The sequence below is a fragment of the Psychrobacillus sp. FSL K6-4615 genome (genome assembly GCF_038008225.1).
Lineage (GTDB): Bacteria > Bacillota > Bacilli > Bacillales_A > Planococcaceae > Psychrobacillus > Psychrobacillus psychrotolerans.
This window is the reverse complement of sequence record NZ_JBBOYQ010000001.1, coordinates 346,029-403,699: the sequence shown is the minus strand read 5'-3', so window position 1 is coordinate 403,699 and position 57,671 is coordinate 346,029. Positions and strand designations below refer to the sequence as shown.

Below are 57,671 nucleotides of genomic sequence, written 5' to 3'. Positions count from 1 at the left end.
AGGTTATTTCAGCTCAAAATGAAAGATATTATTCTATTAAATTTATTGGTATGGTTAAGGAAGATGATATTAAATGGAGGAGTTTTGAATTTGCAAAGTTTACAATTTGAGGCATCATGGGAGAAGGCCATTGCTATCAATGACAGAAAACTGATAACCGATATTTTTCAAGTTAGCAGTAAAAAAGGTGAAGAGAGTATACAATTGGTACCCATTTGGGAAGCCATGAATTATAAAGGTGAGGTGTTGATCACTGTTCTTATTCACAACTTTACAGATACACCACATACTTTTCGACATCAAAAATTTACCTACCAGGAAAACGAAACAGTTGTTGCAGAACATATTTTCACTATTCCTCAGGTAGTTATTAAACCAAGAAACAGCATGCCTTGGACATTTATCTTTCCTATTGAAAGTTTACTACTGAAAAAAATCCATGGAAATGGAAAGTTAGAATGTAAACTAAACGATTGAGTATATTAAAAAATAGCGAAACGCCTAACGAATTGTACGTTAGGCGTTTTCTAGTTAATGCTTTTTGTAACAAAAACTTATACTATCTTCATCAATTCTCTATCTTTTCTTCCGTGTAATAAATAGTAAACGGGAATACAAATAACAATCACCGCAACCATTGCTACAAAGATTGTACGGTATCCAGTGTTAGGTACGATAAAACCTAAAATATATGGTCCTACCCCTAAACCAATATCAAATAAAATAAAATAAGTTGCAGTAGCCAAACCAAAACGATGGGGCTCTGTTACTTTAACTGCTATTGTTTGCGCCACAGAATTAAAGTTACCATAACCAATACCTATAAATGCGGCTGCAAGGAGTAACATCCACCCTGCTGAAGCCTGGCTAAACAACAGCATGCCAATAGCAAATAGAACAATACATGGGTATACGATTATGTTCGCACCTTTAGTATCCATTAGTTTACCTGTAAAGGGACGAGAAATAATAATAACAATTGCATACACTAAAAAGAAATAACTAGCGGCACTAACTAGATTAATGGACTCTGCATAGAATGACAAAAATGTCATAACGCCCGAATAACTAAACCCAATAATTAATGCCACAAATGAAATAGGCACTGCTTTCGGTTCGATAAATTGAGATAAAATGGAGCTTTTAACTTCTGTTTTCTCTGGTTGTTTAATTGGAGCTAATTTTAGTTTCACAGCTGCCAAAAATAATATACAGAGGATAGACAAAGCAAGGTTCATCGTGAACATGATTGTGAATCCATTTTCCATCTTCAATAGTAGAATCCCTATAAAAGGACCAATCGCAGTAGCTAGTACAGCGCTTAGACTAAAATAGCCAATTCCTTCTCCTTTACGGGCTCTCGGCAATATATGAGCCACAATGGTACCGGTAGCTGTACCTATAATTCCAACGGCAACCCCTTGTGCTAAACGGTTAACTAATAGTAGCGGGATACTGTTTGCTAAAAAGTAAAATAAGGAAGTAATAGTAAAGAAAGATAGACCTACCCACAATATAGTAGTCGGTCCTTTTATTCCGATGAAACGTCCAGCACCAAGTCTCCCTATTAATGAACCTATAATAAAAATACTAGATACTAAGCCTGCCGTACTGGTGGATGCCTCAAATTCCGATTTTGCATAAGATGCGATTGTTACAAGTAGTAAAAAATATACTAATGTCGCTAAAAAATTTATAGTTGAAACGATTATAAAATCCTTTGTCCAAAGTTTTTCCTTGTTCATAAACTACCACTACTTCCTAAAATTTTGCTGCAATTTTTCTAATACCTTTTCCACTACCTCACACTCTTCCTCCGTGATATCTACTAAAAGAGAAGCTTGAAAAGTATGTACTACTTTCTTTAATTGCTGATATTTAACTATGCCTTCCTCTGTTAAATGCATTACTTTTTTTCGTTTATCCGTACCGTAAACAACATATATTAGATGTTGGTCAATAAGTTTCTGAGCAAGCGCTGTTACAGATGGCTTCTCGACACTCCAGTAGAGGGCGATTTCTGAATTTGTCGCAGGTCCAACCTCAGAAATATATCTTATTAATCCCCATTGGGCTTCCGACATTTGATATGGGCCTAACACTTGCTGTAAACCATTCGCATAGGGTCTTTGCAGTATTTTAAATTTAGCAAACATCGAGTTCAGATGAGTATCCTCCTTCATATTATAAAACTAGTTAGTTAGCCTAATTAATTAAATATCATTTTAATGCATTTGTAAAGTATCTAATAATTCATTCAACAGCTGGTCGATTCATATAAAAAACACTCTCACCATTATTGGCAAGAGTGTTATTACAGTACATAATGAAATTCACTATTTAGGTCTTTCAAGAGAAAATATTTTACCAATTGTCGCATAGTTAGTTCCTGCTAAACGACTGACAGCATTTAAGCTTTTGGCATCTACCTTTCCATCTTCATATATTCCTTCATCAATATGAAACTGAACTACTTCCCCTATGAATAAATCACTACTAGGTTCTTCTCCACCTAGAGGAATTGCTTGTATTAGCCTGCACTCCATTCGAACCTTTGCTTCCATTATGCCCGGTACCGTAACATTATCGCTTGCTACCAAAGTTAGATTCGCTAATTCAATTTCACTTTCTGAAGCAGGCAATGAAGCTGCTGTTTCATTGATTTTCGCTACATTCTCATCATCGACAATATGGACAACAAATTGTTGGTTATCATAAATATTGCGAGCAGTATCTTTTACTCGACCACTTGGTCTTTGGATAGCTAGTGACACCATCGGCGGGTTGGACGAAACAATATTGAAATAACTAAATGGTGCTCCATTAACAATTCCACCACCCGATTGTGTAGTAACGAAAGCAATTGGCCTAGGAATAATAGAACCTATTAAAAGTTTATAATTCTCTCGCTCACTATTTTGTTTGGGATCAATCGAAATCAATAGTTTCAACTCCTCTATTAGCTGGTTGCAAGCACTTGAATGGGAATAAGTTCTGAGCAAAACTTTCAATCTATTTGATAACGTTTTGCACAAAATTTATTTAATAAATTATAAAATGTACATGCAAACATGTACATTTTATAATTTAGCGTTTTACAATATTAATAATTATTTACGAATTGTATTTAATGCTGTTGTCCAAGGGATAACTTGATCTAGCATTTGGTTTACTGAATCTGCTTGTACAGCAGCTGGTTTGAAGTCTGTACCATTTTCAAAATCTGTAAATAATGATAATGCTGGATGTACACGTACATGCGCTACTAATAATTCACTTAAAATGCCACGTAAATGTTCAGTTGCACGAGCTCCCCCAACTGAGCCATAAGATACGATCCCTGCTGCTTTGTTATTCCACTCTTCACGTAAATAATCTAAAGCATTTTTAAGTGCTCCTGTGATTGAGTGATTGTATTCTTGAACGATAAATACGAATCCGTCTTGTTTTGCAATAATTTCTGACCATGCTGCTGCACCTGATGCATCGCCGCCTGCTTCACCTAAAAGTGGTAGTTTATATTCTGCAATATCAATAATTGTATAGTTTGCATCTCCACGTTTATCAGCTAATTCTTTTACCCATGCCCCTACTTGTGGACTAACGCGTCCCTCACGTGTTGATCCTAAAATGATACCTATATTTAATTTTGTCATTGTTTTTTCCTCCTCTTGTTGTGGTTCCTGCGTTCCAAATAGTTTACTAAAAAAACTCAATTATTATTTCACCACCTTAGTAGCAAGTATTACTAAACTACTACCGTTTTTATTCAACAGATATTTAGTGAATATTTTACTAAGTAATAGCTTTACTTTTCCCTATAGTTTCTTAAAATAATCAAAAGAAGAGATAATTAAGAAAAATATACTCTATTTAATTTTGACTTTTATATCTCTAATTAATAAATCTTTAATTCGAGATAATAATATCATAAATCGAAAATTATTGTCAAATGAAGTGTTTTGAACTGCTCATTAAGGTTTGTTAAAATTTTCCCAACCTACCTAAACGTACCGCTCTGTGCAAGGTTTCTTTTGGCTATGATAGGAGCTTTCAAGCACACTTGCGTGGGTTTAGATGCTTATAGTTGCTATCCTTCTATAAAAAACACTCCTCCGTGATTGTCGAATGAGTGTTTTAGCGTTATTTTAGTAAGTCCATATATCGACTGTACACATATCTACCAAACCTGCGCAAAACCGCTTTTCTTCTTCCCTTAACTTGATGGTTTATTTGAATTTTCAACCCCAGAAACAACCCCATTTTAAAATCTACAAAAAAACACCCTTACCATTCCTGGCAAGGGTGCTCTATTAGTGTTGCTATATTAGACTTTTTAAGTAAGCCGCCTTTGCCGTACATTCATTAGAAAGTTTTAAACCACCACTCCTCAAAGTGGGTGTTCGCAGATACTATCCTGCATGTCCTTATTGTCTAAAAGAGAACAAGGCGTGTCATTCCAGCTCTATATAAAACTCCCTATTACAGCTTAAAGGTTAAAACTTAATATCCATACGTACAATGCAGCTTATGTTTATATAATATACTCTTCTCGATCAAATTTCAATGGAAATGATTTGGTATAATGTAAAAAGAGCTACAGAGGATGTGATGATGTGGACAAGGAATCAATAGAGAAAGAATTCGAAGACATTAGTGATGAAGAATTACAGATACTAGTTCTAGAAGCACAAAGAGAAGCATTAGAAAAAGAAGCGTTACAAAAAACAAGACCAAAACCGAAGCGACCTTTTCCAAAATGGATATTATGGACAATGGCTGTTGTCTTATTCATCAATACATTTGCAATCATTTTTCAGATCTATTCCATTCCAGCCATTGAATTTATCAAAACTTCCGCTAAGTTATCAGCACAGGAAGATATTGCACGATATAAGGAAGCCGTTGTTGTTGTTTTAACGGATGATAGCAAGGGAACTGGATTCTCTATTTCAAAGGAAGGACAAATTCTCACCAATTATCATGTAGTCGATGACAATAAAACCGTAATAGTCGGGTTTCCAGAAGCGGGACGTTTTAAAGCAGATGTTATACAAACCTATCCGTCTATAGATCTCGCAATTCTACAAGTAGATGAAAAAGACCTCCCTTATTTAGAGCTTGCAGAAAAACCATCTTACTCATTTGGTGATCCTATTACCTTTATCGGCAATCCACTTAAATTTACAGGTATTGCGAATGAAGGAACAGTAATCGATTTTTATCAGTTAAGTGATTGGGAAGTCCCTGTAATGATGATGGAAGCTCCAGTGTATAGAGGAAATAGTGGCAGCCCTGTATTGGATGACAAAGGGAAAGTAATTGGCGTTGTATTTGCTACACTAGATCATGATGAGTATGGTAAAGTCGGACTTTTTATACCGATTAAAGAGTATTATAATACCCAGAAATGATTACAGAAAGCCCGATTAGCATTGGTTCGCTAATCAGGCTTTTCCTGTTGCTCTCGTATAGGATTAAATTTCTCTCGTATAGAATGTGTCCCTCTCGTATAGGAATAAATGCCTCTTGTTCGTGCTAATTTCTCTCTTGTATAGCATTGAATCTCTCTCACATAAAAATAATCACGTACCCACATTTAAAAATTTCTCTCGCCAAATAACTCGTTCTTTTTCGTTCAACTCATTTTCGAGTGTTTCATCCCATTGGTCAAGAAATGTATTCCAGACTCGCGCGTATAGAAGATCCTCTGATGTATTGTATAAAATAAATTCAAAACAAGGAACATCATCTACATATAGTTCCGTATTGGATACAATTTCAGATACAACTGTTTGAAGATCTCCATCCACTTTTTCCATTCCATTTGCTTGAAGTGCATCAACTAGTACGTCTTCTTCCCATTTAAATCTTACTTTTTCCTCCGAGGCATATCGAAAAAGATTCAACGTTTCTTCGCCGTCCAATGCCGGTTTTATTTCTCCCTGTAAAAAAGTAGAGTGACTTGGGCTATAAAGTAAATTCTGGCTTTGGGCGTCTAGTTCTTCTTCAAATATTCCATCGTTGAGTTGTTTAAACCCTTTTTCAGTTAACGTATAAACTTGATTTTTTATTTCTATTAATTGAGTTCTCTTCATAATGTTGATCAAATCTTCCATAAATAACTGCTCCACAAGTAGTAACTCACTAATTTGCATAGCACTTGTTACTTTTGCTTTTTGACATGTTATCAACATCATTTTCATTAGAACATCCATTTTTATACGTTTTACAGGTTTATATTCCACTTCAATTGTATGAAGTGGAATCGTCCACGCTGTGGATGAAACTACTTTAGCTTGAACATTTTGTAGTAACTCTTTTTTGAGGCGTTTTTCTAGTTCAATCATTTTAATATACTCCTATAACCTAAACATTATTTCTTTCTGGCACCTTGAAAGTTAGTCCATCCGTTCTTATCTTTTACAATTTGAAGCAAGCGACCATACATTTCTCTAGAAGTTTTTTGTTTTGCTCGTTTAGTGAACATATCGGAGCTTCCTACTAAAACAAGCAGCTCTCTTGCTCTTGATAATGCCACATTTAAGCGACGGTAGTCATTAGCAAATCCAATGTCTCCACTCTTTTCTTGATTGTTCCTTACCATACTTAGTAAGATGACATCCATCTCCATCCCTTGAAACTTATCTACAGTTCCAGTTCGGAAGGTCAAATGAGTTAAGTTAACCTGCTGTTGTATAAGTCGATCAATTCGCTTGACCTGCTCTCCGTAAAAACTAATGACCCCAATACTTTTACGTTCATCAGGATTCATTCTTCCTTCTTTTTTAGCAATTGCCGTAGCCTCATTTAAATCTATTAGTACGTCACGAATAGTATCTAACTCCGCTTGGTTAAAACGACTTTTCCCATCCTTCATACGCTCTTCAAAATACGGTTTTTGGTTGGGCATATCTATCCATAACAGATGGTCTTTTCTATTCACGTAGCGCGATTCAAGTAGGTGGTCTCGGGCAGAATCTGAATCAACCAACCCACATTGGAGTCGATAATTCTCTTCCTCATAAAACGGAGTGATTGTCTGCATTATACTTTCATGCATTCTATACTGGATTGCTAGCATAGTTTTACTCGTCTTAGGTAAATTTTTGAATAACCGTTCAAATAATGATTCCTTTAAAAGTTTTTTTAACTCATCTTTTTCCTCTAGATTTTCACTTTCTTCTAGTATAGCCTGTAGTGTTTCATCTAGAGTATCCTCTCCAACAAGAGGTGGTAGCTGATGATGATCACCAACTAGAATAACTTTCTTGCCTTTTAACATTGGTAAAAGCAATTCAGGTGGAGTTGCTTTAGAAACTTCATCTATTATAACTACATCAAAAACAGGGTAGTTTTCCATAAATTCTTTACGCGCAGATGCAACACATGTTGTTCCAATAACATTGGCATGACGAACATATAACTTACGAATTTCATCTAAATCGTGGTCATTCGCATCCTTTAATAGTGAGTGCCAGTCTTTTTGCACTGTTTGCGTAATTGGAAGGCGATCCTTCTCTAGTTGAAGCTTTACTATTTCTTCTTTAGTCTCTTTTATCGTTTCCCCTACTTTATCGAATGCATGTTCAGGGTTTTGAAGTATAATTTCATCTAAAGCTTTTAGTTTGCGCTCTTGCTCTAAACCATCTGCATTCACTTGTTTAATTTTTTGATCGTTGTCTTGGAGAATAGCTTGTTTTCCCTCTAGTTCCTTGGTTAGCTGTTGAAAATGATTCTTTTTCATTTCCAGTTGTTCCATATAACTTATAACCGTTTCTTCCGTTTTCTTCAATTTGGCAAGAGAGACTTCGATTTCCGATTTCCTGCCCCTTAAATCCGAGTGTATCAAGAGTAGATTGGTTGTATCGATCTCCGTCTTTAGCTCATTCACTGTCTTTTGAAGAAACTCTAGTTGTTTCTTTTCATTTATGGTTTTATTAGCTATATCAGTTTGAAGATGTTGAAGTGATATAAACTCTCTATTGCTATCACTGAGCACTTGTGACTTAATCGTTTGAAACTTAGTAATGGAACTATTTTTTACTAACTGAATCATTGATTTCTGCTTTATCACAAATTTTTCTCTTACATATAATCCTTCCAGTAATATAGCTAACTTTTCGGTTGTTAGTTCATCATCACCCGTCATAATGTGCTTCATCCGATTCATAAACTGATGAATTTCTTTTACCGTATATTCAGTATCAAACAAAATACCGCTTCTTCCCATGTTGTTTTTTACATTTTCAACAGGGAATTTATACTTGAGAAGTAACTTTTCTACATAATCTATAGCAGCGTGTAAGCGAGAGTTTAAATCTTGCCAATCATTGAATGCTTTAATTTTGTCTATTAGCTCATCTAATTCAGCCATCTGTTGCTGTAGTTGCGATGATAGTTCTATTCCATACTCTTTCATTGTACTTTTCAGCTGATCTATCTTCTTGATAGAATCTATATCAGTCTTTAACGTTTCAAGATGATTTAACTTTGTCAGTACGGTTTGATACTTCTCTCTATATGTTTCTACATTTGTTTCTGTTTGTTGCAGGGACGCTATCGTATCCTTATATACAAGGTGATTTTGAATTCCCTTTATCTCTACCATAAGAGAGTCTATTTCGGTGACAAGTTCTTGCTTAGTCGGATTAGACACAAGGAATTGCTCCATAGTATTTACTTCATGCGCTAAAGCTTCCGACTTTACTCGTACTTCGTATAGTCTTGATTCTAGCTCTTCATGATCTTTTTTTAATAAAACCAATGCTTTTTTTAACTTTTTAATCTCTTCTATTCCTAACTCGTACTCCACTTTTGCTTCTGCTTTTTGTTCAATAGCTTTTTTCAATAAAATTTGTTCTTTACTAAGTTCCTCAATTTGAAGCTTACATCCAGCTATTTGTTTAAGGAGCTGACCTTCTCTTAAAGAGTGTTCATCCAACTCTTTTTGTAAGGCAGATAAAGTTTGTTCTTTCCAATACTGCCCCACGTTTTCTTCGATAAACCTTTTGCCCTCTTCTTCAATACTTTCTGTCCTACCGAATCGCAGAATACGAATTTCTTTGTTTGAAAGTAATCTACTAAGTGCATTGTCTACTGCTAAATTAGATTGAGACGCTACAAGAGTACGTAACCCGGCCTTTGCATTTTGTTGACATATTTCAGAGATGACTGTTGTTTTTCCAGTGCCAGGCGGACCTTGAATTACATATAAATCTTCCGCTGACATCGCACCAATTACCGCTTCTTGTTGGAATTCGTTTAGCTGGTTATGGAATTCTAATTCTTTACGCTTTGCATTCACACGAATGGTTGGCCGATCTTCGAATAAAATTTTCTCGAGATTTGGATTGGCAGCTAACCCATTTTGTAAATCTTCAAATCCCTTCCGTAGACGTCTAATTTGACTGAGGGAGGCGAAATTACTAAAAACTGCCTCTTTCGATTTGGGATTCCATTGATTTTTCCTTGCAAGTTCTCTATATTTTGGCTTTATTTCTATTTCAATTGTTTGTTTTGCTCGATCTGATTTCAATATATCGCCTACGTCATTTTGGAAACCTTTTAACGTTACACTAAGACCTCTTAAGTTTTTCCATTCGTTCGCATTCATCGTACAGCCTTGCAAGCTCATACGACTAAAATCTGCATTGAAGATAAGTTTAGAGTATGGACTAGTTATATCCGCAATATCTGCATTACGCTCTTGAATCTTCAAATAACCTTCCCAACTAGAAATTCGTTTTTTTACATACTCTGAACGCTCTTCTGCTACAGGGAGTTCTTGAATTTTTGTATGCAATGCTAGCGGCATGCCTGCACCATTATTTTTAGCAGTAACAAATGTTAAATTGACCGGGAGACGGCGATTAGTACGAACAGGAACCTTCGGACCTCTCACATAAAGACCCGTTGCAAGTAAACCGTCTTTTTGCAGGATACACTCCATCACTACTACACGGTTATCCATTTTTTCAGCGAGCTTATTGTTTGCTACATTATCAAAATATATGGACAGTGATGTATTTCCATGATTATTTACTGGGCGCTTTTCAATATGTACTTCAAAAGAACTCTGTATGTTAAAAAAGGCATGTTCATCAGTTGACCATTCCTGAATTCCTTTGCGCGCTTTATTAGTAATCATTAAATTACAGCGCAATGTCTTAACTAAGGTTGCTGATTGGCTCATGAACAAACCTCCTTCTTTATCGTAAGTAAATACGTAATTTATTCAACTTATCTATGTTATCATTTTTAGCTGAGAAATTGCATAATCCGACTTATCTATCTTTCGCTAATACTATTTTTAAATAATATCAATAGGAGTTATGACATAAATATGAATATTTTGTGAATTAATAATTGCTTACTCTATTAATCTTTATTATGATAGATTTACAGTTTTTAGATAGAAAATTCTAAAAATTGAATATAATTTAGGAGGAACGTGCATGGCGATTAAGACCGAAACTGCTTTAAATAAGACGAAACCTCTAGATAAAAAGAAAACAATACCCCAAAAAGGGGGTCCGCCTAATTATTCTGCGATTGCAGAAAGTACAGAGTTCAAATCCCTGAAAAGAAAGAAAAACAAATTTATTTTACCAATAACAATATTTTTCTTACTGAGTTATATTTTGCTTCCCATTTTGACTTCTTATACGACTATTTTAAATAATAATGCATTTGGTGACATCGCTTGGGTTTGGATTTATGCTCTTTCACTCTTTGTAATGACATGGGTATTATGCATGGTTTATGTCCGCCGTGCCAATGATTTTGATAAAGAAGCAGAGATTATTTTTGAAAAAGAAAAGGCTGGTGACTATAAATGAATGTAATAGGATTGGCATTTTTTGTAGCAATAGTTGGACTAACTTTATTTGTTACATATATAGCCTCCAAGCGTACAAACTCAGCCAGTGAATTTTATACAGCTGGTGGCGGATTAACTGGCTGGCAAAATGGAATTGCGATTGCTGGAGATTACTTATCCGCTGCTTCTTTCTTAGGTATCGCAGGCGCAATCGCACTTTTCGGTTTTGATGGTTTCTTTTACAGCATTGGTTATTTAGTAGCTTACTTGGTTGTGTTATATATTGTAGCTGAGCCACTACGAAATCTCGGGAAATATACTCTTGCAGATATGATTACTGCTAGGTTCGATCAAAAGAAAATTCGTGCAGCGGCTGCTATAAGTACATTAACTATTGTTTTGTTTTATATGATTGCACAGCTTGTAGGTGCAGGTGCACTTATTCAATTATTATTAGGAATCGATTATTGGGTTGCTGTTCTTTTAGTCGGTGTCATGATGACTATTTATGTACTATGGGGTGGAATGGCTGCAACTAGCTGGGTACAAATCATAAAAGCTGCCTTGTTGATGGTCGGCACTGTTCTTATTTCCGTCCTAGTATTGTGGAAATTCAACTTTAATATTCTAGGCATGTTTACAGAAATGAAATCCATAACCGCTAATGGTGAAGCATATTTACATCCTGGTGTGAAATATACAAACGGACTAGATACGATATCTATGATGATTGCATTAGTGCTAGGAACTGCTGGTTTACCACATATTCTAATGCGTTTCTTTACTGTAAAAGATGCAAAAACGGCTCGTAGCTCCGTTGTTTACGCTACTTGGATTGTAGGGATCTTCTATGTATTAACTATTTTCTTAGGATTTGGTGCTGCTGCATTTGTAGGTTCTGATGCAATCATAGCAGCTAATCCGGCTGGAAATATGGCTGCTCCTTTATTAGCACAGGCTTTAGGTGGAGATATTCTAATGTCGTTTGTCTCAGCAGTTGCATTTGCTACAATCTTAGCCGTTGTAGCTGGCTTGGTGCTTTCAGGAGCATCCGCTTTTGCACACGATTTATATGGACAAATTTTCAAAAAAGGTAAAGCAACAGAAAAACAACAAATGAACGCTGCGCGTCTTGCTTCTGTTGGGGTTTCTGCTTTCTCTATACTGCTAGCACTCGGTGCACAGTCCATGAACGTGGCATTCCTAGTTTCTCTTGCATTTTGTATTGCAGCAAGTGCAAACCTCCCAGTAATCATTTATACAATTTACTGGAAAAACTTTAATACCACTGGTGCTTTGACCGCTATAATCACTGGTCTCCTTTCCGCTCTTATACTTGTAGCATTAAGCCCTAACTTATGGGCTGCGGACGGTTCAATGGCCTTTACCGGGGAAGCTCTTTTCCCACTCACCAATCCTGCTTTAGTTTCAGTTCCTCTCGGATTCTTAGGTGGATGGATTGGCACACTTTTTGGGGCTCGAGCAGATCAACGAAAATATGCAGAAGTAGATGTAAAAGCAAATATTGGATTGAAGTAATGCATTATAATGAACGTGAAAAAACCGATTCCTCATGGAAATCGGTTTTTTTCTTTCAAAATTACTTAGCTTGGTCTGGAAATACTCTTTCTACCGTATCTGTAAATTCATCGAAAAAGCCTTCAATTGGCTCATCTGCTCTAATTCTGTCGCCATAGTCTTTAAATTGCTTAGTAAAATCAGGATTTGCAGATACATAAACATTATTGAAATCACCATTTTCTGCTTTTGCTGCATCTGAAATCTTAGTTTTTAACTCCTCTGACTCATCTACGCCTTCCTTAAGCTCTACAGCTACGTATGCATTATTATCTGTGACAAGCACACTTGCTGATTCAACTTCTTCTAACTCTGTAATTTTATCTGCTACTTCATCCGCTACCTCTACTTTTTGTCCCTCAGTTTCGTTCGTAACATCTCCATTTGTAGTATCTTCATCTGTTCCATTCATGTCTTCATCTACCATATCGGTGTTTTCTGTTGTTTTATCTGTCCCATTGTCTTTCGCTTCATCATTATTATTACCACAGGCAGTCAGTAATCCGATGAGAAGCATCATAAATACTAGTTTGAGTAATCTATTCACTTTTTCTTTCCTCCTTTTGATTTGCTATAAAAATAGCTTGGTCTATTTAATGTGAAATATGCGTAAGTTCATAAAAATGACTTAAATCTCTGATATACTTTGTTTATTGAAAAATCAGATAAGGGGAGATTATTAAAAATGAGTATGGATATTATTAAACAGCTTGAGGCATCATACGATGAAATGGTCAGTATTCGGCGTTATTTACATATGCATCCGGAAGTTTCGTTTCAAGAAGTCGAAACAGCAAAATATATACAAAAATTCTATACAGAATTAGAAATACCTTTCCAGGCAAATGTGGGCGGCAATGGGGTTGTTGCAAGAGTAAAAGGTACTTTACCAGGCAAAACTGTTGCATTGCGAGCAGACTTCGATGCTCTTCCCATCCAAGACGAAAAAAATGTCCCTTATAAATCAACCGTTCCAGGAGTCATGCATGCTTGTGGTCACGATGGACATACCGCTGCGTTACTAATACTTGCTCGGACGATAAATGAATTTAAAGATCAACTAGCAGGTGAATATGTATTTATCCATCAGCATGCGGAAGAATATGCTCCTGGTGGTGCTAAACCAATGATTGAGGCTGGTTGTTTGGAAGGTGTAGATGTTATTTTTGGCACCCATTTATGGTCTCAAACGCCTCTCGGTACCATTGAATATAAAAGTGGCCCCATTATGGCAGCAGCAGATCGTTTTTCAATCACTATCCAAGGAAAAGGGGGCCATGGTGCAAATCCACACGACACAAAGGATTCTATCGTAGTTGCCTCACAGTTAGTTGTAAACTTACAGCAATTAGTTTCTAGACGAGTAAATCCTACTGAATCCGCAGTGCTTTCTGTAGGATCTTTCATCGCTGATAACGCATTCAATATTATTGCAGATACGGTGAAAATGACCGGTACCGTTCGCACATTTAAACCTGACGTTAGAGATTTAATGGAAAATGAATTAAAACGCGTCTTAGAAGGCAACTGCTATACAGCGGATTGCTCTTATTCTTTCCTATATGAAAGAGGCTATCCTCCTGTAATTAATCATTTAGAAGAAACAGACTATGTTGCAGAAATCGCTAGAACTGTTCCAGGAGTAAGCGAAGTGATTGAATCTGAGTTATTGATGATCGGTGAGGACTTTGGTTATTACCTAGAAGAAATTCCAGGTACTTTCTTCTTTACGGGGGCCATGCCGGAAGGAGATGTTTTCCCACATCATAGCCCCAAGTTTGATTTTGATGAACGTGCAATGTTAGTAGCTGCTAAAACGTTAGGAATTGCTGCGATTAACTACCATATGAAGTGAAACAAGACCTGAGAATCTAGCCGATTCTCAGGTCTTGTTTTCGCTTGTTGATAGCACCTATTGTACGAATGATAAAATTATTGTAGGATTAGTTGTTTGCAGGATTAAAGATTTTTTAAACCGATTAGGAAGTTTGGTGAAATATTTGAATACAAAAGCGTTAATACTGGCATTATTTTCAGTAACTATTTGGGGTTCTTCGTTCGCCTCAATTAGTGCTAGCTTGCAGGGAGGATATACTGCAGGGCATTTAATATTAGTTCGATTTTTGATTGCTTCTATTATATTCTTTATTATTGCCTTGTGGCCTGGAGTCCAATTTCGATTACCTCACAAGGAAGATCTATTTAAAATAGTCATTCTCGGCTTGATCGGGATTAGTGTATACCATCTATGTGTTACATTTGGGCAACTATCGATATCTGCAGGAACCGCAGGTATGCTAATTGGTTCCGCCCCTATCTTCACAACTATTATTGCGATCATCGTATTAAAAGAACGACTCGGCAGAATTGGTTGGTTTGGATTAGCATTTGGATTTGTCGGCATCCTAATGATTGCTTTAGGGACAGGTGGAGGATCTTTAGGTATCTCACCAGGAGTATTTCTCGTTATTATGGCAGCCTTTTCTACCGCAATATTTTTTGTTTATCAGAAACCTTTATATAAAAAGTATACTGCCATTGAATTGACTGCCTACTTTACTTGGGTAGGTACGATACCTTTTTTATTCTTTGCACCTGGACTTCTCGAGGGAATACAACACGCAACGTTAGAGGCTAATATCTCTGCAGTCTATATAGGGATATTCCCAACTGCAATTGCTTATTTAACATGGGCCATGGCGCTGTCTTATAGTGAGGCAAGCGCCGTTTCAAATTCATTGTATTTGGAGCCAGTCGTTGCAATTATTGTGACGTGGATTTGGTTGCAGGAGCTACCTTCTGCCCTATCTATTGGTGGAGGATTCGTAGCTATTGCAAGTGTCATTCTTGTAAATATGTACGGCAAAAAACATCAGTTAAAGCTCTCACCACAAGCTTCGCCCCCTACCTATGATAAGATAGACATACTCTAATTGAAGGGAAGTATAATATATGAAATCTCCTTTTACATTTAACCATACGGCACCTAACAATGCTGATCAAAAACAACCAGCCTTATTTTTACTACACGGTATGGGGAGTAATGAAGAAGATTTACCTCAGCTAGTAAAGGAGTTTAAAAATACGCATCATATTTTTAGCTTACGGGGTCCTATCGTACATAAACCTGGCTATTCATTCTTCCTGATTGAAGAAATAGGGAAGCCTATAAGAGATGTATTTGATAAAGTTGTCACGCATCTTCAAGCTTTCATTCGAGAAGCAATAGTTGAGTACAACTTAGATCCTAAGGACATTACAATACTAGGCTTTAGTCAAGGTGCTATCCTTGCTCAAACAGTAGCACTAACAATGGGACCTGAAATCAGTAAAGTGGTCGCATTAAGTGGGTATATACCTGATTTTGTAAAAACAGAATATAGTAAGCAAACCACTACTCACTTATCCATATTTATATCTCATGGGGACTATGATTACGTAATTCCATCACAATGGGGACAAGGTAGTAAGGAGTATTTCGAAACTACGGGAGCCAATGTGACTTTTAAAACGTATACTGATGGGCACGGAGTAACCCCAGAGAATCATCAAGACTTACTAGAGTTTTTAAATAAGAACTAATAATAATAATAATAATAGAGGAGAAGCGATATGTTGCCAGAAACATATTGCTTCTCCTCTACTTTTATTACGAATGCATCATTCCATTTATATTAACTAGATGTATATCATTCAACATAATAGCTAAAGGTGAAAAATTCTGATAAAATTACACTATCCTCTGCTAATAAAAGCTTTGGTTTTTGAAACTTATTACAGCATTTCGTCGTATATATTATATGACTAGAAAATGGAGGTAAAGAAATGGGTATTAATTTAGTTAAAGGTCAAAAAATTGACTTAACAAAAGGCAGATCTTCCTTATCTGGTGTTATGGTCGGATTAGGTTGGGATCCAGTTGTAAAAGAAAAGAAAAAAAGCGGATTTTTAGGTGGACTATTGGGTGGTGGCGGCAGTGCTGCTGGCGCTGAAATAGATTGCGATGCCTCCGTAATACTTTTAGATGAAAAAGGTAAATTATTATCTAAAGAAAACTTAGTCTATTTTGGAAACAAAACTAGTAAAGATGGCAGTGTTGTCCATTCCGGCGATAACCGTACTGGTGATGGCGATGGTGACGATGAAGTAATAAATGTAAACTTAAGTGCTATTTCACCTTCTGTACATAAGTTGGTGTTTGTAGTTAATATTTATCAAGCAGCACAAAGAAAACAAGATTTTGGGCTTATTCAAAATGCCTTCATCCGCTTAGTAGATAGCGGGAGTAAAGAAGAATTGATACATTATAACTTGACGGAAAGCTACGCTGGGAAAACTTCCTTGTTCCCTGGTGAACTATATCGTCATGGATCAGAATGGAAGTTCTCCGCAATTGGCGAAGGTACAGCAGATTTAGATATCGGTTCTATAGCAAACAAATACTTATAAGGAGTGGTTATTAATGGGTATTAACTTATCAAAAGGACAAAAGGTAGATTTAACAAAATCGAACCCAGGCTTAGTAAATGTAACAGTTGGATTAGGTTGGGACACTAATAAATACGATGGCGGGAAAGACTTTGACTTAGACTCATCCGTATTCCTTCTAGGCAGTAATGGAAAATGCGCTACTGAAGCAGACTTCATCTTCTATAATAATGCGACTGGTGGTAATGGTTCTGTCGTTCATACAGGAGATAACCGTACAGGTGATGGAGATGGCGATGACGAGCAAGTGAACATAAACTTATCCACTGTACCATCATCTGTTGATAAAATTGCTTTTAGTATCACTATTCACGATGCAGAAGACAGAGGTCAAAACTTTGGTCAAGTAAGTAATTCATATGTACGTATTTTAAATGCAGATACACAAGAAGAGATAATTCGCTATGATCTTGGGGAAGATTTCTCCATTGAAACTGCAGTTGTTGTCGGTGAGTTATATCGCCATAATAACGAATGGAAATTCAACGCAATCGGAAGTGGATACCAAGGCGGTCTTGGAGCATTAGTTTCAGATTTCGGCTTGAATTAATAACTTCTCTCAAAAAGCAAGGGCATGCTACCTTGCTTTTTGTTTTAGGTTTTAGTATCTGAAGAATGCCGAGGTATTTGGGTATACCTAATAACTCCCCTTCTTCATTCTTAGGAGTGGAAAATATGAGACAATTCAGAGGGGTTAGTGAGAAAGAGATACGTCAATTCTTTCATATACCACCTAGCGACTTCTCCAGCAATATGGAGAGAAAAAAATTAGGGATGGCTATGGGAGCAGCTTTATACTTACCAGGTTCAATGCCCAATTTCACCTATAAACTATCGAATAATAATTTAAAGAACTTAACTAGCGCGATCATTTGTTTAGAAGATGCTGTTTCCGATTCAGAGCTTTTAGACGCAGAACTAAATGTTGTAAATGAATTAAAGTCAATGGAACAGAAAGTACAAAATGGCTCACTAGATACACATGAGATTCCTCTCTTATTTATCCGAGTAAGAACCGTTCAACATTTAGACAAAATAGCTTCTTTATTAGGGAGTACCATTCGCTTTATTACAGGAATTGTCCTTCCAAAGTGTACTTCTTCTAATGCAACAAACTTTTTTTTATGTCTACAAAATTTAAACTGTCAACACTCTATTCATTTATATGCACTACCTATTTTAGAAACAAAAGAAATTATTTACACGGAGACTAGAGAACAAGAACTTTCCAACCTATATACAGTTTTCAAGCAATTCGAGGAACTTATACTGACTATACGGGTTGGTGCGACGGATTTTACTAGCCTATTCAGTCTACGACGACCAGGAAACAGAACAATATATGAGTTGCTACTCATTACAAACTGTTTGACCGATATACTTAATAAATTCAATCGCAAAGAGGATAACTTTGTTGTTTCTGGTCCAGTTTATGAATACTTTGAATCTCAGGATTCTTTTCGTCTATTCAATGATCCAAATAGTATAGAGTCTATTCTCTGGGCTGAGGTTCAGCAAGACCTTTTAAATGGTTTTTACGGTAAAACCTGTATTCATCCTTCTCAGGTTAATATTGTAAATAGCGGATATATAGTACCTAAAGAGTTATTTGAAGATGCGTGTTTAATCTTAGAAAATGAATCCAGTACAAACGGAGTTTTGCGAAGTTCTGCTAGAAACAAAATGAATGAGGTAAAACCTCACTATAGCTGGGCTAAAAAGATTATTGCCCAAGCAGAAATCTATGGGGTGTTAAAAGAACATGTTACATCACTCGACTTCCTTCAATACATTAAAAACTTATAATTTACACGGAGATTTGAAACTAGAAATCGACATTAAAGATAATCCATATAATTTCTCTCCGGAATCTCTTTTCCAAATGGCTGTGAGAATAAACAAAAAACGACAATTTTTATTCGTAAGTCGACTCCTCGGAAAACACTTAGCAGTGGATCCAGCCATTTCACTTGGAACAGGCACTATTTTAGCTTCTATGCTTATGGAGGATGAAGGTTTAGACGGTCATCCATTAGTAAATGAAATTATTCAAATGATTAATTCAGAAATTCCAAATCGACAACTGAGCTTGGACTCTCTCGCATATAAAACTGAATTACCAAACAAGACCGTATTCATTGGATTTGCTGAAACGGCAACTGGCCTTGGCCATGCAGTATTTCATCACTTTGAAAATGCTCATTACATCCATACTACTAGAGAAGAAATCCTACATATGGAACCTTCCTTTTACTTTGAAGAAGAACATTCCCATGCAACATCTCACAGTGTTTATGCACCTGAACAAACATTAAAGGAAGCAGAAACTATTGTGTTAATAGATGATGAAATAACGACTGGTCTTACACTGTCCAATTTAATCGTTGCATTAAATGTCTCTTTTCCTGGTAAACGGTATAAAATCCTCTCTATTTTGGACTGGAGAACCGAAGCACATCAACAAGATTTTATCCACCTCATGAACACACATAATATTTCTGCAGATGTTATTACTTTTATGGGTGGTCAATTTAAACTGCTCAATGAAGCAATGATTGAAGAAAAAGAAACCCTCTTTTTAGACGATCAGCAATCACATACTGTGTTTGCTGATGAAGAATTAGCTTTAGAAATTACTTCTAAATATCAGAGTGAACATGGTAGCTACTGCAACTTCACGGGAAGATTTGGTTTAGCAAGTGATCTTCATGTAGAAATGGATGGTTGGATAGAAAGATTTATCAATAAGCTCCCGAATCTAGACAGGGATAAATCTACTTTAGTTATAGGTATTGGGGAAAACATCTATTTCCCACTTAGATTTGCACTCACCTTTGGTAATAACACTAAAGTACAAACTACGACACGAAGCCCAATCTTAGCAAAAACCGATGAATTATACCCTATCCAGCATAAGTGTAAATTTAGTTTGCCGGATTCCAATGGTATTGATCAATATCTATATAATCTGTCGGAAACAAATTGGGAGCAAATTATTGTTATTTCTGAATCAGTTCAGAACCCTGTTACTTGGTTCCCTCTTCTCTCCCATTTAGAGACGTTAGCACCTGTTTCATGGTTGTCTCTCACTATGCCAGTTAGAGGTGAAATATAATGGTTTTTAATACAGATGGATTGGTTAAATCGAGTTACCCTTCAGAAGATATAACTTTTTTACTGAAAGATTTATCAAATGTTCAAATTGAGTCTTCCGTAGAATCTAGAGAACAATTATTCCAAAGAGGTAGTCACTACTCCGAATCTTTACCTATTGAAAATCGACCGACATCTGAGTATACAGAGCTATACCAACAAGCTTTGCATGATTCGGCAGATCATATCGCACAATTAGTAGGGGTTTTAAGTAGACGGGTTAGAAAATTTGCAGGTACAGATGACATAGTAATTGTTTCCCTTGCAAGAGCAGGAAGTCCAATCGGGATTTTAATGAAACGATATGCGGAAAAGTATTTGAAACTTAAGTGGCCCCACTTTAGTATATCTATACTAAGAGGAAGAGGAATAGATGAGCAGGCTGTTCGCACTATTAGAGAGCTTCACCCAAAAAGTCATATACAATTCGTCGATGGTTGGACAGGGAAAGGCGCTATTCAAAATGAGCTAACAAAGTCCATTCAAAAGTTAAATGCAACCTATAATAACCTTAACTTAAATGATGACCTGGCAGTTTTAACAGACCCTGGCGAATGTGCTACCTTATTCGGTACTAGAGAAGACTTTCTAATCCCAAACGCTTGTTTGAACTCAACAGTCTCTGGATTAGTTAGTCGAACTGTACTAAATAATGCTTTTCAAGCAACAGATGATTATCACGGAGCAAAGTATTACGCTAACTTGGAAGAAGTGGATGTATCCAATGAATTCATCGCTAATATCTCCAGTCGATTCCAAGAGCAAGAACTTACTATTAAAGAACTTAGCAAAGAGTTTCCCATTAAAAACGAACGAACTTGGAGAGGCATGCAAGAAGTAGAAGCGATTGCTCACAAGTTCTATAGAAATGCTGATATTAGTAAAGTAAAGCCAAGTGTAGGAGAAACGACTAGAGTGTTATTAAGAAGGAAGCCTTTTAAAATATTACTTAGTGATGATAAACACCCATCTCTACGTCATATCCTTCTATTATGTAAGGAAAAAAATATTCCTACAGAAATTGTACCTGGGCTTTTTTACCTTGCCATCGGACTGATAGAATCGGAGGATCGGCTATGACAATCCTATTTGCTAGTGATTTAGATCGAACACTTATATATAGTAAAAATTCACGTGGCCAAGAAGTTAGCGAACAAGATTTTACAGCTGTAGAATGGGTAGAAGAAAAAGCCACTGCATTTATGACCAATAAAGGGCTTCAGCTATTTAAGGATATTTCCCCCTCTATTACCTTTTTGCCCGTAACAACTAGAACAGCTGAACAATACAATCGAATTACTGGATTATTTCATACAGTAGAAAAACCCAAATATGCAATTGTATCCAACGGAGCAGTCATATTAGAGGACGGTAAACCCCTTAAAAAATGGTCAGATAAAGTTATTGCTCAAATGCAGCATAATCGTACCTCCATAGAAGACGTACTACCCCAACTCGATACCTATACAAAAAACAAATTTGTTCTTAAAGTGATGCAAGCAGAATCATGGTTTGTGTACTTAATTATTGATGAACAAGCATTTTCAATCGAAGATTTTGAAAATCTTTCGCAAATCTTCTATCAGCAAGGTTTCACTCTTTCCCACCAGGGGAGAAAAGTATATATCATGCCAACCTGCATAAACAAATCTACAGCTCTTCAATTTGTAAAAGAGCGAATTGCTGCAAATACAGTAATTGCCGCCGGAGATTCCATGCTCGACTTCGATATGGTTTTAAATGCCGATTATGGCTTTATCCCCTCTCACGGCGAAGCAATCCATAAAGGCGGACATCTCCCCTCTCACGTTTCTATAACAAATCATGCAGGGGTATTAGCTGGAGAAGAAATATTAAAAAAGGTAAGCGATTATTTGTTATAATATGTATGAATAGGAGGGAAAGCCCATGGTTAATTTAAATCCCATTAGGATGAAGTCGTGGGATTCATCTAATATAGGAGGATGGTTGAAAGATTCTTTAGGAGACTCTTCGCAAGTAACAGTGGACGGAGAGAACTTAACGTATCCTCAACTAGTTTGCCAATATATTGGCATGTCCCTAGATGAAGATGAATATTTCTCGATTCTGCATACACAAGTAAATGATTCCTTAGGAAAACTAAGCATTTTGACTGGTGCACTTAACAAAAAAATTTCTGCCGAGAAGTTAAGATCCCTAAATCAGTTATTTGACTTGCACAAAAAAGAAAAAGGACTCTCCCCCAATCGAATGGTCGCCTTTCTGGATGGTTATTCTTTACTACCAGATTCAAAAGATCCTGGTTTAAATAGACGAATTAAAACAGTTTTAATTGATTTATTGAAAAAGTTACAAAAAAGCTACACAGAAGGTACTCTCCATCATGAATATCGTCGGATAACTACAGATCTTGTGAAATGGATATCCAATCATGTAGAGCCTGCACTAAAAGAAATAGACTTCGTACAGGGGATGCCAGCTTTTCTTTGGTATGGTACTGCAACCCCTAGTGAAAAATGGTTTCTTACATATTTAGCTGACTTTGGATTCCATGTGGTTATTTTTAACCCTACTAACGAGCCTTGGCCAAAAACCTTACTCTCCATTGAGGATGACCTAAGTTATCGTTTTCCAAAGGTTTCTCAAGATGTTAAACTATTGCCAGAAGAGATGCCGAAAATTGCAGGAACCGTTGCATTTAAAGCAACTCAAGAGATTAACGAGCTATTACATCATGATGATTCGGGTCTTTACAAGCCATTCCAATTTAAATCGTATTCCATCAATTCTATCCGTTTGAAAACAACTGAAGATGAAGCTTTCTTAATCTCTAAAGAAAGAGCAATGATTCGTCCCCATTTCCAGGTTAGTAACCAACAAGTTACAATTCCTGTAGTTTTCGCGAAACTGTTAGGAATAGACAAAAATAGAAAACGTTTTTGGAATAATGTTCACTCGTTAACAGAACGAGACGATACGCATGTTATTCGTCAGTTCCCTTTCACGAAGGAACAAAAAACCAATCAGCTTTTCCATTACCGAGATGCTTTAAAAGCAGATGGTATGTTAGATCCTGAGAAAATGAAAGCTGCCAATTGGTGGACATACGACAAACTTCCACTTGGCACGCAAACCGCCATTGGAGAGACTATCGCCAAACATGTGAACGAACCAATACTTAATCGACAGTCCAATGAAACAACGGAAGACTTGCAGTTATATGCTTTTGCTCAATCCATGGTACTACCTGATTTTGTTATCCGGCTATTACAAACATTCGATTATCCTCAATTTGTGCCTACTATATTCATCTACAATGAGGAGAAAGGTCCTGAACTTTCCAGATCTGACGCCAACGCCTTATGTATGATGCATCATTTAGGCCTAGATATTATTATCGTAAATCCGAAAGGACATCTTGATATCGAAAAATGGGTTCAGGAAGGTACCTTTGATATACACTGGATGGACGACCGAAGTTTTAACGATCCTTTTAAGGAGCCCAGTGTAGTTCATAAAATTTTCAAGAAGTTTCTATAGAAATAGGGGGAAAAAATATGGAATTACAAAAGTTAGAAATTGAACAACAAGAACAAATGATGGAAGAAAGTAATGATTTAAAAGCCAAGTTGAAACGTGACCCACAAGTATTACAGCTTGTTGCAAAAATAGACCCTAAAAATCAGATTGGACTATTAGAATTCGGTCGTGAGCCAGCAGATGAAATCTCCAAATTTACAGGACAAATTTTAAGCACGATTAAGTCTAGTAGTATGGAAGAATCTAGTGAACTTTTAAAACAACTCGGCAAAATTATGGATAAGTTCGACAAAAAAGATTTTGTTCAAAAGCCCTCTCTTTTCGGTAAAATCTTTAAACAAGGCGAGAAAATAATCGAAAAGCTATTCAACAAGTATCAAACAATGGGCGGCGAAATAGATAAGGTATTTGTTGAGATAACGAAGTATGAGACAGAAATGAAAAAATCTACTGTAACACTAGAGGACTTGTACGACAAAAATTTTAACTATTTTATGGAATTGGAAAAGTATATTGTAGCTGGAGAATTAAAAGTAAACCAATTAAGACAGCTAGTGCCTAACCTACAGCAAAAAGCTGAAAATGGTGATCAGCTAGTATTAATGGAACTAAATTCTTTACAAAATGCAATTGAACTTCTAGATCAACGTATTTATGATTTGGAAATGGCTAAACAGGTCTCCTATCAATCGGCACCACAGATTAGAATGCTTCAGCGAGGCAATACGAAGTTGATCGGCAAGATAAATTCAGCATTCGTAACAACTATACCAATTTTTAAAACAGGACTTATTAATGCCATTTCTGCGAAAAGACAAAATCTAGTGGCCCAATCTATGAGTGAGCTAGATCGTAGAACAAATGAAATGTTACTTCGTAATGCTAATGATATATCCAAGCAAAGTGTGGATATCGCCAGAATGTCCGGGCAGCCTAGTATTAAAATCGAAACAATTGAGCAAACATGGGATACTATTATGCGTGGGATGAACGAAACTAAAGCAATCGAAGAAGAAAATCGTAAAATGAGAGAAGAAGGTCGTCTTCGCCTAGAAGAATTACAAAAGAAGTATGAAAACGGACAAAGAAAATAACTTTAAAATTGGATGAGGGGGAAACAAAATGTCAGTTATTAACCTTTCAAAGGGACAAAAAATTGATTTAACGAAAACGAATCCAGGATTAACGAATGTCTTAGTTGGACTAGGCTGGGATACGAATAGATATAGTGGTGGAGAGGATTTCGACTTAGATGCTTCCGCGTTTATCGTAGACGGAAATGGTAAAGCCTTTAACGAAAAAAGCTTTATCTTTTATAATAACCTCCAAAGTGAAGAAGGTTCAGTTATCCACACTGGGGATAACCGTACTGGGGACGGGGACGGGGACGATGAGCAACTACTAGTTAAACTACCACTTGTTCCTAGTATTGTGCAAAAAGTCGTTTTTACTGTAACTATTCATGATGCAGACCAACGCAAACAAAATTTCGGCCAAGTTTCAAACGCTTTTATACGAATTGTCAATGAAGATACGAACGAAGAAATTGTTCGCTATGACCTAGGTGAAGACTTTTCAATTGAAACAGCACTTGTTGTAGGAGAAATATATCGCCACAATAATGAGTGGAAATTCAATGCAATTGGAAGCGGATTCCAAGGCGGCTTAGCATCACTAATTAATGAATTTGGTTTGAGCTAATATTTTCAGTAATCTTCCATTGGTTCCCGAGTGCATATTTAACACTCGGGATTTTATTATAACAAAGTATCTTTTTACCTGTTTCTAAGAGGATTACTATGGAAATAAGTATGTCCAGAGCATTCTCGAAAATATAAAATTAGGTTTAAGACCGAGTGTTTGTTAGCCCGTTTTTATAGAGCGCGATTACTTCATTTTACTCGAACACTTTTCATGATAATCCCGCTTTTCGGGATACTAGGCATACTAACTAGGCTATAACTCAAATCTTGTTCTGGAAGTTGGTAAGTTAGGTGATTAACTAAATAATTTAGGGATACTTCCATTATTTCAATAGTCACAAATTCCCCAGCACAACGGTGCCCCATCATATAATCTCCCCCACCTTGCGGTATAAAATCGAATGGGCTTTTATCCCATCCAGAAAACCGATAGGGATTAAATAAATCTGGATTTTCCCACAATTCTGCATCATGATTTGTTCCATACAAGTCAAGTAACGTCAATGTTCCTTCCTTAAATGAATACCCTTCCCAAACAAAGTCTTTTCTAACTTTAGCTGCAGCCATCGGAAAGAACGGATAAAAACGTCTTACTTCTTGAACAAACATTTGAAAATACTGAGCACCTGCTGTTTCCAGTTTTTCTTTTTGTTCTGGGTAATGGTGAATTGCTAATGCAGTAAAGTTAATATAAATGGCAATTGCCACAATTGGCCTTAATATGTTTGCTACCTCAACAGCAGCAACTTTTTCATCTAACCATTTACCTTCTAAGTCTTTGTGCAAAGAGATTTCACGTAGAGCAGTACCTTCGGGCGGATTAAGACTTCCATCGCGAACTTGTTTAACTAACCCACCTAACCACTGTTCTATCTGTTTACGGGCATGTCTTCCCTTCCAATGCTGAGGACCAAGAGCGGTTGGAGATTCAAATAAGGCAGCTAGCTGCTCCGCTTTTTCTTTAAATTCCTCTTCTTTAATCGAGACTCCTCCCCATTCACATGCTACTCTACACATGATTTCTTTTGCCTCATCATATAAGATGATCTGTTCCATTTGCTCCCATTTCTTTGCAGCAAGTTGCCATTGTACTTCAGTAATCTCATGTAATACTTCAAGGCGGCCCTTTGTCATCAATGACATAAACATCGACTTACGATGTCGATGTGTTTCATCATCTAATGTTTGTACCCCTTCTTCGCCAAACAGTGTCTTTTGCAAACGTTTCGGTGCTACACCATTTCTCATAAATTTTTCTTCATCATAAAATAATTCTGCTGCTTTTTCTCCACTCATACAAATTGCACTTTGTCCCAATAATCGTGTTTCAAATATGTTGGAAGCGAAACTTTTCTTTCTATTTGGAATGTACATATATCCTTCTCTTAACAAACTCAGACTGTGGTCCATTCCTTCTTCACGTGGAAAACTATTATTCATGACCAATCATCCTCTCTTCTAGAACTTTCCTCCTCATCTTTTCCCTATTGGACCTGATTAAAACTTATACATATAAAAACCCCTCCGCATGAAGCGGAAGGGTTTGAATAACTATGTTTATGCAGTCATTTGACGACAAGCTTCAGCACATGTTCGGCAAGCCTCTGCACAGCGTTTACAATGTTCATGGTCGTGTTTTGCACACTCTTCTGCACAATCCTCACAAATTTTAGCACATAGAGCACAAATCTCCTGGACGAATGGGCTATTACGAGTCATTGCCTGAACAGCATAACTGCAAATATCCGCACATTCACGATCTAGCTTAATACAATCCACCATCATTTGTACGTGATCTTCACCTAGGCAGGCTTGAAAACAATTATTACATGCCTCTAAACACTCCTGGCATGCCTTGATGCACTCTTCATAAGACATTTGCAAAATAATTCTCCTCACTTTCTATAGACTTAATCTTAACTAATTATTCCCTTAAACTTTGGGTCTAAACTGGGTCTAAACTGTTTATAGATAGTTGAAAACTTATATTTACATAAGTGTAAATGATGAATAGGCACAAATTCATTTAAGAAACCTGCTTGCACCGCTTCCCTCCATGGAACGCCGATGGCAAAAACCATTGGTGAGAAAATAAACCATAAAAAACCTTCAGGTGATTGAATCCAACCACCTTTTACATCAAGTAAACCATTAAGCAACGATAAAGATAAAAAGTGAAAAGCTATTCATGCTTCTAGTTTAAGGATGCGCAATCCCTTACGTTCTCACTAGTCAACCATTATTGATATAATGGGATTACATAAAGATTCGAAAGGTGGGATTATTTTGTCTAAAGAATCTATTCTAATTGTAGAAGATGAAGAAAAAATTGTTAGGCTACTCGAAATTGAATTAGAATATGAAGGATATGAAACAGGTAAGGCATTGGATGGAATTGAAGCTTTTGAAATGTTCCTTTCCCAAAAATGGGATTTGATATTATTAGATATAATGTTGCCAGGTATGAGCGGAATTGAATTACTTCGACGCATTCGAGGGAAAAATTCATCTGTCCCAATTATATTATTGACGGCCAAGGACTCTATTGAGGACAAGGTTTCCGGTCTTGACCTTGGTGCCAGTGACTACATAACAAAACCTTTTAGAATGGAAGAATTACTTGCTAGAATACGCGCTGTGCTTAGGATGAGCCAAGCAACACCCGCTTCAAGTCCGCTTGATGAAGAGTGGCTTCAAGTTAGTGATTTGCGATTAAATGATAAAACAAGGGAAGTTATTAGAAATGATTTAAACGTCAGTTTGACACCAAAGGAATATGATTTACTTCTATATTTATTGAAAAACCAAAGACAAGTGTTAGAACGTGGACAAATTCTAGAAGCTGTCTGGGGCTATGACTATTATGGTGATACAAAAATCGTCGACGTTTATATCCGATATTTGCGTAAAAAAATTGATGCAGATTTTGATGCTTCACTCATTCATACAGTTAGAGGCGTAGGATATGTCCTGAAGGAAGCCACATGAAACTACGCAATAAAATAAACTTATACACGTCGGTATTATTTATCGTGCTGCTCCTAATTATGAACACTTCTATCTATTTTGTGTTCAGTCATTTGATAAAAGAAAATGAACTCGAGCGTACGCACGCCGAGGTTGAAAGGGTCGTCACCGATATTAGAGGTGCAGTTGACCGTATTGCGCCGAGAGAGCTTTTACGCGCTAACGTACCCGTAGACGGAATGATTCAATTGTTAAAAGAGGATTTAACAAGTGATGGTAAATTCACCTCCCCTTCTGAAGAAAAACTAGGTGCGCGGGTAAGTAGCTTTTACAGAGGAGAAGTTAGTAAGTTGATAACGTATGAGGGTTCACCGTATGTTTTCGTATCAGTTCCTATTGTTTGGATTGACGGGTCCGTCGTGAATATACAAGTGACAACAAGCATAGCTGCTACTAATGAGATGATCCACATTTTAGCTATTATTTTAATCGTTGTTACAGTTATCGCAATTGTACCGACCCTTATTTCTAGCCGAATTTTAAGCAATTTAATTATTCAACCTATCCGTACAATGATTAACACAATGAAGGAAATTCAAAAAAGCGGCCAATTTCAGCAACTGAAGTTAGAGGATACTAACGAAGGTGAGCTAGTCGAGATGGGTAAAACGTTCAATCACATGATGGTGTTGCTCCAAACGAACTACGAAAAGCAGGAGCAATTTGTCTCCAATGCATCTCATGAACTTCGGACTCCCCTAACTATTATCGAAAATTATGCAGACTTACTGAAGCGTCGAGGTTTAGAACGTCCTGACTTATTTGAAGAATCCATTGATGCTATCCACTCTGAAGCAATACGAATGCGAGAAATGACAGAACAGCTTTTGTCGATAGCAAAGCAGGAGCCATGGAATATTCAATTAGAGCAGATTAATATTACCCAGCTTGTCCAAGAGACAGTAACCACGTTCCAAACTACTTATCAGCGAGAAGTAGAGATGGAAGGTAACCATCAAACAGTCGGTTACACAGATATTCAAAAACTAAAGCAATTACTGTTTATCTTCTTAGACAATGCACGTAAATACAGTGATGGTAAGATTACTGTTCGTATAGGTCAAACAGATAAAGATTTGACTATTCAAATTCAGGATAGAGGAGTTGGCATTCCTAATGAGGATTTACCTAAAGTGTTTGATCGATTTTATCGCGTTGATCAGGCACGAAGTCGTAAGCAAGGTGGATCCGGTCTCGGCTTAACTATGGCAAAAGATATAACTGATGCACTCGGTGCACGAATTGAAATAAACAGTAAAGAAAAACAAGGAACAACTGTGACGCTGTTTCTGCCAAAAGAAAAATAGCTGCTCTCCCCAAATTCTTACTTTTGCGTTATATACTATAGCCAACAAACTTAACCATGAGGTGAGACACGATGAAAATAAGTAAGAACGGTTATATAATCGGAGGAGTAACGCTAATTATTTTGATAGTAGTTGGAGTGCTTTGGCTTTCCCCTTTCTCTTCTAAGCCACTTACAGAAGAGGAATTGAAATCCGCAGCACTTACAAAATACCCTGGCGAAATAATTCGTACGACTAAATCGGAGAACGAATATGAAATTGACATGCAAATGGAAAACGGAGTTTATGCTATTAGCATGGATACCAACAATGGAACTATTCTTTCCCTCAAACAAATATCGACTGAGGAAGTGCCCCTAGCTGTTGAAACACTTACGGAAGCGCAGATCAAAAAGAAAATTGCTACTCAAGGTGAGATTCAATCCGTACTTTTTATAAATGAAAAGAATCCTTACTATGAAGTCGTTGTGCACAAGGGAAATGTTGAATTCAATCTAAAAGTTGATCCGTATAATGGTGCCATAATAGATTCTTCGCAGGCTCCAGTAGCTCCTGTCTCAACTGAAAATATCCTAATCACTGAGAAAGAGGCACTTACTATAGCTGCTACCCATTTAAAAGGTATCGCCGATGATGATGCAGAACTTCATCAACCTACTGGTCAACCACCTTATTATTTAGTAGAAGTTGAGTTTGAAAATGGAGATGAAGATCGTGAAGCAGTTGTCGAAGTTGACGCATATACAGGTAAGGTGAAATCGGTAAATTGGGAGAACTAGTTAGACAAGGTTGGTGTGGCTGCTGCCGCTACCAGCTTTTCTTTTTTGTTAAATTTACTACACAAAATTATTTTATTGCGATGCCGTCGTTCAGCAGATGTTTAGTTTAGTGAATGTTGGTGATTACCTAGAAACCGGAATTTCATCTAAACCTTTTATGAGTATAATGTTAAATTCTATCCAAATTTTAACCTTCCGCTCCCCGTCCTTTCTTTTTTGCTGTATATAGTAATACATGTAAGGCAAACAAAACTTAGGAGGACAATAAAATGAAAAAATTAGTAATTGGTTCATTAGCAGCTGTACTTATAATTAGTGGTGGAATTGGGATTAATGCTTTGGCAGATGACGACAATCTAAATCTTAGTAAAACGCAAAGTGAAAAATTAATCGGTTTCGAAAAAGCTAAAGAAGTAGCACTGAACGAAGCTAAAGGCACAATTGAAAGTATAGGTCTTGAAAAAAATAATGGAAAAACATTTTATGAAGTAGATATAAATGGAGAAAAGTCAAAAGAATTCGAAGTACGAATAGATGCCTATAACGCAAAGGTCTTAAATGTAAGAGAAGATAACGATAACCAAGATGATGACGACGATGTTCCGCATAATATAACAGCAAATACTAAACTTATTACAGAAGCTGAAGCAATTGAAATTGCTCAAAAACAATTCGAAGGTACATTAGTAGAAATCGATTTAGATTCTGATAATGGCCGATTTGAATATGAATTAGAACTTCGTACTGCTAAAGGAAATGCAGAGTTTACAATCGATGCTAGCTCTGGAGAAATTCTAGAGTCGGAGCTTGATAATGACGACGATCATTTTGACGATTAATAATAATATTAGTTACCGCTTGATGGATATCCATCAAGCTTTTTTTATGACTGTTATAAATGGGTATAGTAAAGTTATAGTTAGAATCATGAGATCTATAAGTATTAAGAAAGTAGAATTTTGAAAGGATGATTCGATGAAAAGACAATATTATGTGAATGGTAAATGGGTATCTTCAAATAAATATAAGGAGCTTCACTCTCCTCACACGAAGGAAGTAATAGCACAGATTCCACAAGCATCTCAGCAGGAAGTAAATAAAGCAATTGACATAGCAGATGAAGCAAGAAAACAAATGACTGCCTTAACTGCATATGAACGAGCTGCAGTTTTAGAGCATATTGCACAACTGTTTATTGATCATCGTCAAAAGGCTGCGGAAATAATTTCCTTAGAGGCTTCAAAACCGATTAAGTATGCTTTAGGGGAAATTGACCGAACTATTGAAACTTATAAATTTGCCGCGGAGGAAGCTAAGCGACTAACTGGAGAAATGATTCCTATGGATGCTGCTCAAAATGGAGCGAACCGTTTTGGGTATACTATTGAGCAGCCAATTGGAGTAGTTGGTGCGATTACACCATTTAATTTCCCACAAAATTTAGTGGCACATAAAGTCGGTCCTGCCATTGCTGCGGGTAATACAATTGTTCTGAAACCTGCCTCACAGACTCCCCTTTCTGCACTCTTTTTAGCGGAGTTAATCGATCAAACAGCATTGCCAAAGGGTGCCTTTAATGTAGTGACAGGTAGCGGAAAAACAATTGGAGATGCCCTAATAAAAAGTGATAAAGTAAAAATGATTACTTTTACTGGTAGTCCTGCAGTCGGAAAAGGGATTCGGGATAGAGCAGGATTGAAGAAAGTAGCACTTGAACTAGGCTCTAATTCCGGATTGATAATCGACAAAAATGTAGACTTAGCCCAAATTGTTCCAAAATGTGTGATGGGTGCATTCTCTAACCAAGGTCAGGTTTGTATTTCTTTACAACGCACATATGTAATGGATGAAGTATATGATGAATTTATCGAGAAATTTTCTACTTTAACGAACCAGTTGGTAATTGGAAATCCAGAAGATGAGTCAACAGATATTTCTGCTATGATTCACCCGGACGAACAAGAACGAGCGCTAAGTTGGGTACAAGAAGCAGTGGAACAAGGATCTAAGGTTATTTCTGGAGGCATGATAGAAAATGGTATTTTCTTGCCTACAATTTTAACTAATGTGGGTGCAGACTCTAAGGTGTCTTGCCAAGAAGTTTTTGCTCCAATCGTTTTAGTAAACCGCATCTCTTCTATAGATGAGGGTATTGATGCTATTAACAATTCCAACTTTGGCCTTCAGGCTGGTATTTTCACAAATGATATTTCGACTGCTTTTAAAGCCTCCAAAGAGCTACAAGTTGGGGGTGTCATGATTAATGATATCCCTACCTATCGTGTCGACCAAATGCCATATGGGGGTGTGAAAGATAGCGGTACTGGTAAAGAGGGCATAAAATATGCAATTCAGGAAATGACAGATACAAAACTTGTTGTTTGGAATCAACAATAAAACCAAATTTATACTTTCTCAAAAAAGGAGCCAAATGGCTCTTTTTTTATTGTTCCACCCCAAATTTCTGAATTATTAATGTACATAAAACGGCTTTAGTATATTGATTATGAGACGATATTAGTCAAGAATACCAATTATTTGTCATTAGGAGTGTCTGTATGAAGAAAGGTCTTATTATTTCATTATTATTTATCTCTTTATTAATTATTACGGGATGCAAGGAGAAGGAACCCACTTTAGAGGATCAACAATTAAAAATTGGGATTATGCTTTCGGATGCAGGGCTTGGAGATCAATCATTCTCTGATTTAGGATTTGCGGGCTTAGAAAAAGCACGGGATGAGCTGAATATCTCATTTGAGTATAAAGAAATCCAAGAAACAGAGACATATGCAAAAGGAATAGAGGGGCTAGTGAAATCTGGTAACGATCTAATTATTGGCCTTGGATTTTCCGTCCAAGAAGACCTTGAAATGATTGCAAAGAAATATCCAGAAACATCATTTTTACTAATAGATGCTCAATCTGACCTACCCAATGTCAACAACGTAACATTTAAAGAAGAGGAAGCCTCGTTTTTGTTAGGAGCAATAGCTGGTATGAAAACAACAAGTAATGTTGTTGGATTTGTTGGAGGTGAGGATGTTCCGCTCATCCATAAATTTGAAAAAGGCTTTACAGCAGGTGTAAAATCTGAAAATCCAGAGGCACTAGTGTTATTCGAATACGCGAATGACTTCGGCAATGATAAATTGGGTGAAAGCATTGCAAAAGAAATGATTTCAGCCAAAGCTGACTATATCTACCCTGCTGCAGGCTTCACAGGAGTTGGCGTTATAAAGGAATCTCAACGCTTAGGCATCTATACATTTGGAGTAGACAGCGATCAGTTTTACTTGGCGGAGAATTCGATTGTCTCTTCTATGCTAAAACAAGTGGACATTGCTATTTTCAATACCATACAAGAACTAGTCGAAGACGGTAAAATATCTGAGAAAAATCAAATACTAGGCATAAAGGAAAATGGTGTAAGTATTGCACCTATTCGTGTAATCGAATTATCGGCCGCTGAGAAAAATCGGATAGCTAAACTACAAGAAGATATCGCAAATGGTTCTATAACAATACTACAATAGAAATAAGGTGACTAGAATATGAAGCTTAAACAGAAGATATTAATGATATCTATTATCCCGTTGCTACTATCTGCCTGTATTATCGGCTATAACATAATTCAACTATCGGCATTAAAATCTTCGACAGAAGAAATTGTAAAAGCTTTAGTGAAAGTCGAAGAGTTAAATAGTTCAGCAAAAAGCTTACAAAAATCGTTAAGTGTATACTCGCTCAATATATCAGAAAGCAATAAAAATGATATAGAGGTCGATTTAGCTTCTACTCAATCGATCAATGATGAACTATCATCTTCCCTAACAACATCGGAACAGAAACAATTGAATACTAATATCTCTAAAAAGTATGAAGAAATATTAAGTTATTCCAATCAAGCAATTACGGAACAAAATCTTGCCGAGATTAAGCGACAATCCACGCGTACAAAAGGACTTATAAATGACGTTATTCAATTAAAAAGAAATATTACTACAGAATATTCGATTATGCAGAGCAATTTGCAAACCAAAATTGATGGCATTATTTCTATTTCCATTATTTTAGTAGTGCTGTTGTTAGTTGGTAGTATCACTTTGGTGATTATCTTTACCAATAGGATTGTTCGTCCAATCCGTGACATCACTAAGAATGCAGAGGAAATTGCCAACGGGAATCTTGCAGTCGATATTGTACAAGTAAAAACCCGGGATGAAGTGGCAACACTGCAAAAGTCCTTTGAACAAATGACTATGAATTTAAGAGAAGTGATCACGCACGTCTCTGATAGCTCCAATCAAGTAGCCGCTTCTGCAGAAGAACTAATGGCAAGTGCAGATGAGACGATGAAGGGTACTGAATTGATATCCTCTTCTATCCAACAAGTTTCTGAAGGAGCAGAGCATCAAACAAATATGGCAAAAGAATCTGCTCGCTTTGCAGAGGAAAGCGCAAATGCAATTACTCAAATTGCGGAAAAAGCAAAAGATACAATGAAAATAACGATTGCAACTAATGAGAAAACCATGCAAGGTTCCGCATTCGTTCAAGATACAGTAGCACAGATGAGATTAATAAATGATGCTGTATTAGAAACAGATCAGGCGCTTGTCACACTCAATGACCGTTCTAAAGAAATTGTGCACATCCTCAAACTTATTACGGACATCGCGGATCAAACGAATTTGCTCGCTCTAAATGCAGCCATTGAAGCAGCACGTGCTGGTGAAGCGGGTAAAGGCTTTGCAGTAGTTGCAGATGAAGTGAGGAAACTGTCCGAACAAACGAGAAAATCGGTCTCTGATATTTCCGAAATTGCTACCGAAATTGAAAGTGAGACAAAGAAAACAGTAACATCCATTAATGGAGTAAAGGAAAAAGTTGACTCTGGGCTTACAATTGCCCATCACACGGAAGTAACGTTCCATGATATCCTGACATCGGTAGAACTAGTAAAAGAACAAGTTGGAGACATATCATCCATCACAAATAACATTCATATAATTGTTAAAGATGTTGCTAACCATGCTAATAATATGTCTACAGTAGCAAGTGAAACATTTGATAGTTCATCTTCTGTTGCTGCGGCTTCAGAAGAGCAGCTAGCCTCAATGGAAGAAGTAACAGCAGCAGCTGTCTCTCTAGCAAACCTTGCCGAGGACTTACAAATTAGGGTTTCGAAATTTAATATTTAGTACGACCAAAAATCCCCGTGTATAAACTAACATACGGGGATTTTTGGTCTTTCATTTATTAATACTGAAATTTTACAGTAACGGTTGCACTTACAGAAATTTTCCCTTGCTCAATAGGTGTTCCCATCTGCGAACTAGCTATCGAGAGTGTTTTATACAGTTCTGGCCCATTTTGCTGGTGCTCCTCCACGATAGAAATTGGTTGTGGATATAATGTGAGCTTCATCGTCTGAGCAATTGTTTGCGCATTAACTTGAGCATGTTGAAGTGCTTTCTGAAGCGCCTGTTGGTAAACAACCTCTGGGTTATCTAAACCAAATTGAATAGACGATACACTATTCGCACCACTTGCCACCGCAGTATCGATTACACTACCCACTTTTTCAATATCCTCTAGTTTTACTGTAATAGCATTCGTCACCTCATATCCTCTGAATACCTGTTTTCCATCTATAAAATCATATTGCGGAAAGATATTAAAAGCTGCTGTTTGTATGTTTTCCCTTGGAATATTTAACGCCAATAAGGATTGTATCACCCGATTCATTACTTGGGCATTTTCTTCCTGGGTTTGTTGTACCCCTTTCCCTTGCGTTCTTACTTCTATTTGGAGTTGAGCATAGTTTGGTGCAACCTCTTTTACCCCCCTGCCAGTTACGGTAATTATTCTCACCATAGGAACTGAAAGAGATGGAATACCTGCATACAACATTCAATTACCACCTTTTATATGTTTATACCAACACAACCTAATTCATCACATATAACAATAATGTTCATAAAATAAGGCATAATGACTTTCTGTATAAAGGAGTATGAAGAAGTGAAAGAATCGAAGGTCCATTTAGTTTCTGATGCCTTGGCAAAGAGTAACAGCCAAAAACATTTTTATACCAATCACAATGCAGAATTTCTAGAAGAACAAATACTCGTAAATCGTCGTTTAATGAAATCTATTTCACAGTTGGACCAATCGAGTAAAACCATTTTACGTGAATTACGAGATCAAAGCACAGTCCTTAATAAGTTAAATACTAATCACAGATATGATTATGGCAATATCAAAAAGATACTGTTCAATTTTGCGCAAACTTCAAAAGAATCCAAGTACCAATTACAAAACCTAGGGCAATCACTTAAATCCATCAATGTACTTTTAAATAACCATTCTGAAATTAACGAAGTAAATAACGAGAAAACAAACAATTTCGAGAGAGCACTAACAAAACTACAAGTAAGTGTGAATAGGCAAAGAAATTTTCTTAACAACTTTGCTATTAGACAAAACGGTTCTTTAGAAGATATTAAAGGCCAACTACATCAACATGGAAGTAAGACAGATACGCAATTGGAAATCATTCAAAGTGTGCTAACAGAACAAAAGCGGTTTTTTACTATAGTATCGAAAAATTTGGAAGAACAGAACCTTATGCATAAAATATATTCTGCTAAAGAAGAACAGTTAACATCTCCAACTCATCTGGAAGAAATGGTAAAACAAATAAACGAGCAATTTAATAAACAAAAAGAAATTCTAAATAATTTATCTGAAACTCAAAACAATCAGTATCAGCTTTTTTCGAGTCAATTTAAAGAGCAAAACCATTTTAATAATCAGGTAAATGAGAAACTGGAGCTTTCTGAGGAGATGGATGAATTAATATTTGAGGAAATTAAACATCAAATAACACAGCAGGACGATATATATAATTACCTACAAGATAGCTTAAATAGACAGCAAGGTTTTTTACTGCAATTATCAGACAATCAAGATCGACAACTTGAAAAAGTTAAAGTTAGCCTGAAAAACATTAAAGAAGTGGATGCTCAACAGAGTGAGGTTCTATCAGATGTAAAGGATTCCATAGAAAGACTTCTAAATATAAAGGGTAACTTAGGTATATTATTATCTAAGCTTCCACCAGATTATCCTCTTAAACAAATTGTTGTTGGGGGTGTATCAGTCGCTGTAGAAAAACTAATTTCAATCAATAAAAAAACAGGTATCGCTTTTTTTTCAAATGGCATAGAAACGATCTCTTTTGATCTTGAAAAAATAGAAGCAATTCATTGGGATTAAAAAAACTTAAGATAATAGAGGTTGGTTGTGACTTAGGTCACTTCCAATCTTTTTTTATGTTCTATAAGTCTATATTAGTAGATTATTTTACAATATCAGGATACTAACCTATCTACATAGTTTCAAAACTAATATAGTATAATATCTCCTCTAGTTTGAGGAGAATTTTTATGAAGGAGGTGATTTAGATGAACCAAAGAATAGAAGGCATTTGCGAACTACTAACAACGCTTGCCCCAAACCAATCAGTAAATGCAGTTGTAGCTGATGGTTTCAATGAACCAGTAACTAGTTTTGTAAACTTTGATGAAGACACCCATCTTGCTTACTTTACAAATGCAGCTGGTGCATTAGTTGTGGCTGATTGTCGTCATATTTCGTTAATTGTTTTTCCTTAACATTTAATAATTAAACTCATATATGACGTTGATGGAGAAAAGCATTGTTCTCCTCATTTTTTATGAGTTTATATATAACGAAATAAGAGGCCAAGCGAATCTGAACTTCGCTTAGCCTCTATTAATTCACTTCATTAATCTAAGATTTTTACCTTCACTGTTTTACGTCCCCAATTTAGTGCTTCTTGTTTCGTTGGGATGAAAATATCTATTTTATTTCCTTTGATGGCTCCGCCAGTATCACCAGCTATCGCTTCTCCATAGCCCTCTACCCATACTTTTGAACCTAATGGAATTACAGTTGGGTCGACAGAAATAACTTTTTGGTTTGGATTAGCCTTTAAGTTAATACCAGTAGCTGTGATTCCCGAGCAACCAGCACATGACGCAGTATAAGCTGTTGCTGTCATCGTTAACTCTTTCTCAACAGAAGCCGGTGTTTTAGTCTCTGAAGTTGGAGCATTAGAAGTAACAGAAGTTGTCGTCGTAGCTGCACTTACCTTAGGCTGTATCACCTTTGCTCCATCTAGTACTAATTTATCTCCCGGTTTGATTAAATCACTAGTTAACTGATTGTTTGTCATTAATTGATTTACAGTCATATTATATTTTTCAGCTATATTAAATAATGTATCACCTGTAACAACAACATACGTTTGCACAGCTTCCTCCACTTTTAATTGTTGAGATGGATATATAACTGTTGAATTGAGATCGTTCCATGTTTGTAAATCTTGTACACTTACATTCTCCGCTTGAGAAATAGACCAAAGTGTATCACCTTTTTCTACCGTATGAACGCTTGATGCAGACGCTTGACCTGCCGTTCCTACTGATAGTGTTACAATTGCGGTTAGTGCAATAATGTGTTTTTTCATAAAATGAATTTCCTCCTTTTCACTAACGAGATTCATCATACCACCTATATATGACAGAACCATTGCATTCTCATTAGGAGGAAATATCATTTAAGTGACAGGATTCGACAAAATGCAACAATTGTAATATTACTTCTTTAATATCCGATCATGCCATTTTGATAAGATGAGCAAAGCTAATAGGCAACCAGCTAAAGCTAAACTCATATCCCACTGAGCATCCCACTTATCTCCTTGCATACCTAGAAAGTCTTTAGCAGCCTTACTTCCTTTTGTAAGTTTCGTACTTAACCATTCAATAATTTCGTATAAAGCTGCAATGGATAAAATAATACTGGTCGTGCATACAAATAACCAAGCACCTTTTGTTAACGGGCTAAGGCGTATGAATAATTCTCTCACTACGATTGCAGCAAAACCTTTAAAAAAGTGCCCCATACGATCGTAATTGTTTCGCTTTAAGTCAAATTCGTCCTTCACCCAATTAAACAACGGAACCTCAGAATATGTAAAATGCCCCCCTATAAATGTAAGAATACATAAAAAGGCTATGATGAAGTAGGAAAGCGTGGTAAATCGAAACTTCCTATAAGTTATGGCCAATAAAATTATAGCAATCACACCCGGGCTTACTTCCGCTAGCCAGTCAGCATAATCGAATGGTTTAATAGCTGACCATATTAAAACGACAAGAACAATAGCAAATAGGCTAATGTGTATTTTAGAGATAGCTTGAAATCTCAACTTCCTCCCTCCTTTCATACCCTAGCCTGTCCAAAAATGCATTTGATGATGCAAATACGTTTCAGTCCTTAAGAAACGGGAAAACGAATGCTAAGGAGGCGTTAAAAATGCCATGGAATAAAGATGATTATCCCGATTCTATGAAAAATTTAGAAACCGATGTAAGAGAGAAAGCTATTGAGATCGCCAATGCCTTGTTAGAAGATAATTTTGAGGAGGGACGAGCAATTTCTATCGCTACTTCTCAGGCAAGAAAAGCCATCCACGGCGATGAAGAGGAACGTGTTACATACGAAGTTATTTCGCGTGAAACCGACTGGGTTTTGAGGAAAGCAGACGGTAAACGTTCTATTATTGTGGAGAAAACGAAAGTAGAATTACTTCAAAAAGCAAAACCATATGTAAATGATCAAAACGGTATTCTTACTATTTATGAGGAAGATGGCTCAATAGAAGATACTCTATATGAATAAATTAAGAATGTAAGAACGATAAATAATCAAGATATAGTTTCTATAAAATTAATCTATGCTGTATTAAAGAGAGTAATTTACAGTCTCCTGAAATCTCAATTTCGGGAGTTTTTTTATGAGAGATTCTACGTAATACTCGAGTTAAACTAAATAGCCCTCTTCTATCTTATTAATTTTCATTTGCATCATCAAAATTCTTCACTTTATCTATGAAAATAATTTTCTCCTCCAAAATTACTATTGAAATAAATAATAGAATAATATAATATAACCCTATTAGTTTAGTCGGAATTAAAGGGAGGGTATTTATTTGGTACAAATGATTATTACTGGTTTGTTGTGCGGTGCTTTGTTAGGGTTTGTTATGCAACGAGGAAGATTTTGTTTGACTGGTGGCTTTCGTGATATGTATTTAACGAAAGACAATCGTATGTTCTATGCTTTACTAATTGCCATTGCCGTACAAAGTGTAGGTGTTTATACACTTGTCGCACTTGAAGTCATTCAAATTAGCACAGGTACTTTACCGTTATTTGCAATTATTTTGGGATCATTTATATTTGGTATCGGTATTGTGCTAGCCGGTGGTTGCGCTACTGGAACTTGGTACCGTGCTGGAGAAGGTTTAATAGGCAGTTGGATTGCATTAGCTGGTTATATACTTATGAGCACAATTATGAAAACAGGCCCACTCAGTCCGTTAAATCTAAAAATCCAACAGCCTCAATTACCATCGAATTCTATGGCAGATACTCTCGGAATAAACGTTTGGTTTTTAATTGCACTATTACTAGCTGTGGTAGGTTGGATTATTTATAAAGAAGTTACAAAACCAAAAGTAGTTATCCCAACACTTAAACCGAAAAAAACAGGGTTGGCACACATTTTATTTGAAAAGCGCTGGCATCCATTTTTGACTGCATTATTAGTTGGACTTATTGCAATTCTCGCTTGGCCATTAAGCTCAGCAACTGGTCGAATCGCAGGTTTAGGCATTACTACTCCTTCTGCAAATATCCTACAATATTTAACTACAGGAGATTTGGCATTCATTAACTGGGGAGTATTTTTAGTTCTTGGTATTTTGGTAGGGTCATTTGTTGCCGCTAAAGCCAGCAATGAGTTCCGCTTTAGAATGCCTGATGTAAAAACAGGATTAACTAGTTTTACTGGCGGTAACTTAATGGGATTTGGAGCAAGCTTGGCAGGTGGTTGTTCTATTGGGAACGGGTTGGTTATGACGGCTCTAATGACCTGGCAGGGTTGGATCGCATTGATCTTCATGATTCTTGGTACATGGACAGCTGTTTACTTCGTCTTCATTCGTGGAAGAAAGGAAAAGAAAAGTAAAGCCACTGTGCAAACAAGCATAACAACAGCATAAAGAAGGAGTGTCATATATGAAAAAAGTATTAGGTGTCATGGGAATGGTTTGTCCCTTCCCTTTAGTAGAAGCAAAAGAAGCAATCGCAGAGTTAAGCTCAGGAGATGAACTAGTAATAGAATTTGATTGTACACAAGCTACAGATACAATTCCTCGTTGGGCTGCAGAAGAAGGGCATAACGTTACTAACTATGAACAGGTTGGCGATGCCGCATGGACAATAACTGTTCAAAAGAAATAATAAACCGAAACAATAAGACATACGGTTCAGTAATTTCAAAATCTGTTTCTATCGTTTCGAAGTGAAGTGTTATGAACAGACGTTTGGCTCTTTTAATACCGATAATTTTTTGAGAGGCTAGACGTGACTAACATCATGTCCAGCCTCTCTTTTCTCGGTGATATTATGGATTTTTACAGGAAGTCTATTTTAAATAAAAGATACCTCCGTTTATAACTTCGATCTTTATCCGCGCTTCATACTGTTGTTCCAGTGCTGTTTTTTCCATCTCGTAGCTCTCAGGTCTTACCTCCACACCTTCATAGAAGAATTCTAGCACCCGCATATCTCGTTGCCATCTTTTTTTCGCTTGCTCAGCCCACGAATGGTCGTCCTGCTGAATCGCATTTTCAACTACTCCATCTAAACGCTCTAAACCGCGATTTGGTTTAATAACATAAGGTAGTAAAAAGGCATTTGGTGGCATAGAAGGAGCAATATTCATCTCGTTTAAAGAAGTATGAAAGTTGGATATTATATTGCCATTCATCAAGTTAATACCAAGGGAATGAAGTAACTCTTTTGTTTGATTGCTGTAATAGGATACTTTATAATTCACTCCTAGCCATGGAGTAAGTATTGGTCGGTTAATGGTTCCCTCTACCTGCTCAAACATTTGGATAAAAGAACCCATGTCATGCGTCACTTGAAAAAGTTGACTCAAACGCGGTGATCCAAAATGCACTAACTCGCCCTTAATATTCTCAGTCAACTTTGTTTGATCCGTTATTAATGTAAGCTGTGCCGGACAAGGTACTCCACCAGTAGTTTCTACATATTGCCAATAATAAGGCCTATTCATAATGCGTTTATCCATATCTATTGTCAGCTGAACCGTGAGATAATGATCCGTATCATTTACAAACTGACAATTATTTTCCGAGAAAAAAGTTCGTAAATATTGCTGAACCTGTTGTGGGTACATATATATCCTCCTTTACATGTCCCCGTTTAAATCGTCTGTTTGAAAGCGGACAATATATCATCTAAATCACCTACGACCTTTTCGAAAACATCAATTTTTTTGTAAAGTAGTTGCAATATATCTATCTCAATCGTGTTATCAATAGCTAAATTGTAAATATGAACATCATGTTCTTGCCCTAGCCGATGCACACGCCCAATACGTTGCTCCAATTTCATTGGATTCCATGGTAGATCATAATTTATCACATGGTGACAAAACTGGAGGTTTATCCCCTCTCCGCCTGATTCCGTTGCTATTAATACTTGCGCGTGTTCCTTGAATAAATGTTTCATATAATCTCGTTTATTTTTATTGAATTTCCCATTAAAAAGCACGCTTGTAATACCTTTTGTGTGTAAAAACCACTGCAAGTATGCTTGACTTGCTTTATATTCCGTAAAAATAATTACTTTATCCTGAGCTTTAGATACTATCTCAAATGCTTTCTCTGCTTTTGAGTTTATATCTAATGCCATTAACTTTTGCATAACATTTTCTACAGAATTATTTTCCTCTAAACTTGTACAATTTTGCCGCATTTTATTTAATGTCAGGAATGTCGCCTCCTTGCTACTACACATTTCCTTCTGTAGTGTAATCATCGAAAAAGCTCCTGAAAAAACAGGAGAAATATTCTTCAAGTCTAAGATTAGTTCATACACTTCTTTTTCTTCCGCTGTAAACTGTATGGGAATAATATTCACTTGACGATTCGTCCATTCTATCCCCGTGTCTTGTCTTCGGTTTCGGACCATCACTTGGTTTACCAGCTCTTTCAGGTAGTCATCATGCTCTAAATCATGCTTGCTTGCAGAGAACGCTGATTGAAACGTCTCATAATTTCCTAGGTGTCCAGGTTTTAATAGTGAAATAAGATTAAATAGTTCAAACACATCATTTTGAACAGGAGTAGCAGTTAACAATAAGCAAAATTTCTTCTTTAAACTTTGCACAAACTCGTAGATTTTAGTTTTGTGGTTTTTTAACTTATGTGCTTCATCAATAATGATCATGTCATAATCCTGTGCAAAGATAAGTTCTCTATGAGGACTTTTTTTGGCGGTATCCATACTCAGAACAACAACTTCACAATGTTCTAAAGGAGTATTTTTCTTATAAGCTACAGCGGGTATATAAAACTTATAATGCAGCTCCTCCACCCATTGATTGATAAGTGAAGCGGGAGCCAATATTAAAGCCTTCTTTACTAGCCCACGAACTAAATACTCTTTCAATATCAAGCCAGCTTCTATGGTTTTACCAAGTCCCACCTCATCAGCCAAAATTGCTTTTCCATTCATTCTTTCAATAACTGTTTCTGCAACCTTTAATTGATGTTCAAGTGGCTTTAAATTAGTTAAATACTTCGGAGATTGAAGTCCTGTGAACTCCGTGATTAAGTTATTTTGCGCAATACGATAGCTCATATTATAAAATGTCCAATTATCCCACGGTTCAATACCTTCTAATCGCTTAGTCAAACCCTCTGCCCATTCCGATGACTTTTCTATAATCATTTCCATCACCTCAGAATACTTTTCCTTAGGATGTCCCAAAAGTAGAAGTGTATGATTAAGTTTCTAAATAAAGAGAAATTGACTTAACAATCCTTTAGACACGTGATGTTTCTGGAAATCTAATTGAAAAAATAACCTAGAAAATCTACTGTTTTAGAAACTAATTTATTTTTTTCATAAATAACTATTGCCTTTCTAGTTAATAATGCTATATAATATAAAAGTCGCAAATGATTCGGAACTTATCCAATCAATTGTTAATCACGGAGGAATACCCAAGTTCGGCTGAAGGGATCGGTCTTGAAAACCGACAGGCGGGTCATACCGCGCGGGGGTTCGAATCCCTCTTCCTCCTCCATTTTTATTTTATTGTTGGTAGTTGTAACTTTTTATTGTCGCGGGTGGAGCGATGAGCAGTACGTAGACTGCGAATTGTGCCGACGGCAAGCGAAGCGAGGAAGGCACAAATCTTTCACGTAAAGTTTAATAGTAATTTTTTATTGTCGCGGGGTGGAGCAGTGGTAGCTCGTCGGGCTCATAACCCGAAGGTCGCAGGTTCAAATCCTGTCCCCGCAACCAAATGGTCCCGTGGTGTAGCGGTTAACATGCCTGCCTGTCACGCAGGAGATCGCCGGTTCGATCCCGGTCGGGACCGCCATTTTTTTATTTTGAGATTTTGAGATTGGTGATAAGCAAGAAGGTCGAGGAAGCGATTGAGTGATGGAAGGAGCGTACTAAAGTACGTGACTAACTGAACGAATGAAGCTGACAAAGAGATTCGCAGCTTAGCACAATCGAAGTTGGCTCAGTAGCTCAGTCGGTAGAGCAAAGGACTGAAAATCCTTGTGTCGGCGGTTCGATTCCGTCCTGAGCCACCATATTATGCGGGTGTAGTTTAGTGGTAAAACCTCAGCCTTCCAAGCTGATGATGAGAGTTCGATTCTCTTCACCCGCTTCTTAATTGCAGAAGACCTATTGATCAAATGATCAATAGGTCTTTTTTTATTATTTATTTCTATTTTCTGCTTCATCTAATATTTCTTTTCGGAAACCTTCGATACTCTCTTTTCGACGCTCATTTTTCTCTCGTATGGCTTCCTGATTATTTCCAATGGTATGTTCCATTGTCTCTTCGGCAGCCTCCATATTTTCAATTGTATTCTTCACCATTTTTTTTAGTTTTTTCGCATTATCTGATCGATCATCTGGGTTAGGTTTATTGTTATTAGTCACTTCAATTCCTCCTTGTTATTTCACACATAATTTATCGTCTCCTATATTTCTAAAATTATTCAGAGGTAGGTAAATCATAGGCAATTTTGTTAAAAATCAAAAAAAGCTTGGAGGAGCACTTCCAGGCTTTTTCCTATCCTTCGTTAACTGCATGGGGAACAAAGTTCATATGTAGTTAAATAATCGCTAATGGCCTCAGGAGTTGGAGATATTCGACTGTTAAATGAGCTCCTGGAATTTATGTGCACGGTCATCCAGAGCCTCAGCAGACGAAGAAATTTCAGCAAAATCTTGTATAGCTAAATGAATTTGCTGATGCGTTTTTTCTACGTTATCAGATACACGTGTGATATTCTCAGTCACTTGTTCGATTTCTCGTACAATCCCTTCAATATTTTCTTTTACTTCTGAAATAGATTGCTCCACTTGAACGGAGAGTTTTCTTACTTCCTTTGCCACTACTTCAAACCCTCGGCCAAATTCCCCTGCTCTTGCAGCTTCAATAGCAGCATTCAACGCCAATAGATTAGTTTGCGAAGCAATTTGTCGAATCGTCTTAACAATTCCTTTTATTGAATCAGTCTGGTTATGTAATCCTACCAAGTTATCTAGATTCCCTTGAGAATCCGCCGCAATTCGCTTGATCGTATCTCCTAATTCTTCACTTCTTGTTATACCAACTTCCGAGCGATTGAATAACTCCGCTGACATTTGTTTCAAGTCATCTGCAACTTGTACAATTGAATTTTGTCGGTTAGTAATATCGGTCGCTATTTTTAAAACTCCAATGACTTTTCTTCTAGTTCCTTCTGCAAAGACAGGCATATAAGTAGCTTCTAACCAAACACGATTTCCTGAAGCATCCATTCTCTCCACTTTGTCCTGAAAACTTTTTCCGGATAACAGATTCCTCCAAAACTTTTCGTAATCGGTGCTCTTCGCAAAAGCTGGAAAACAAAATTCTTCATGACTCTTCTCATACAGTTCTTCTATTGTATAACCTAAGGTTTGCGCAAACAGATCATTGACATATGCAACCTTCCTATTCATATCAAACCTAATAATAGCTAGATTATTTTTAATCGCATTCATTACAAGCTCGTCCGTCACATTATTATTTACTGTTATCATATTCGTCTATTCCCCATCCCATTTACTTTATCTATTTCTATCAACACTTGTATAATATTTCTTTGTTTATCAGTTATTAACGATTTCAATATAATCCGTTCATCCACAAAACGTTTCCTCATTCTAAAGGAGCAAGAATTTTATCTTCCACTCTATAATTCGCTCTTTTATAGCACTTAGGAATCACGATATGGCCTAGTTACTATTTAACATAAAAAAACAATAAATGTCAAAGATTATTTAAAATAATTATACAAACGTTATACAAACGTACTAGTAGATGTTTAATTCATACCAACAGCTAAATGATGAAAAGCCTTAATGTGCTTTACTCGCTCTTGAAGAAAAGGTCCTTCAAATGACAATTTGAACTTACAGAATAACCAATATTTCCTTTTATCTTCGTAGAGCTTTCTTTTAGGATTTCTAACGTTCTTTCATTTGTCTCATACCTCTCTAAAATTTTACTCCACTAACTTTTCTTATAATGAATGGAATAATCTTGTCCATTTAGGACAAGATAAATAGGAATAAAAGAAGAAGGGCGGTAATGACTATTACTACAGAATGGTTTGACAGAGTAACAGAGGAGCTACAGGATCACTTAAATTCGATTTGTGAGGAGTATGACCAAATTGGGCATATGAATATTAATCGTGCTTCTAAGCATCCAAGAATTGAATTTTTTGTTAGTACTGAAGATGAGGATCGAGATTATTTTTGTACCATTCTGTTTGATCCATATAACGAAGAGTTCTATGTAGAAAGCTTCGATGTCGAACTTCTTCAACCTACCAGAATTATATTGCACGATATTACGGATATTATAGAAGCTGTTCATGAAAGCTTTCACGAGTTTCTTACACACGATAGTGATAGTGAGTTAGTTTATTTGGATGATGATAGTGATGACGAGGATGATGAAATTACTATTGAGGAAATTGATGTAGAATGGGAAACTCCTGAGGTTACCGCTTTTCTAATTGAAGATAACGTTGAAGTTACCTATCAGTTCGGGGTAGATAACGCTAATGGCGATGGTGTTCTTCGAAGAGTAAATCGGCTTTGGACAGACGATGACGTCCTTGAGGACGAAAGCACCTTCACTTTTAAGAAGGATGAAGCCAGTACAATTATAGCTATGATTGCTAGTCATATGGATAGAATGGTCGGATACGATGAAATTATAGATTTATGATTTTTACCCTTAAATGGTCAAGTTGCCATTTGAGGGTTTTTTATTATGCTCAAAAGACATTAACAAAAGACGATATTCTGATAAAATGAAAGGAAACAGAAATGAAAGGGAGAACATACCTTGAAAACCTTCAAAAAAATGTATATTGAAATTACGAGTGTTTGTAATCTTGCTTGTAGTTTCTGTCCACCGACAAGTAGAGCAAAGAATATCCTTAAACTAGATGCATTTAATAAAACATTAGATCAGATACGACCACATACAAAATATATTTACCTTCATGTTAAAGGAGAGCCACTTTTACATCCAAGAGTCGATCAGTTATTAGAAGCTAGTCATGCCAAGGGATTTAGAGTTAATATTACAACCAATGGTACGCTTATCAATAAAAATCGACATAAACTATTAGGTAAACCAGCACTTCGTCAAATCAATTTCTCTTTACATAGTTTCGATGGTCATGAGGGATCCGAAAATCGAGAAAAATATTTAGGTGATATTCTAGATTTTGTTCGAGAAGCCAAGGAACATAATATCATTATTTCCTTCCGATTATGGAACTTACAGCGAGAACAGGTTTCAGAAATTGCACAACGTAGAAATCGCGAAACGTTGGAAATACTTGAGAAAGAATACAACTTAGACTATAAAATTGAAGAAAAAGTTCAACCCGGCAAAGGCATCAAAATTGCACATAATATATATTTGAACCAGGATCATGAGTTTCAATGGCCAAGTTTACTTGCACCGGAGGATGATGGAAAAGGATTCTGCCACGCTCTTCGAAACCAAGCAGCTATTCTTGTAGATGGAACCGTTGTACCATGCTGTCTAGATGGTGAAGGTGTGATTGACTTAGGTAATATTCATAACAATTCTTTCTCTGATATTATTGAGAGTGAACGAGCAAATAATTTGTATGATGGATTTACTAGAAGAGAAGCAGTTGAAGAAATGTGCAGAAAATGTGGATATAGACAGAGATTTGGTGTTTGATGCACTTATTGTTGGATACAAAGGAATCCGAATGGTAATATTATATTTTTAGAGAGGAGAGATATATACATGGAATTTCTAACACTTAGTAATGGATTGAAAATCCCTCAAATTGGTTTTGGTGTTTGGCAAGTTGATAACGAAACAGAAGCTCCAGCTGCTGTAGAAGAGGCTCTTCGCGTCGGCTATCGTCATATTGATACTGCAGCTACTTACGGTAACGAAGAAGGAGTGGCAAAAGGAATTGCTGCTTCTGGTGTTGCTCGTAAAGATATCTTCCTAACTTCAAAAATTTGGAACGATGACGTTCGTGCAGGCCGTACAAAAGAAGCATTTCAAGAGTCCCTTAACCGTTTAAACACGGACTATCTAGATTTATGCTTAATCCATTGGCCAGTTGACGGTATTGTAGAAGCTTGGCGTGCACTGGTTGAGCTGTACAATGAAGGAAAAATAAAGTCAATTGGTGTGTCTAACTTCAAAGAACATCACTTGGAGCAATTAGAGGCAGCAGGATTGATGACGCCTATGATCAATCAAATCGAGCTACACCCACAATTACCACAGCAGAACTATGTGAATTATTTATCCGACAAAGGTATTCATGTAGAAGCTTGGAGTCCCCTTATGCAAGGGAAATTCTTAGATTTTGAATTATTCCACCAGTTGGCTGAAAAATATGAGAAGTCTCCATCACAAATTGTGCTTCGCTGGCACTTACAATTAGGACGAGTTGCTTTACCAAAATCGATTACTCCTAGTCGTATTCAAGAAAACTTTAATGTCTTTGACTTCAAATTATCGTCTGAAGATATGGACGCAATTGCTAAACTAGCTACAAATGTTCGCATGGGTCCTGACCCAGACGAAATTCAGTTCTAATAAAAAAGCCGGAAGAAGTGTCTTAAACTTCTCTCGGCTTTTTTCATGTATTATTCTTCTGCTATAACTCCGAAAGAATAAATTGTTGTAGTCTTGTACTCATCCCCTGCTCGTAGAATAGATGAAAGGAAATGAGGATGATGAATTGAATCAGGTGGGCCTTGCGTTTCCAGGCACAAACCTAAATAATCTCTTAGCTCTTCGCCTCTCATAATCTCCGCATTGCCCATGTTATTTCCAGTATAGAAAACGACTGCAGATTCTGTCGTTTCTACTACTAGTTTACGACCACTTTCTACTTCTGTTAGTAACATTGCATTAAGTTCGTTTTCAGTAAATAAAAATGGATGGTCGTAACCGTTTCCGACTAATACATTTTGTGGATGAACAGAGGCCACTCCATCCATTATTTTACGGCCTTCTCTAAAATCAAATACAGAGTTCTCAACCGGTACTATATTTCCGGTTGGAAGAAACTCCTCATTTAACTCTAAATACAAAGGACTATCCATCGTTAGTGCATGGCCTAATACATCCCTTTTCAAATTCCCACTAAGATTAAAATATGAGTGATTCGTTACATTTACTAATGTGTCTTTATCAGAAATACCAGTGTATGTAATTAATAGCGTGTCTTCCTCGTGTAAAATGGTGTAATTTACTTTCATTTCTAGATTACCAGGGTATCCTTCTTCCCCATCTGCGCTTAAATAGGTAAACTCAATTGTAGTATCTTGGTCTCCTTCCAACACAGTAGCATTCCATATTGTATGACTAAATCCATTGAGACCTCCATGTATATGATTATTTTTATCGTTTTTTTGGAGATTGTAGATATCCTCTCCTATACAAAAAGTGTCTCCACTGATGCGACCAGCAACTCGACCTACAACTGCTCCTAAGTACTTTGGATTATGATCGTATTCCTCTAACGTATCATATCCGAGAACAACATTTTCATATTGTCCTGTTCTGTCGGAAGCTAAAACTTTTGTAATTACACATCCATAATTCATACAGGATACTTCAAAACCATTATTATTTTTAACTGTAAATAAAGTAACCGGTAGTCCATTTATATATCCAAATAGCTTTTCTTGCACTGACACTTAGCAACCCAATCCTTTCTTATTATTACTTCATCTCTATAAGTTCTCCGGTTTGTATAGAATGATAACATGCTTCTATCACTCGCATATTATTAATAGTAGAAACTCCTGAAATTTCTGGATTACTATTCATTTGTATGACTTTCGAAAAGTGCTCCACTTCTAGCCGGTATAGATCCCCGTATATATTCTCTTCACGCACTATGTCTGCCACTTGTGTTATTACCTTCCCTACTCCACCGTTATTATCTGGTCGAAAGGCAAAAGGCACTTTGATCGTTCCTTTTGTACCTATTACTTCATATTCATTTCTTCCAGTCATATCAAAACTGCAGTCAAATATGGCACGTACTCCCCCGCCCATGTTCAAATATCCAAAGGTGCTCAAATCTATACCTGTTTCAGGGTCAAGTTCCGCAAAGCATTGCACAGAAACTGGTTCGGCATCTAACAAATAACGAATCGCATGAATGCTATAACAACCCACATCATAAAGAGAGCCTCCCCCCTTTGCTTTGTCCATTCTAAATTTATCTACACGGGATTGTAAGTGAAAGGAGTGACTAGATTTTATAAGCTTTATGTCCCCAATTTCACCCGATGCTATTATTTCTTTTACGCGCTGATGCTGTGGATGTAGCTGGTACATGAAGGCTTCCATAAACTTTACATTGCTCTCTCGACATACTTCCACCATTTCTTCTGCTTCTTGGGCTGTTAAAGCTACTGGCTTTTCGCATAGTATATGCTTACCTTGCTTAGCTGCTTTAAATACCCATTCCTTATGTAAATGATTAGGAAGCGGGATGTAAACAGCTTCAATATCGGAATCGTTGAGAAGTTCTTCATAGCTTTCATAAGCTTTAGGGATACCTAGCTTAGAAGCTACTGGATGCACTTGAATTCCCCTACTCGAGATAGCTATTAACTCCGCATTATCTGCTCGGCCAATTGCCGGTATTAGTTGTTGCTGCGCAATATTTGCCGTACTTAATACTCCCCATCTAATGTTCTCCATTCAGTCATCTCCCTTTCCTTCAGACTCAAATTACTAACAAAAGTAATACTAGTAAACTCCTTTAATTTCACTATGGACTTCTTGCATATAAAACTTTGCTAGTTTTTGCATTTCCTCTTCTGTATAAGCACTAACATTAACTGCCTGTAGGTTATCCTTTACTTGAGCAACTGTTTTAAAACCAGGTATGACACATGAAATTTCTTCATGCTCCAGTATCCACTTTAATGCAGCTCGAGTCATATTTTCTCTACCTTCCGCAATCCATTCTAGTTTACCTGCTAACTCCACACCCTTTTCTAACCCTAATCCTGCAAAAGTTTCACCCACATTAAACGCAGCTCCGTCTTGGTTAAAGTTACGATGGTCATCCGATTCAAATTTAGTACCTATATTAAATTTTCCAGTTAGTAGTCCACTTGCAAGCGGAACACGCGCAAGGATTCCGACACTCTTTTCCTTAGCCTTTGGAAATAATTGATCCAATGGTTTTTGGCGAAAGATGTTGAATATTACTTGTAGGCTATCAACATTTGGTTGTTCTAAGCATAGTAGCCCTTCTTCAACCGTCTCCACACTAACACCATAATAGCGTATTTTACCTTGTTTCTTTAAGTGATCTAGCACTTCAAATACTTGACCATCTTTTAAAATTTCTAGAGGTGGACAATGAATTTGCAACAAATCAATTTGATCTCTACCAAGACGTCTTAAGCTATCATCACAGTACTTCGTAACACTTTCCATGGAATATGTTTTAGGATCATAAACATCACCCGCTCTGCAAAATTTCGTAGCTATATGAATCTCTCCATGTTTTCCTTTCGTTGCTTTGGCCAAAAGCTCCTCGCTATGACCATCCCCATATACATCGGCTGTATCAAAAAAGTTAACCCCGTTGCCAATTGCATAATCTAATGCTTTTAAAGACTCCTCGTCATTTGTTTTTCCCCATGCTCCACCTATTGCCCAAGTTCCAAAGCTAAGTTCACTTACCTTTAAATCTGTGCTACCAATTTGACGATAATTCATTTCGCCACTCCTCTCCCTTTGTAAATAAGAGCCTCAACTATGTAGTTGAGACTCGTTATAACACTTACTTGCGGAATTCCAAAAGTGCTTTATTTAGAACTTTTGTTTGACCATAAATCTGTTGATAAATAAGAAATAACTTTTTATATTTTTCCACATTTACGGGAATAGGATTAAACTGTTTATCTTCATTTAAAAAGTTAGCTGCACAATCTTTTAATGAATTAAACCACCCACAGCCATAAGCTGCTAGCATCGCTGCCCCCATTCCTGGTCCCTGTTCGCTAGTTAGTCGTACAATTTTCGCATCGAAAATATCTGCTTGCATTTGAAGCCAATCATCATTTTGAGCTCCACCACCAATTGATACAATAGTATCTATCAACTTCCCGTTTTTCCGAAAGATTTCAATAGATTCATGTAAAGAGAATGTTATTCCTTCTAAAACAGAACGAACAAAATCCTTGCGCTGATGCGAACTATCTATTCCTATGAAACTAGCACGAATTATTGCATCTGCATGAGGTGTTCTTTCTCCAACTAAATAAGGGGTAAACAACAATCCATTTGAACCTACCGGAACAGTATTTACCTCGGACAATAATTGTTGGAAAGATTCTTCACTTGCGAAAACCTCTTTAAACCACGTCAAGCTATGACCCGCAGAAAGCGTTACACCCATTGTATAAAAAGCATCCGAGACCCCGTGATTAAAATAATGAACCTTCCCATTAAAATTCTTATCTGGGGTTGCCTCATAAGATAATACAACACCCGATGTCCCTATGCTACAAAGCGTTTTTCCATCCTCTAAAATTCCAGAGCCAATTGCACCACAAGCATTATCCGCACCACCTGCAAACACTCGAGTTGTAGCTGATAGACCAGTGGCTTGTGCAATATCTAAAGAAATAGTACCAACTTCGTCATGGGAATCTAACAATGGCGGACAAATACTTGGGTTGATATCCAATAAACCACATATAGTTGTGCTCCATTCTTTTCTACCAACATCTAATAAAAGAGTTCCCGCAGCATCCGAATAATCTATATGAAGCTGACCTGTTAATCTGTACCGTAAATAATCCTTTGGAAGTACAAAAGTCTTTACCTGCTCAAATACTTGCGGCTCATGTTCTTTCACCCATAATATTTTGGGTAACGTAAAACCTTCCAAAGCGGGGTTTTTTGTTATTTGAAGCAGTTTATCTTCACCAATTACATTATAGATTTGCTGACACTGAGCTGTAGTGCGTGTATCATTCCAAAGAATTGCAGGACGTAATACCTCATTTTGTTCATCTAACAGAACAAGGCCATGCATTTGTCCCGAAAAACTCATCCCTTCAATATTCGCTATATCGCTTGGAAAATCCTTTAATAGCTCTTTTAAACCTACTATTGTTTGTTCCACCCAGTGCTCGGGATTTTGTTCGCTATAACCCGTTTTTTCCTGTATTAAAGGATAGGGTTTCGATACACTTTGAATGACTTCCCCACTAGTATCGACTAGCAATATCTTCACAGCGCTAGTTCCTAAATCTACTCCAATAACATATTTCATCACTTCAGCTCCTACCAAATGCATTCCTATTATTTGTTGAATGACTGCAATAAGTACTGATTGATCGTCGCCTTGATCTGCTCCAAACGGCCAGAAGTCTGTTTAATATCTTGAAGTCCAAAGGCATACGCTTCTAGCTTATGGAAATCAGTATTACCTTCTACAATATCTAATCCAATACCTTCTTTGTACGTCTTGTAGCGATCGTCCACCACATTTTCAAGCACTTTATCATCAATCAAGTTTTGTGCAACTCGTAAACCTACGGCAAAAGCATCCATTCCAGCAATATGTGCGTGGAACAGGTCCTCTGGTTCAAATGATGCTCTTCTAACCTTCGCGTCAAAGTTTAAACCACCTTTGCCTAATCCACCATTTTGTAAAATCTCATACATCGCAAGAGTTGTAGTCCATAAATCTGTTGGGAATTCATCTGTATCCCAGCCAAGAAGTGGATTACCTTGGTTTGCATCTACGGATCCTAACATATTATTAATCCTCGCATAATGCAGTTCGTGTTCAAACGTATGACCAGCAAGTGTAGCGTGGTTTGCTTCGATATTAAATTTAAACGAATTTTTCAGGCCATAACTTTGTAAAAATGCATGAGCTGTTGCAACATCATAATCATATTGGTGTGTGGAAGGCTCTTTTGGTTTTGGCTCGATTAAGAACTGTGCTTCGAAACCAATTTCTTTCGCATAATCTACAGCCATATGATAGAAACGAGATAAGTTATCCAATTCTAGTTTCATATTTGTATTTAGTAAAGTGTCGTAACCTTCACGTCCACCCCAGAACACATAGTTTAGAGCACCAAGCTCTTTACCAATTTCTAATCCTTTTTTTACTTTAGCCGCCGAGTAGGCAAAAACATCTGCATTACTTGAAGTTGCTGCCCCGTGCACAAAGCGTGGATGCGTAAAGTTATTCGCCGTATTCCAAAGCAATTTAGCTTTACTATTTTTCATATAATCTTTTATCATGCTAACAATTACGTCTAAGTTTTGATTACTTTCTTTAAGGTTGCTTCCCTCTGGAGCAATATCAATATCATGGAAACAGAAGAACGGGACATCCATCTTTTCATAAAATTCAAATGAGGCCTCTACTCTTGCTTTTGCTAGATCCAACCCACTAAATTTATCCCAAGGTCGGTTCATACTCCCTGCGCCGAAAGGATCTGATCCATCCATCGTAAACGTATGCCAATAGGAAACGGCATATCTCAAAATCTCTTCCATCGTTTTACCGCCAATTTTTTCTTGTGGATTATAAAATTTAAACGCATAAGGATTTTTGGAAGCTGCACCTTCAAATTTAATTTTCTCGACATTTTGGAAATAGACCATTATTTTGACCTCCTGAATTTTATCTCTACAAATTGGCCAATGGCTTTTGCATGAGATTTAACTGTTTAATTTGTTTGTTAATTAACCGAACAAAGTTGTATTATCATAATTAAAAAGTGTATGCTATTAATAATTCTCTAATTCTTTCAAATAAATTGAAAACAAAGGATGGTTCTTCATGAATGCAATAAGTAGTTTTATATATAATGCACTTGAATGGATTACAAGACTTGCCTATTTAAATTTGCTATGGATCTTCTTTACATTGCTAGGTGGAGTAATCTTCGGATTTTTCCCCTCTACTACTTCAATGTTCGCCATAGTGAGAGAATGGTTGAAAGGTGAAACAGAAATACCATTGTTTAGTACCTTCTGGAAACATTTTAAAGAGGAATTCATGAAAAGTAATTTGTTAGGAGTCCTTGTTACGCTCATTATAGTCATTATTGGATTAGATATTATTTACATACAATCTACTAATAGTGATTTGTTAACTTGGACATACCTACCATTATTTGCTTTTATGTTATTATTCATCATGTTCCTGTTTTATTTGTTTCCGTCCTTCGTCCACTTTAATTTAAAATTAGGACAGATTATAAAAAATTCCTTTTTCATTATGCTTATTAATCCAATTACAACTCTATTAATCTTCCTATGCCTGTTGCCATTCTTTTACTTAATAAGCCTACTTCCAGCCATTGGAATTATATTTGGCGGAAGTGTCTACGCTTTTATATCAATGAGGTTTAGCCTACATGCATTTCAGAAAGTGAGCGACAAGCAAGAAGCCTTAAAAGTGATCAGTGAATTATAGCTTCCCATTGTGGAAGCTATTTTTATTGTCTAACACCATGGCCTAACTTTCCACTTGCCCCAGTCTTCTTAGCCTTTTACCGCACTTGCAGAGATACCTTCCACTACTTTGTTGCTAAAGAAAATGAAAGCAATAATAATTGGTAGAACGCTAATGATTAGAGTTGCCCCTATTGCACCCCAATCGGTCATATATTGACCAATGAAATTTTGGATGCCAACTGTTAATGTTTTATATTTCTCAGAGCTGATAAACGTATTAACAAACACAAACTCATTCCAGTTATAAATCATATTAATCACTACAGTGGTAGCCATTACTGGTGTTGTCATCGGAAGAATTACTTGGAAAAACATTCGATTGACGGAACAACCATCGATAACAGCAGCTTCCTCAATTTCTTTTGGTAGCGTGTAATAGAATCCAAGCAAAATCATCATCGTTATGGGTAAATTATAGGCTGTATATGTAATAACTACTCCGAGCGGATTATCGATTAAATTCACACTTAAAAACATACTGTACAGTGGAATCAATGCTGAATGAATAGGAATCATGAGCCCAATGATGAACAGGCTAAGAACGGCCCCACTTAGTTTCCATCTCATTCGCGTAATTGCAAAAGTAGCCATACTTGCGAAAAGAACGGTTAATACGATCGCTAGCGTGGTAATCCAAACACTATTAAAAAAGTAAATACCTATACCGCCATCCCATACTTTTAAATAGTTTTCCCATCTAAACTCCGAAGGCAATGCGAACGGTGAACCCGCAAATATTTCTCTATTGTCTTTTAAGGAGAAGATGAATAACCATAATAGCGGGACGATTTGAAACAATGCTACAACCAATAGACTAAAATATAGAAAAAAGTAGCCTACACGCTTCATATACAAACCTCCTTTAATATTCTATTCTCTCTTTTGGTGTAGTTAGTTTACGAACGATAAAAGTTACGATTAATGTAATGATTAATAGAAGGAACCCAATCGCACTTCCGTACCCAAAGTTATAGCTTGAAAAGGCTAACTTATA

Annotated in this window: 55 protein-coding genes, 5 tRNA genes and 1 other RNA gene (1 of these 61 only partly in view); 37 read left to right on the top strand and 24 right to left on the bottom strand. The window is 36.7% G+C overall.

The window, feature by feature from the left end:
• The first annotated feature begins 90 nt into the window (after window positions 1–90).
• Window positions 91–477, top strand: coding sequence for an SLAP domain-containing protein (locus MKX53_RS01985; protein ID WP_340768089.1), 387 nt, complete (start codon window positions 91–93; stop codon window positions 475–477).
• A 77-nt stretch (window positions 478–554) separates the two neighbouring features.
• Here MKX53_RS01985 and MKX53_RS01980 read toward each other — a convergent pair whose 3' ends face one another.
• The 5 genes from MKX53_RS01980 to ssrS form a co-directional block, all read right to left on the bottom strand.
• Window positions 555–1,745, bottom strand: coding sequence for an MFS transporter (locus MKX53_RS01980; RefSeq protein ID WP_340829256.1), 1,191 nt, complete (start codon window positions 1,743–1,745; stop codon window positions 555–557).
• Between the two features lie 9 nt (window positions 1,746–1,754).
• Window positions 1,755–2,183, bottom strand: coding sequence for a MarR family transcriptional regulator (locus tag MKX53_RS01975; protein WP_340908672.1), 429 nt, complete (start codon window positions 2,181–2,183; stop codon window positions 1,755–1,757).
• Between the two features lie 153 nt (window positions 2,184–2,336).
• Window positions 2,337–2,942 (bottom strand): flavin reductase family protein, encoded by a 606-nt coding sequence (locus tag MKX53_RS01970; RefSeq protein ID WP_340908670.1) that lies wholly within the window; start codon window positions 2,940–2,942, stop codon window positions 2,337–2,339.
• Between the two features lie 168 nt (window positions 2,943–3,110).
• Window positions 3,111–3,716 carry an NADPH-dependent FMN reductase gene (locus MKX53_RS01965; RefSeq protein WP_340768083.1) on the bottom strand — a complete coding sequence of 202 codons (606 nt, stop codon included), beginning with the start codon at window positions 3,714–3,716 and terminating at the stop codon, window positions 3,111–3,113.
• A gap of 622 nt (window positions 3,717–4,338) precedes the next feature.
• Window positions 4,339–4,533: non-coding RNA, 6S RNA (gene ssrS / locus MKX53_RS01960), on the bottom strand.
• 83 nt (window positions 4,534–4,616) lie between these two features.
• Here ssrS and MKX53_RS01955 point away from each other — a divergent pair.
• Window positions 4,617–5,414, top strand: coding sequence for a S1C family serine protease (locus MKX53_RS01955; RefSeq protein WP_340908668.1), 798 nt, complete (start codon window positions 4,617–4,619; stop codon window positions 5,412–5,414).
• Window positions 5,415–5,585: 171 nt separating this feature from the next.
• Here MKX53_RS01955 and MKX53_RS01950 read toward each other — a convergent pair whose 3' ends face one another.
• The gene (locus MKX53_RS01950; RefSeq protein WP_340908667.1) at window positions 5,586–6,350 is read right to left on the bottom strand and encodes a hypothetical protein; all 765 of its coding nucleotides are present in this window, start codon (window positions 6,348–6,350) and stop codon (window positions 5,586–5,588) included.
• Window positions 6,351–6,376: 26 nt separating this feature from the next.
• On the bottom strand, window positions 6,377–10,195 hold the full coding sequence (locus tag MKX53_RS01945) for a DEAD/DEAH box helicase (protein WP_340908665.1): 3,819 nt from the start codon (window positions 10,193–10,195) through the stop codon (window positions 6,377–6,379).
• Between the two features lie 262 nt (window positions 10,196–10,457).
• Here MKX53_RS01945 and MKX53_RS01940 point away from each other — a divergent pair, with 262 nt between their 5' ends.
• Both MKX53_RS01940 and MKX53_RS01935 read left to right on the top strand, forming a co-directional pair.
• Complete coding sequence (locus MKX53_RS01940; protein ID WP_340908663.1) at window positions 10,458–10,841, top strand: DUF485 domain-containing protein; 384 nt, start codon at window positions 10,458–10,460, stop codon at window positions 10,839–10,841.
• Window positions 10,838–12,361 (top strand): solute symporter family protein, encoded by a 1,524-nt coding sequence (locus MKX53_RS01935; RefSeq protein WP_340908661.1) that lies wholly within the window; start codon window positions 10,838–10,840, stop codon window positions 12,359–12,361. Before MKX53_RS01940 ends, MKX53_RS01935 begins: the two co-directional genes overlap by 4 nt.
• Before the next feature lie 61 nt (window positions 12,362–12,422).
• Here the strand turns inward: MKX53_RS01935 and MKX53_RS01930 are convergent, their stop codons facing one another.
• Complete coding sequence (locus MKX53_RS01930) at window positions 12,423–12,947, bottom strand: YhcN/YlaJ family sporulation lipoprotein (RefSeq protein WP_340908658.1); 525 nt, start codon at window positions 12,945–12,947, stop codon at window positions 12,423–12,425.
• Window positions 12,948–13,085: 138 nt separating this feature from the next.
• Here MKX53_RS01930 and MKX53_RS01925 point away from each other — a divergent pair, with 138 nt between their 5' ends.
• The 12 genes from MKX53_RS01925 (at window position 13,086) to MKX53_RS01870 (ending at window position 25,264) form a co-directional block, all read left to right on the top strand.
• Window positions 13,086–14,255, top strand: coding sequence for a M20 family metallopeptidase (locus MKX53_RS01925; RefSeq protein WP_340908657.1), 1,170 nt, complete (start codon window positions 13,086–13,088; stop codon window positions 14,253–14,255).
• A gap of 136 nt (window positions 14,256–14,391) precedes the next feature.
• Window positions 14,392–15,333, top strand: coding sequence for a DMT family transporter (locus MKX53_RS01920; protein WP_340908656.1), 942 nt, complete (start codon window positions 14,392–14,394; stop codon window positions 15,331–15,333).
• Between the two features lie 19 nt (window positions 15,334–15,352).
• The gene (locus tag MKX53_RS01915) at window positions 15,353–15,982 is read left to right on the top strand and encodes an alpha/beta hydrolase (protein ID WP_340908655.1); all 630 of its coding nucleotides are present in this window, start codon (window positions 15,353–15,355) and stop codon (window positions 15,980–15,982) included.
• 243 nt (window positions 15,983–16,225) lie between these two features.
• A complete protein-coding gene (locus tag MKX53_RS01910) occupies window positions 16,226–16,849 on the top strand; it encodes a TerD family protein (protein ID WP_340908653.1) in 624 nt (207 codons plus the stop codon).
• Window positions 16,850–16,862: 13 nt separating this feature from the next.
• The gene (locus MKX53_RS01905; RefSeq protein ID WP_093536175.1) at window positions 16,863–17,438 is read left to right on the top strand and encodes a TerD family protein; all 576 of its coding nucleotides are present in this window, start codon (window positions 16,863–16,865) and stop codon (window positions 17,436–17,438) included.
• Between the two features lie 125 nt (window positions 17,439–17,563).
• Window positions 17,564–18,694: an HpcH/HpaI aldolase/citrate lyase family protein gene (locus MKX53_RS01900; protein ID WP_340908651.1), complete on the top strand. Its 1,131-nt coding sequence runs from the start codon at window positions 17,564–17,566 to the stop codon at window positions 18,692–18,694.
• The gene (locus MKX53_RS01895; RefSeq protein WP_340908649.1) at window positions 18,651–20,003 is read left to right on the top strand and encodes a phosphoribosyltransferase domain-containing protein; all 1,353 of its coding nucleotides are present in this window, start codon (window positions 18,651–18,653) and stop codon (window positions 20,001–20,003) included. The genes MKX53_RS01900 and MKX53_RS01895 overlap by 44 nt, the downstream gene beginning before the upstream one ends.
• Complete coding sequence (locus MKX53_RS01890) at window positions 20,003–21,121, top strand: cysteine protease StiP family protein (RefSeq protein WP_340908646.1); 1,119 nt, start codon at window positions 20,003–20,005, stop codon at window positions 21,119–21,121. The genes MKX53_RS01895 and MKX53_RS01890 overlap by 1 nt, the downstream gene beginning before the upstream one ends.
• Window positions 21,118–21,924, top strand: coding sequence for an HAD family hydrolase (locus MKX53_RS01885; protein WP_340908644.1), 807 nt, complete (start codon window positions 21,118–21,120; stop codon window positions 21,922–21,924). Before MKX53_RS01890 ends, MKX53_RS01885 begins: the two co-directional genes overlap by 4 nt.
• A gap of 25 nt (window positions 21,925–21,949) precedes the next feature.
• Window positions 21,950–23,563 (top strand): YceG family protein, encoded by a 1,614-nt coding sequence (locus MKX53_RS01880; protein WP_340908643.1) that lies wholly within the window; start codon window positions 21,950–21,952, stop codon window positions 23,561–23,563.
• Window positions 23,564–23,580: 17 nt separating this feature from the next.
• Window positions 23,581–24,657, top strand: coding sequence for a toxic anion resistance protein (locus tag MKX53_RS01875; RefSeq protein ID WP_093536185.1), 1,077 nt, complete (start codon window positions 23,581–23,583; stop codon window positions 24,655–24,657).
• A gap of 28 nt (window positions 24,658–24,685) precedes the next feature.
• Entirely contained in the window at window positions 24,686–25,264 is a 579-nt protein-coding gene (locus tag MKX53_RS01870) for a TerD family protein (protein ID WP_093536187.1), read from the top strand.
• A gap of 191 nt (window positions 25,265–25,455) precedes the next feature.
• On the opposite strand, the gene MKX53_RS01865 is transcribed toward MKX53_RS01870, so the two are convergent.
• On the bottom strand, window positions 25,456–26,706 hold the full coding sequence (locus MKX53_RS01865; RefSeq protein ID WP_340908642.1) for a cytochrome P450: 1,251 nt from the start codon (window positions 26,704–26,706) through the stop codon (window positions 25,456–25,458).
• Window positions 26,707–26,823: 117 nt separating this feature from the next.
• Window positions 26,824–27,144, bottom strand: a complete 321-nt coding sequence (locus tag MKX53_RS01860; RefSeq protein ID WP_411747325.1) for a four-helix bundle copper-binding protein — start codon at window positions 27,142–27,144, stop codon at window positions 26,824–26,826.
• A gap of 408 nt (window positions 27,145–27,552) precedes the next feature.
• On the opposite strand from MKX53_RS01860, the gene MKX53_RS01855 reads away from it, so the two are divergent.
• From MKX53_RS01855 to MKX53_RS01825, 7 genes are all read left to right on the top strand, one after another.
• Window positions 27,553–28,254: a response regulator transcription factor gene (locus tag MKX53_RS01855; protein ID WP_340761300.1), complete on the top strand. Its 702-nt coding sequence runs from the start codon at window positions 27,553–27,555 to the stop codon at window positions 28,252–28,254.
• The gene (locus MKX53_RS01850) at window positions 28,251–29,600 is read left to right on the top strand and encodes a sensor histidine kinase (protein ID WP_340908641.1); all 1,350 of its coding nucleotides are present in this window, start codon (window positions 28,251–28,253) and stop codon (window positions 29,598–29,600) included. Before MKX53_RS01855 ends, MKX53_RS01850 begins: the two co-directional genes overlap by 4 nt.
• Window positions 29,601–29,671: 71 nt before the next feature.
• Window positions 29,672–30,379: a PepSY domain-containing protein gene (locus tag MKX53_RS01845; RefSeq protein ID WP_340908639.1), complete on the top strand. Its 708-nt coding sequence runs from the start codon at window positions 29,672–29,674 to the stop codon at window positions 30,377–30,379.
• 269 nt (window positions 30,380–30,648) lie between these two features.
• Entirely contained in the window at window positions 30,649–31,218 is a 570-nt protein-coding gene (locus MKX53_RS01840; protein WP_340908636.1) for a PepSY domain-containing protein, read from the top strand.
• Between the two features lie 136 nt (window positions 31,219–31,354).
• Window positions 31,355–32,776: an aldehyde dehydrogenase family protein gene (locus tag MKX53_RS01835; protein WP_340908634.1), complete on the top strand. Its 1,422-nt coding sequence runs from the start codon at window positions 31,355–31,357 to the stop codon at window positions 32,774–32,776.
• 161 nt (window positions 32,777–32,937) lie between these two features.
• Entirely contained in the window at window positions 32,938–33,915 is a 978-nt protein-coding gene (locus MKX53_RS01830; RefSeq protein ID WP_340908632.1) for a BMP family lipoprotein, read from the top strand.
• 18 nt (window positions 33,916–33,933) lie between these two features.
• Window positions 33,934–35,583, top strand: coding sequence for a methyl-accepting chemotaxis protein (locus tag MKX53_RS01825; protein WP_340908630.1), 1,650 nt, complete (start codon window positions 33,934–33,936; stop codon window positions 35,581–35,583).
• 58 nt (window positions 35,584–35,641) lie between these two features.
• Here the strand turns inward: MKX53_RS01825 and MKX53_RS01820 are convergent, their stop codons facing one another.
• Complete coding sequence (locus MKX53_RS01820; RefSeq protein WP_340908628.1) at window positions 35,642–36,295, bottom strand: SIMPL domain-containing protein; 654 nt, start codon at window positions 36,293–36,295, stop codon at window positions 35,642–35,644.
• Between the two features lie 111 nt (window positions 36,296–36,406).
• Between MKX53_RS01820 and MKX53_RS01815 the strand changes: the two genes are divergently transcribed.
• On the top strand, window positions 36,407–37,663 hold the full coding sequence (locus MKX53_RS01815; RefSeq protein WP_340908627.1) for a hypothetical protein: 1,257 nt from the start codon (window positions 36,407–36,409) through the stop codon (window positions 37,661–37,663).
• A gap of 188 nt (window positions 37,664–37,851) precedes the next feature.
• Complete coding sequence (locus tag MKX53_RS01810; RefSeq protein WP_340908625.1) at window positions 37,852–38,061, top strand: hypothetical protein; 210 nt, start codon at window positions 37,852–37,854, stop codon at window positions 38,059–38,061.
• Window positions 38,062–38,195: 134 nt separating this feature from the next.
• On the opposite strand, the gene MKX53_RS01805 is transcribed toward MKX53_RS01810, so the two are convergent.
• Window positions 38,196–38,939 carry a LysM peptidoglycan-binding and 3D domain-containing protein gene (locus MKX53_RS01805; protein ID WP_340908623.1) on the bottom strand — a complete coding sequence of 248 codons (744 nt, stop codon included), beginning with the start codon at window positions 38,937–38,939 and terminating at the stop codon, window positions 38,196–38,198.
• A gap of 129 nt (window positions 38,940–39,068) precedes the next feature.
• On the bottom strand, window positions 39,069–39,683 hold the full coding sequence (locus MKX53_RS01800; protein ID WP_445678257.1) for a DUF2238 domain-containing protein: 615 nt from the start codon (window positions 39,681–39,683) through the stop codon (window positions 39,069–39,071).
• Between the two features lie 107 nt (window positions 39,684–39,790).
• Between MKX53_RS01800 and MKX53_RS01795 the strand changes: the two genes are divergently transcribed.
• From MKX53_RS01795 to MKX53_RS01785, 3 genes are all read left to right on the top strand, one after another.
• The gene (locus MKX53_RS01795; RefSeq protein WP_340908619.1) at window positions 39,791–40,156 is read left to right on the top strand and encodes a hypothetical protein; all 366 of its coding nucleotides are present in this window, start codon (window positions 39,791–39,793) and stop codon (window positions 40,154–40,156) included.
• A 319-nt stretch (window positions 40,157–40,475) separates the two neighbouring features.
• Complete coding sequence (locus tag MKX53_RS01790) at window positions 40,476–41,540, top strand: YeeE/YedE family protein (protein WP_340913210.1); 1,065 nt, start codon at window positions 40,476–40,478, stop codon at window positions 41,538–41,540.
• A gap of 16 nt (window positions 41,541–41,556) precedes the next feature.
• Window positions 41,557–41,781 carry a sulfurtransferase TusA family protein gene (locus MKX53_RS01785; RefSeq protein ID WP_093536219.1) on the top strand — a complete coding sequence of 75 codons (225 nt, stop codon included), beginning with the start codon at window positions 41,557–41,559 and terminating at the stop codon, window positions 41,779–41,781.
• Window positions 41,782–41,965: 184 nt separating this feature from the next.
• Here MKX53_RS01785 and MKX53_RS01780 read toward each other — a convergent pair whose 3' ends face one another.
• Window positions 41,966–42,745 carry a YqhG family protein gene (locus MKX53_RS01780; protein WP_340761286.1) on the bottom strand — a complete coding sequence of 260 codons (780 nt, stop codon included), beginning with the start codon at window positions 42,743–42,745 and terminating at the stop codon, window positions 41,966–41,968.
• A gap of 26 nt (window positions 42,746–42,771) precedes the next feature.
• On the bottom strand, window positions 42,772–44,310 hold the full coding sequence (locus MKX53_RS01775) for a DEAD/DEAH box helicase (protein WP_411748340.1): 1,539 nt from the start codon (window positions 44,308–44,310) through the stop codon (window positions 42,772–42,774).
• A gap of 259 nt (window positions 44,311–44,569) precedes the next feature.
• Here MKX53_RS01775 and MKX53_RS01770 point away from each other — a divergent pair.
• The 5 genes from MKX53_RS01770 (at window position 44,570) to MKX53_RS01750 (ending at window position 45,259) form a co-directional block, all read left to right on the top strand.
• Window positions 44,570–44,662: transfer RNA gene (locus tag MKX53_RS01770), tRNA-Ser, on the top strand.
• A 146-nt stretch (window positions 44,663–44,808) separates the two neighbouring features.
• Window positions 44,809–44,883, top strand: a tRNA-Met gene (locus MKX53_RS01765).
• A gap of 3 nt (window positions 44,884–44,886) precedes the next feature.
• Window positions 44,887–44,962: transfer RNA gene (locus tag MKX53_RS01760), tRNA-Asp, on the top strand.
• A 144-nt stretch (window positions 44,963–45,106) separates the two neighbouring features.
• Window positions 45,107–45,182, top strand: a tRNA-Phe gene (locus MKX53_RS01755).
• 6 nt (window positions 45,183–45,188) lie between these two features.
• Window positions 45,189–45,259: transfer RNA gene (locus MKX53_RS01750), tRNA-Gly, on the top strand.
• A 50-nt stretch (window positions 45,260–45,309) separates the two neighbouring features.
• On the opposite strand, the gene tlp is transcribed toward MKX53_RS01750, so the two are convergent.
• Together tlp and MKX53_RS01740 are read right to left on the bottom strand one after the other, a co-directional pair.
• A complete protein-coding gene (gene tlp, locus MKX53_RS01745; RefSeq protein WP_340768044.1) occupies window positions 45,310–45,537 on the bottom strand; it encodes a small acid-soluble spore protein Tlp in 228 nt (75 codons plus the stop codon).
• A gap of 219 nt (window positions 45,538–45,756) precedes the next feature.
• On the bottom strand, window positions 45,757–46,668 hold the full coding sequence (locus MKX53_RS01740; RefSeq protein ID WP_340908618.1) for a methyl-accepting chemotaxis protein: 912 nt from the start codon (window positions 46,666–46,668) through the stop codon (window positions 45,757–45,759).
• Between the two features lie 556 nt (window positions 46,669–47,224).
• On the opposite strand from MKX53_RS01740, the gene MKX53_RS01735 reads away from it, so the two are divergent.
• The 3 genes from MKX53_RS01735 to MKX53_RS01725 all read left to right on the top strand — a co-directional run bounded on the left by MKX53_RS01735 (window position 47,225) and on the right by MKX53_RS01725 (window position 49,744).
• Complete coding sequence (locus tag MKX53_RS01735) at window positions 47,225–47,866, top strand: hypothetical protein (RefSeq protein ID WP_093536730.1); 642 nt, start codon at window positions 47,225–47,227, stop codon at window positions 47,864–47,866.
• A gap of 120 nt (window positions 47,867–47,986) precedes the next feature.
• Window positions 47,987–48,862 carry a radical SAM/SPASM domain-containing protein gene (locus tag MKX53_RS01730; protein ID WP_093536226.1) on the top strand — a complete coding sequence of 292 codons (876 nt, stop codon included), beginning with the start codon at window positions 47,987–47,989 and terminating at the stop codon, window positions 48,860–48,862.
• A gap of 69 nt (window positions 48,863–48,931) precedes the next feature.
• Window positions 48,932–49,744 (top strand): aldo/keto reductase, encoded by an 813-nt coding sequence (locus MKX53_RS01725; protein ID WP_340908617.1) that lies wholly within the window; start codon window positions 48,932–48,934, stop codon window positions 49,742–49,744.
• Window positions 49,745–49,794: 50 nt separating this feature from the next.
• Here MKX53_RS01725 and MKX53_RS01720 read toward each other — a convergent pair whose 3' ends face one another.
• From MKX53_RS01720 to xylA, 5 genes are all read right to left on the bottom strand, one after another.
• Window positions 49,795–50,853 (bottom strand): aldose epimerase family protein, encoded by a 1,059-nt coding sequence (locus tag MKX53_RS01720; RefSeq protein ID WP_340908615.1) that lies wholly within the window; start codon window positions 50,851–50,853, stop codon window positions 49,795–49,797.
• Between the two features lie 25 nt (window positions 50,854–50,878).
• The gene (locus MKX53_RS01715) at window positions 50,879–51,871 is read right to left on the bottom strand and encodes a Gfo/Idh/MocA family protein (protein ID WP_340908612.1); all 993 of its coding nucleotides are present in this window, start codon (window positions 51,869–51,871) and stop codon (window positions 50,879–50,881) included.
• Between the two features lie 48 nt (window positions 51,872–51,919).
• Window positions 51,920–52,903 (bottom strand): aldo/keto reductase, encoded by a 984-nt coding sequence (locus tag MKX53_RS01710; protein ID WP_340908611.1) that lies wholly within the window; start codon window positions 52,901–52,903, stop codon window positions 51,920–51,922.
• Between the two features lie 64 nt (window positions 52,904–52,967).
• Window positions 52,968–54,467: a xylulokinase gene (gene xylB, locus MKX53_RS01705; protein ID WP_340908609.1), complete on the bottom strand. Its 1,500-nt coding sequence runs from the start codon at window positions 54,465–54,467 to the stop codon at window positions 52,968–52,970.
• A 29-nt stretch (window positions 54,468–54,496) separates the two neighbouring features.
• Window positions 54,497–55,819 (bottom strand): xylose isomerase, encoded by a 1,323-nt coding sequence (gene xylA / locus MKX53_RS01700; RefSeq protein ID WP_340908607.1) that lies wholly within the window; start codon window positions 55,817–55,819, stop codon window positions 54,497–54,499.
• A 178-nt stretch (window positions 55,820–55,997) separates the two neighbouring features.
• Between xylA and MKX53_RS01695 the strand changes: the two genes are divergently transcribed.
• The gene (locus MKX53_RS01695; RefSeq protein ID WP_340908605.1) at window positions 55,998–56,636 is read left to right on the top strand and encodes a YesL family protein; all 639 of its coding nucleotides are present in this window, start codon (window positions 55,998–56,000) and stop codon (window positions 56,634–56,636) included.
• A 68-nt stretch (window positions 56,637–56,704) separates the two neighbouring features.
• Here MKX53_RS01695 and MKX53_RS01690 read toward each other — a convergent pair whose 3' ends face one another.
• A complete protein-coding gene (locus MKX53_RS01690) occupies window positions 56,705–57,526 on the bottom strand; it encodes a carbohydrate ABC transporter permease (protein WP_340761278.1) in 822 nt (273 codons plus the stop codon).
• 13 nt (window positions 57,527–57,539) lie between these two features.
• Window positions 57,540–57,671 carry the final stretch of a carbohydrate ABC transporter permease gene (locus MKX53_RS01685; protein WP_093536244.1) on the bottom strand. The gene runs 747 nt beyond the window's last position, so 132 of the gene's 879 nt are visible here — the last part of the coding sequence; the start codon falls outside the window, past its right edge; its stop codon occupies window positions 57,540–57,542.

What these genes read in the sequence shown, in the direction of transcription:
- MKX53_RS01980 (WP_340829256.1), bottom strand. Translation starts at nt 1,745, where the DNA reads ATGAACAAGGAAAAACTTTGGACAAAGGATTTTATAATCGTTTCAACT.
- MKX53_RS01885 (WP_340908644.1), top strand. Translation starts at nt 21,118, where the DNA reads ATGACAATCCTATTTGCTAGTGATTTAGATCGAACACTTATATATAGT.
- MKX53_RS01910 (WP_340908653.1), top strand. Translation starts at nt 16,226, where the DNA reads ATGGGTATTAATTTAGTTAAAGGTCAAAAAATTGACTTAACAAAAGGC.
- MKX53_RS01935 (WP_340908661.1), top strand. Translation starts at nt 10,838, where the DNA reads ATGAATGTAATAGGATTGGCATTTTTTGTAGCAATAGTTGGACTAACT.
- xylA (WP_340908607.1), bottom strand. Translation starts at nt 55,819, where the DNA reads ATGGTCTATTTCCAAAATGTCGAGAAAATTAAATTTGAAGGTGCAGCT.
- MKX53_RS01915 (WP_340908655.1), top strand. Translation starts at nt 15,353, where the DNA reads ATGAAATCTCCTTTTACATTTAACCATACGGCACCTAACAATGCTGAT.
- MKX53_RS01890 (WP_340908646.1), top strand. Translation starts at nt 20,003, where the DNA reads ATGGTTTTTAATACAGATGGATTGGTTAAATCGAGTTACCCTTCAGAA.
- MKX53_RS01715 (WP_340908612.1), bottom strand. Translation starts at nt 51,871, where the DNA reads ATGGAGAACATTAGATGGGGAGTATTAAGTACGGCAAATATTGCGCAG.
- MKX53_RS01860 (WP_411747325.1), bottom strand. Translation starts at nt 27,144, where the DNA reads ATGTCTTATGAAGAGTGCATCAAGGCATGCCAGGAGTGTTTAGAGGCA.
- MKX53_RS01845 (WP_340908639.1), top strand. Translation starts at nt 29,672, where the DNA reads ATGAAAATAAGTAAGAACGGTTATATAATCGGAGGAGTAACGCTAATT.
- MKX53_RS01880 (WP_340908643.1), top strand. Translation starts at nt 21,950, where the DNA reads ATGGTTAATTTAAATCCCATTAGGATGAAGTCGTGGGATTCATCTAAT.
- MKX53_RS01710 (WP_340908611.1), bottom strand. Translation starts at nt 52,903, where the DNA reads ATGAATTATCGTCAAATTGGTAGCACAGATTTAAAGGTAAGTGAACTT.
- MKX53_RS01835 (WP_340908634.1), top strand. Translation starts at nt 31,355, where the DNA reads ATGAAAAGACAATATTATGTGAATGGTAAATGGGTATCTTCAAATAAA.
- MKX53_RS01805 (WP_340908623.1), bottom strand. Translation starts at nt 38,939, where the DNA reads ATGAAAAAACACATTATTGCACTAACCGCAATTGTAACACTATCAGTA.
- MKX53_RS01905 (WP_093536175.1), top strand. Translation starts at nt 16,863, where the DNA reads ATGGGTATTAACTTATCAAAAGGACAAAAGGTAGATTTAACAAAATCG.
- MKX53_RS01830 (WP_340908632.1), top strand. Translation starts at nt 32,938, where the DNA reads ATGAAGAAAGGTCTTATTATTTCATTATTATTTATCTCTTTATTAATT.
- MKX53_RS01780 (WP_340761286.1), bottom strand. Translation starts at nt 42,745, where the DNA reads ATGTACCCACAACAGGTTCAGCAATATTTACGAACTTTTTTCTCGGAA.
- MKX53_RS01850 (WP_340908641.1), top strand. Translation starts at nt 28,251, where the DNA reads ATGAAACTACGCAATAAAATAAACTTATACACGTCGGTATTATTTATC.
- MKX53_RS01795 (WP_340908619.1), top strand. Translation starts at nt 39,791, where the DNA reads ATGCCATGGAATAAAGATGATTATCCCGATTCTATGAAAAATTTAGAA.
- MKX53_RS01950 (WP_340908667.1), bottom strand. Translation starts at nt 6,350, where the DNA reads ATGATTGAACTAGAAAAACGCCTCAAAAAAGAGTTACTACAAAATGTT.
- MKX53_RS01725 (WP_340908617.1), top strand. Translation starts at nt 48,932, where the DNA reads ATGGAATTTCTAACACTTAGTAATGGATTGAAAATCCCTCAAATTGGT.
- MKX53_RS01790 (WP_340913210.1), top strand. Translation starts at nt 40,476, where the DNA reads ATGATTATTACTGGTTTGTTGTGCGGTGCTTTGTTAGGGTTTGTTATG.
- MKX53_RS01695 (WP_340908605.1), top strand. Translation starts at nt 55,998, where the DNA reads ATGAATGCAATAAGTAGTTTTATATATAATGCACTTGAATGGATTACA.
- MKX53_RS01840 (WP_340908636.1), top strand. Translation starts at nt 30,649, where the DNA reads ATGAAAAAATTAGTAATTGGTTCATTAGCAGCTGTACTTATAATTAGT.
- MKX53_RS01690 (WP_340761278.1), bottom strand. Translation starts at nt 57,526, where the DNA reads ATGAAGCGTGTAGGCTACTTTTTTCTATATTTTAGTCTATTGGTTGTA.
- MKX53_RS01925 (WP_340908657.1), top strand. Translation starts at nt 13,086, where the DNA reads ATGAGTATGGATATTATTAAACAGCTTGAGGCATCATACGATGAAATG.
- MKX53_RS01900 (WP_340908651.1), top strand. Translation starts at nt 17,564, where the DNA reads ATGAGACAATTCAGAGGGGTTAGTGAGAAAGAGATACGTCAATTCTTT.
- MKX53_RS01940 (WP_340908663.1), top strand. Translation starts at nt 10,458, where the DNA reads ATGGCGATTAAGACCGAAACTGCTTTAAATAAGACGAAACCTCTAGAT.
- MKX53_RS01785 (WP_093536219.1), top strand. Translation starts at nt 41,557, where the DNA reads ATGAAAAAAGTATTAGGTGTCATGGGAATGGTTTGTCCCTTCCCTTTA.
- MKX53_RS01820 (WP_340908628.1), bottom strand. Translation starts at nt 36,295, where the DNA reads ATGTTGTATGCAGGTATTCCATCTCTTTCAGTTCCTATGGTGAGAATA.
- MKX53_RS01810 (WP_340908625.1), top strand. Translation starts at nt 37,852, where the DNA reads ATGAACCAAAGAATAGAAGGCATTTGCGAACTACTAACAACGCTTGCC.
- MKX53_RS01825 (WP_340908630.1), top strand. Translation starts at nt 33,934, where the DNA reads ATGAAGCTTAAACAGAAGATATTAATGATATCTATTATCCCGTTGCTA.
- MKX53_RS01775 (WP_411748340.1), bottom strand. Translation starts at nt 44,310, where the DNA reads ATGGAAATGATTATAGAAAAGTCATCGGAATGGGCAGAGGGTTTGACT.
- MKX53_RS01945 (WP_340908665.1), bottom strand. Translation starts at nt 10,195, where the DNA reads ATGAGCCAATCAGCAACCTTAGTTAAGACATTGCGCTGTAATTTAATG.
- MKX53_RS01865 (WP_340908642.1), bottom strand. Translation starts at nt 26,706, where the DNA reads ATGAATAATAGTTTTCCACGTGAAGAAGGAATGGACCACAGTCTGAGT.
- MKX53_RS01895 (WP_340908649.1), top strand. Translation starts at nt 18,651, where the DNA reads ATGTTACATCACTCGACTTCCTTCAATACATTAAAAACTTATAATTTA.
- xylB (WP_340908609.1), bottom strand. Translation starts at nt 54,467, where the DNA reads ATGAAATATGTTATTGGAGTAGATTTAGGAACTAGCGCTGTGAAGATA.
- MKX53_RS01875 (WP_093536185.1), top strand. Translation starts at nt 23,581, where the DNA reads ATGGAATTACAAAAGTTAGAAATTGAACAACAAGAACAAATGATGGAA.
- MKX53_RS01740 (WP_340908618.1), bottom strand. Translation starts at nt 46,668, where the DNA reads ATGATAACAGTAAATAATAATGTGACGGACGAGCTTGTAATGAATGCG.
- MKX53_RS01975 (WP_340908672.1), bottom strand. Translation starts at nt 2,183, where the DNA reads ATGAAGGAGGATACTCATCTGAACTCGATGTTTGCTAAATTTAAAATA.
- MKX53_RS01870 (WP_093536187.1), top strand. Translation starts at nt 24,686, where the DNA reads ATGTCAGTTATTAACCTTTCAAAGGGACAAAAAATTGATTTAACGAAA.